Here is a 55,684-nt window from a genome sequence, read left to right as displayed (position 1 = left end):
GCCGCACATCCGATCAGGCTGGCGGCTTGCCGCCAGCCTCGAAAAAGGGCCGGAAGTTCTCGAGCCAGGAAGCGAGCCAGAACTCCAGCGCAGCCTTGGCGGCTTCCTCGGTCGGCCCGTAGCCCCAGGCGTCCTCCTGCAGCGGCGTCGACCAGATCCAGAACCGGTTGCTGCCGTCATAGGCGACGCTGCCGACCTCGACCGGCCCGACCGAGCCGACATGACGGTTGAGCGGAACGCCGGCCACCCGATCCTGCCGCCACTGAATCCTGCCCATTCGCCGCCGCCTCCTCGGGAAGAACGGCAAGCTAGGGCGGACGGCGGCCTCCACAAGCCGGCGAGCACGGGAACAGCGGCACCGCGCCGACGTTGGCGAGCAGGCTGGCACGGAGTGGTCCATGGAAGGCGGTGCGATCTGGCTCATGACCATCGGCACTATCATCGTGCTCTCCGCCGCCATCGACGGCATCGCCATCCTGCTGCGCCGTCGCCGGCGCTCCCTCAGACGCTAGACCCGGAAGGACAAAACCTTGCAGCTCGAACTCATCCACAAATGGGCATGCCCCTACTCCGCGAAGGTGCGCGACTTCATCGACGCCCATGAGCTGAAGGACCGGATCACCTTCATGGAAATCAACGAGACCGAGGGCGCAAAGGACAGGCTGGCGCAGCTGACCGGGAAGACCCAGGTGCCCTGCCTCGTCATCGACGGCAAGCCGATGCTCGAAAGCGCAGACATCATCGGCTGGCTCGGCCAAAACCTGGTTAGCAACCAAGGCGCGGGGCGCGGCTGAGGATCGGGCGATGCGCTTCCTCCCCACCCGTCTGCACGGCGCGATCGACTACCTTTGGGGCCTGGCGCTGCTGTCGACGCCATGGCTCCTCGGCTTCGACGATGTGCCGGCGGCGACATGGGTGGCGGTCGTCTTCGGTGTGGGAGCAATTCTCTACTCGGCACTCACGGCCTACGAACTCGGGCTCCTGAAGATCCTGCCCATGCCGATGCACCTGATCCTGGACGGGATCGGCGGGATCGTGCTCGCTGCCTCTCCCTGGCTCTTCGGCTTCGCCGACCGGGTCTATCTTCCGCACCTTCTCTTCGGTCTGTTCTCCGTCGTCGCGTGCCTTATCACACGCCTCGAACCCACACTGGTCAACGGGCGCCGGGAACCGGCCTGATGATCCGGAATGGTCCGTTGACGACGCTTCCTGCGAGGAGCAGCATCACGCCTCCTCAAGGGAGGCGCCCATGTTCGACAATGTCGTCCAGGCCAGTGAAGCGTTCCGCGAGAGTGCCCATCGCATGCAGGGATCGCTGCGGATGGCCCTGAAAGGGTGCCCCGAGTGCCGCACGGTGGACATGATTGCATCCCCGAGCCTCGGCGCCTGCGAGGATTGCGGATCGGCCATGATCGCCCTGCCCCGGTAGAGGACAGGCGGTTCCGAGTGCCATTTCCATAGCATCGCTCCCGGTCCACCCTCTATGCTCTGCGCCCGGAGAATCGCATGGCGCGGCTTGGATGGATCGAATGGGCGGGCGAGCGCATGGGAGCGCGCTCCGCCGAGGGGAAGCTGGCGCTGCGGGTGACCATCGCGGCAGCCCTCGCCTATGCCGTCACCCGGATCTTCGACCTGCCGCAGGGCTATTGGGCGGTGATCACCGCGGTGGTCGTGGTGCAGGCAAGCGTCGGCGGTTCCCTGAAGGCGGCCGTCGAGCGCTTCAGCGGCACCCTGGCGGGAGCTGTCTACGGAGGGTTGGTGGCCGCTTTCGTGCCGCACGGCTCGGACCTGAGCCTCGGCCTTGCCATCGTCGCGGCGGTGTTTCCCCTAGCGCTGCTCGCGGCGGTCAGGCCCGCTTTCCGGGTTGCGCCCATCACGTCCCTCATCATGCTCCTGCCGCCGACCGGTCAGGCGATCGGCCCCCTCGCGTCGGCGCTCGACCGGGTGATGGAGATCACGCTGGGCAACGTGGCGGGCGTCATCGTATCGCTCCTCGTTCTGCCGGCCCGCGCCCATACGCTGATGACGGAGGCGGCAGCAAAAGCGGTGTCGCTCAATGCAGGCCTGCTCTCCGCCTTCATCGAGGAACTGACGGCGGGCCCAAAGGGGCGTACGGCCCTGCAGACGCTCCACCCCCAGATCCGCTCCGCGCTCAAGAAGGCGGAGGCTGCGGCCGAGGAGGCGGCGCGGGAGCGCAGGAGCCATCTGACCGAAGCTCCCGACCCTGAGCCCTTGATCCGCACGCTGTACCGGGTGCGCCACGACCTCGTGATGATCGGCCGCGCCGCCTCGAATCCCCTGCCCGCTCCCGTCCTGGACAGGCTCAAGCCCTCCCTCGCCGTCCTGCACGAGGCAGCCCGCGACCTGCTCCTGGACCTCGCCGAGGCCCTCCGGCATCGCAAGCAACCGCCGGATGACACCGCTTTCCGGGCTGCGCTCGATGTCTTCACCCGCGAGGCGGAGGCGCTGCGATCGGACGCCCTGGTGCGCGACCTTCCTGCTCACTCCTTCGGTCAGGTCTTTGCCCTGAGCTTCGCCTTCGAGCAGTTCCGGAAGAACCTGACCGACCTTCTGGCGCGAACGGAGGAGTTCGCCGTGCGAGCCAGGGCCAGCCCGGCGGAGCCTTGACCCGTACCCATGACACGAAATCCCCGGTTGGCAGCGATGTGGTTTCTTTATCTCGCGATCGGCGCCGCTCTTCTCTATGCCGGCGTTGTTCTCACGATGGCCCTTTTCCAGACCAGGATGCTGTTCCCCGCCGGGATCGCAGCCGCGAACCGCCCCCCGCTCCCCGATTCGGCGCAGAGGCTCGAGCTGACGACCACCGACGGCCATCGCCTCGTCGGCGTGCGTCTGGGACCCTCATCGAGCGACAAGCCTCTCCTGCTCGGCTTCGGCGGCAATGCCTGGAACGCGGATGCCGTGGCGCTCACCCTGCACGGCCTGTTTCCGGGCCATGAGGTGATCGCTTTCCATTACCGCGGCTATCCTCCGAGCGGCGGCGAGCCGAGCGCGAGGGCCCTGCTCGCCGACTCCGTCGCGATCTTCGACCATCTGCAGCACGAACGCGCCCGGAGCGTCATTGCCGTCGGCTTCAGCATCGGCAGCGGCGTTGCCGCCTATCTGGCGCATCACCGCTCGCTCGCAGGGCTGATCCTCGTCACCCCGTTCGACTCGCTGAAGGCCCTGGCCCGCGAGCATTTCGCCTGGGCCCCCACGGGGCTGCTCCTGCGCCATCACATGCCGACCGTCGATCTGGTGAAGGGAAAGCAGACGCCGACCGCGCTCATCGTTGCGGGGCGCGACACCATCGTCCCCGCACGGCGCAGCGAGCCCTTGCGGAGCGCGATCCCCAACCTCGTTCTCGACCGCACCGTCGCGGAAGCGGGGCACAACGACCTCTATGCTCACCCCGCCTTCGTGGCTGCGATGCGCGAAGCGGTGGGCATCTTCGAAGCCGCCGCTCCCCGGTGAACGATCAGCCTTCGTAGAGCGGCACCAGCTCCATCTCGGGCACGAGCACCAGACCCTTGTCGGTGATGCGGATCTCGGGGATGACGGAAAGCGGGATGAGGTTGAAGCCCATATAGGGGATCTTGCAGCCGGCCTTCTCCCAGGCCGCCTTCAGGGCGCGGGTCTCCTCCGCCACCTCCGTCACGCGCTTGTCGGACAGAAGACCGGCGATGGGCAGCGGCACCATGGCGACGACCTTGCCCTGATCGACGAGGCACACGCCGCCTTGGGCCCCGATGAGCGCCTCGAGCGCCACGCGCATGTCGGCCTCGTTGGTGCCGGCGATAATGAGGTTGTGCGAGTCGTGGCCGACGCTGCTTGCCACCGCACCGCTCTTCAGCCCGAAATCCTTGAGCAGCCCATGGGCCACGCCCTTGCCGCCTGTGCGGCCATGGCGTTCGATGACGGTCACGAAGGTGAGGTCGTTCTTCGAGAGCAGAGCATCCCAGCTCTCCTCCTTCTGCAACTGCACCTTGTCGTGGAAGAGCACGATACCCGGCAGCGCCACGCGGATGACGTTGGCCGTGCAGGCTTCCGTGGGCAGGTCCGGGATCAGCTTCGGCACGCTCGGAACATGCACCGTGCGATAGGCTTCCTCCGGATAGCGGTAGCGGTTGGATAGCGCCTGATCGAGCACGGACGTGATCTTTTTCGCCTCGACCACGAGTTCGCCGCCATACCAGGTGTTCTGCACCTCGAGGTTGTCGTTCAGCAGCACGAGATCGGCGCGGCGCCCGCCGCCGAGGCCGCCGATCTCGCCGTCCATGCCGAAGCGCGTGGCAGGATGCAGCGAGCCCATGCTCCAGGCCTGCTCGCGGCTTAATCCCGCGCGGCGCGCCTCGCGGGCGACCCAGTCCATGCCGAACATCATGAGGTCGTCCGCATCGCGGTCGTCGGTGCAGACGCAGATGCGCTTGTGCGAGGAGCCGAGCTCCGTGATGGTCTTGATCGCCTCGGGCAGGGAGTGCCACGGGGTCGTGGGCGGTCCGCCGCGCAGGAAGATCCACACGCCGGCATCGAGCAGATCGTCGGCGATGTCCCGGTCGATGGCCTCGTGGGTGTCCGTGACGCCGCTCGCCGCATAGGCCGCCACGAACTCGCGGCCGTAGATATGGCCCGAGACCGGCTTGCCCCGCTCCAGGGCCGCCGCGAGGATCGCGTGGCTGCGCTCGTCGCCCATGGTCACGGGCACGAAATCCATCTTCTCGCCCAAGGCCGCCGCCTCCGGCCAGCGGTCGAAGAGCGCGGCGATCTTTTCGGGCGTGAGGTCGCCGCCGGCCGTCTCAAGATCGGGCGTGGTCGCCGGCACGGTGCTCGGCACGGTGAGGAAGATCGAGAGAGGCGCGTGCCGGGCATCCTCCAGCATCATCTCGATGCCGGCTGCATCCATCACGTTGCCGATCTCGTGGCTGTCGCAGAGGATCGTGGTCGTGCCGTTGAGCAGCGCCGCCTCCGCATAGGCGCAGGCCGTGACCATGCTGCTCTCGATATGGATGTGCGGATCGACGAGGCCCGGCGCGATGATGCCGCCCTTGGCGTCATAGACCCGGCCCGGCGCTCCGTTGACCTGCTTGTAGGAGCCTGCCGGCTTCACGGCGGCGATGCGTCCGCCCGAGATCCAGACCTCCCGCACGGGCGCGATGCGCTCGCTGTAGGTGGAGAGCACCCGGGCGCCGGTGATGACGAGATCGGCCGGGGCGCGGCCTGAGGCCACGTCGGCCAGCCTGCGGGTCATGGCCGACAGGGGAGCGACGGAGAAGCGGGTCAGCGCCGTACGCGGCGGCAGCGAAGGTGTGCGATGGTCCATGTCTCTCATCCCGAATGAGAAGCCTCGTCACAGGCTAGCAGGGCGGGATCGGAACCGCACGTGGCATCCCTCCCCCGGGCGCGTTTACCCAGCGTCAGTATTTTCTTATGGTCAAGCTTGGCGTAGATAGGAATAGAAGCTGATTCGCCCTGGCGCCCAGCACCGTGCTCTGGCGGCACCTCTCCGGCCAAAACAAAAGGCGCCTTGCGGCGCCTTGTTGGAAAGAAGTTGATGGCCAGCCGGAGGCAGCGTTGAGGAGGCAACGATCTGCCTCCGGACTGGCCGAGCCCACGAAGACCCAGGAGATGCGGCGGACCTGAGCACCCGTAGGGCATTTCTTCCGCTCGTGGCGGAAAGTTTGGCTGAACGTATAGGAAACATGAGGCGATGCAAGCGCTCATGTGGCAAAAAAGCGGCATTTTCCCAAAAAATTTAAAACCAAGTCTTCCCAAGGGGATGAATCCGCTTGCTGAAGCGACGGATTCACCCCTGCCATCGATTCGGTCGGGTCAGGCTGGCCTGCCGTCCGCCTCCAGGTAGGTCTTGACGGTGGCGATGAACTTGGAGACCGAAATCGGCTTCGACATGTAGGCCTCGCAGCCGCCTTCCCGGATCCGCTCCTCGTCGCCCTTCATGGCAAAGGCGGTGATCGCGATGACCGGGATCGACTTGAGCTCTTCGTCCGCCTTGAGCCAACGGGTCACCTCGAGCCCCGAAACCTCCGGCAGCTGGATGTCCATGAGGATCAGGTCAGGCTTGTGCGCCCGGGCCAGTTCCATGGCCTCGATGCCGTGGCTGGTCTTGAGGGTTGCGTAGCCGTGGGCCTCGAGGAGGTCGTTGAAGAGCTTCATGTTGAGTTCGTTGTCCTCAACAATGAGCACTGTCTTCTTCATTGGAGCGATCCCGGGGCCCGAAACGCACTTCACCGGCCCTATATTTCGTCTGATGATGTAGTTAGGTCCAAACCTATTGATGAAATGCAAATTGACAGCATGAACACTCCCTTAAAAAGAGTTACGCGCGAACAGGCCGAAAATGTCGCAGTCGGGGCGTTCTCCTTCATCACGAGCGACGAGGAGCGCCTCGGCCGATTCCTGGCCGTCTCGGGCCTGGGTCCGGAGACCATTCGGTCCGCCGCCTCCTCCCCGGGCTTCTTCGCGGGCATCCTGGATTACGTGGTCTCCGACGAGCCGCTGCTCCTCGCCCTCGCCAAGGAGCTGGACATGAAGCCGGAGCACATCATGCAGGCTCACTGGACCCTCTCGCCCTCCGAGTTCGAATAGCCTCACCCTGCCATGAGCGACACGCCCTTCTGCCGTGACTGCCTGACGCTCTCCGCCAGCCCCCTGGCCGAGCGCTGCACGGCCTGCGGGTCCCCTCGCCTCCTGCGGCACAGGGAGCGCGACGCCCTGTCCATCGCGCACGTGGATTGCGACGCCTTCTTCGCGGCGGTGGAAAAGCGGGACGACCCGAGCCTCGCGGACAAGCCGGTCATCATCGGCGGCGGCAAGCGGGGCGTGGTCTCGACCGCCTGCTACGTGGCCCGCACCTATGGGGTGCGCTCCGCCATGCCCATGTTCCAGGCCCTGAAGCTCTGCCCGCACGCCACGGTGATCAAGCCGAACGGGGAGAAGTACAGCAAGGCCGGACGCGAGGTGCGCCGCCTGATGCTGGAGCTGACGCCCCTGGTGGAGCCCGTCTCCATCGACGAGGCCTTTCTCGACCTGACGGGCACGGAACGGCTCCACCACGGCAGCCCGGCCCTGACCCTCGCGCGCTTCGCCCGCAAGGTGGAGGACGAGATCGGGATCACGATCTCCGTCGGGCTCTCCTACAACAAGTTCCTCGCCAAGATCGCCTCGGACCTGCACAAGCCGCGGGGCTTTTCCATCATCGGGCGGGAGGAGGCCGCGGATTTCCTGGCCGACAAGCCTGTCGGGATCATCCCCGGCATCGGGTCTTCGGCCCAGGCCCGGCTCGCCAAAGTGGGCGTGACCCGGATCGCGCATCTGCGCGACGTGGACCTGAAGACCCTGTTCGAGGCTCTGGGCCGCGATGCGCAGCGCCTGTCCCGGCTCGCCTGGGGCGAGGACCGCAGGGCCGTGATCCCGGAGCGGGAGACGAAGAGCATCTCGGCGGAAACCACCTTCGAGACGGATCTGCGCTCGTTCGAGGATCTGGAGCCGATCCTGTGGCGGCTCTCGGAGAAGGTCTCGCGGCGCCTCAAGGCCGCAGGGCTTGCGGGGCGCAGCGTGACCCTGAAGCTGAAGGACAAGGACTTCCGCCTTCTGACGCGCACCCGCTCGGGCCTGGCCCCGACGCAGCTCGCGGCGCGCCTCTTCGACCCGGCCCGGCAGCTCCTGAAGTCCTCCTGCGACGGCACCGCCTACCGCCTCATCGGGATCGGAGCGGCCGATCTCTGCGACGGGGCCGATGCGGACAAGGGAGATCTCGCGGACCAGTCGGTGGTGAAGCAGGCCCACATGGAGGCTGCCATCGACAAGATTCGCGACAAGTTCGGCGCCGGTGCCCTGCAGAAGGGCATCATGCTGCGCAAGCCCTAGCGCTGGCAGTCGCTCGGCTTCTGGATGTCGAGGCTCTTCAGCTCACCCTTGAGGGCGAAGTCGCCGTAATCGAGCTTGAGGTCGCGGCTGATGCCGTTCTCGAAGAGTTCGAAGGAGATGGTGTAGACCGGCATCCGGTCGGCCTTGCCGTCCTCGAAGTAGCTGATCGTCACCGGCCAACGGGCCAGGGTGGCGAGGTTGTCCTTGCGGGCCGCCTCCTCGACGGAAGCCAGGGAAGCGCCGGGCTCGATCCGGCGGCCGATGAGGCCCAGGGTGTCGTAGACCTTCTCGCCCTTGTTGGACCCGTCGTAGACGCGCACGGACAGGATCCTCTCGCCCCGGCGACCCGCCTCGATCAGACGCTTGAGGTGCTCGGTGGGGAAGACCGTCTCGCCGGGCGCCTCGAAGGCTTTTCGCCTGGGCTGCTTCAGCTCCACGTTCAGGCTGCCATGGGGGGTCAGCCGCGCATCGCCGTCGACCTCCTCGTCCTTGATGCGGCCTTGCCGGAGCGACGTCGATTTGAAGTGCATGGCGCGGCCGTCGCCGGCCTCGTAGGTCGCCGTCTGCACGTCGACGGTGTTGGAGCCCGACTCGGTGCTGTTGAGGATCGTGACCTGACGGTACTTGAGCGTGTAGCCCTCGCAGGCATCGCCGCCGAATTCCATGGCGATGCGTCCCCTGGCGTTCTCGACCCCGTTCGAGCCGCCCGCGCGCAGGAGCGAGAGGTCATAGACGGCCCTGTGCGGAGCCAGTTGAACCGGGGACTTCAGCGTCTCGGCGAATGCCGGCGCCAGCAGGGACATGGACAGGCCGGAGGCCACGACGAACAAACGCATATCTTCTCCCGATCCGACGCCAGCCAAGATAGGTCCGTCTTGAGGACAGGGCAATGTTCCCGCTTGCGTCCTTCCGGCTCATCCGCCACTACTCCGTCCGGATGATGTCACACACCGAGGCCTCCATGAGCGCAGTCGACAAGAAACTTCAGGAGCTGGGGATCACGCTTCCGACCCCGGCCGCACCGGTCGCGAACTATGTGCCGTTCGTCCGCACCGGCAACCTCGTCGTCATTTCCGGCCAGCTCTGCCTCGGCCTCGACGGCAAGCTCGCGGATGCGCACAAGGGCAAGCTCGGGGCCGAGATCTCGCCCGAGGTAGGCCAGGAAGCGGCGCGTCTGTGCGCCATCAACCTGCTCGCCCAGCTCAAAGCGGCCGTGGGCGACCTGGACAAGGTCGTGCGCTGCGTGCGCCTCGGCGGCTTCATCAATGCGGTGCCGACCTTCGCGGCCCTCGCTCCGGTCATGAACGGCGCCTCCGACCTGATGGTCGAGGTGCTGGGCGATGCGGGCCGCCATGCCCGTGCCACCGTCGGCGTCGCCGAGCTGCCGCTCGATGCCTGCGTCGAGGTCGAAGGGATGTTCGAAGTCCAATGAGCACTCCAGGCTGGCTTGTCGCGAAGCCCATCGCCCATCGCGGCCTCCACAACAAAGCCGAAGGCGTCATCGAGAACACGCTTTCGGCCGCGGAAGCCGCCGTCGCGCGCGGCTTTCCCATCGAACTCGACCTGCAGCTGACCGGCGACGAGGAAGCCGTCGTCTTCCACGATTTCGAGCTCGATCGGCTGACGGGCGAGACCGGCCTCGTCGCCGAGCGCAGGCTCTCCGACCTGACCCGGATCGGCATCGCCGGCGCGAAAGGCGGCGACCGGATCCCGTCGTTCAAGGACTACCTCGGCGCGATCGCCGGGCGCACGCCGCTGGTCGTCGAAATCAAGAGCAAGTTCAACGGAGACATGCGGCTGACGAAGCGGGCCCTGGAGATCCTGAAGGATTACAGCGGCCCCTTCGTCGTCAAGTCCTTCGATCCCGATATCGTGGCCTATCTGCGCGAGCATGCGCCGGGGATCACCCGCGGCTTCATCGGCGAGTTGGAATACGCCTCGAAGGCCGACAGCTTCCTGACCCCGGAGAAGAAGCACCGGATGGCGAACCTGCTGCACTTCGCCGAGACGCAGCCGCACTTCCTGTCCTGGCGCGTGAAGGATATTCCCTGCGCCTCCACCCATCTCAGCAGGCTGCTCGGCAACCTGCCGGTCATGACCTGGACCGTGCGCAATCCCGAGGATCGCGCCCGGGCCGAGGCGCATGCCGACCAGATGGTCTTCGAGGGCTTCATTCCCTGACGGTTGCAACGGTCCCGCCGCGTGCTTAGCTCTAGGCTTCAACGGCGGGATCCTTCCACCCAGTGACGTTCCAGGTCAAAATCGCCCAAGGCTTGAAGGGGGTCCCGGCTGCCGCGTGGGATGCCTGTGCCCTGGGAGCAGGATCGGGCGACGACGATCCGTTCAATCCCTTCGTCTCCCACGCCTTTCTTTCGGCGCTGGAGGATTCCGGCTGCGTCGGCGCCGGGGCGGGCTGGGCCCCGGTTCACCTCGTGGTCGAGGACCAGACCGGGCAGGTGCTCGGCGCTGCCCCCTGCTACGTGAAGTCCCACTCCCAGGGCGAGTACGTCTTCGATCATTCGTGGGCGGATGCCTATGCGCGCGCCGGCGGCCGCTATTACCCGAAGCTTCAGGTCGCCGTGCCGTTCACCCCGGTTACGGGCCCCCGCCTCCTGGTGCCGGACACGCCCCGAGCCGGGGAGGTTCGCTCCATCCTGATCGCGGGCCTGCGCGCGCTCCGGGACCAGACCGGCGCCTCGTCGATCCATGCCACCTTCCTGCAGCAGGATGATCTGGATGCATTCACGGGGCAGAGCTTCCTCAGGCGTGACGACCAGCAGTTCCATTGGTTCAACGAGGGCTACGGCCGCTTCGAGGACTTCCTGGCGGCCCTCGCCTCCCGCAAGCGCAAGGCGATCCGGCGCGAGCGACGCGATGCACTTAGCCCTGGCATCGCCATCGAATGGGTGACCGGCAGAGACATCACGGAGGCGCACTGGGACGCCTTCTTCGCCTTCTACATGGACACGGGCTCGCGCAAATGGGGGCGGCCCTATCTCAACCGGCGCTTCTTCTCGCTCCTGGGCGAGCGCATGGCGGACCGGGTGCTGCTCGTCATGGCCAAGCGCGAGGGACGCTACGTCGCGGGCGCCATCAACCTCATCGGCGACAGGCGGCTCTACGGCCGCAACTGGGGCTGCATCGAGGACCACCCCTTCCTGCATTTCGAGGTCTGCTACTACCAGGCCATCGAGTTCGCCATTGCGCACGGGCTCGACCGGGTGGAGGCGGGCGCGCAGGGCGAGCACAAGCTGGCGCGCGGCTACAGGCCGGTGATCACGTCCTCCGCCCACGACATCGCCGATGCTTCGCTGCGCCGGGCGGTGCAAGCCTATCTCGATCAGGAGCGGCTCTACGTGGCCGAGGCCGCCGAGGAGCTGGCGGAAGCCACGCCGTTCCGGCATCGCGACGAGGAATGATCTCAGGATGCTGCTCCGTGCCGTGAGGCACGGGCAAAGGCGACGAAGCCCTCAAGGTAGCTCCGCAGCTGCTCCTCGATCTTTTGATCGGCCAACGTGCCGTCCTGGTTGAACACAGTCTGAGCCCTGGACACCATCAGGCGCCCGCCGTTCCAGAGATCGGCCCCCAAATACCGGATCACGGGGAGCCACGCGTTCTGCGACAGCACGGTGCCGAAGCCGCCCTGCGACGCGCCGATCAGCGCCACGGGCTTGCCGCCGAAGACGCGCTTGATGTCGGCATTCGGGCGGGAGAGCCAGTCGATGGCGTTCTTGAACACGCCGGGGATCGAACTGTTGTATTCCGGCGTCGCCAGGAGGAGGCCGTCCGATCCCGCAATGGCTTCCTTCAGGGCCGTCACAGGCGCGGGGATCCCCTCCGCAGCCTCCAGGTCCGCATCGTAGAGCGGGATCCCGCGGATCGTCCCGACCGCAAGCTCGGCTCCATCCGGCATCAGGCCCGCGGCGCTGCGCAGCAGCGCGGAGTTGTAGGAGCCCTGGCGCAGGCTTCCCGATAGGCCGATCAGCTTCGTCATGGCGCCCTCGCCTGCCAGATTCCCTACGGGAAAGGGTAGGCTCCCGGGCTGGCAAGTCAAACCTTCGCGGGAGCCAGAGGGCGCGGGCGCCCGCGTCAGCAGGCCTCAAGAGAGGTCCTAGAAAAAGCAGGACAGTAGTTCATATGTCGACTATGGAACAAAGATCTTCCTGTCGTACTCTTCGACGTCCATGAACTTCCTCCCGACATGTCCGCCCGAGGCGAGAGCTTGATGCAGCACCGGTTCAGGCCCCAGCCCGACTTCCTGGCCGACGGCGGCGTCATGGGCGAGCGCATCCGCCTGCACGACTGGGCGGCGACGCCGGTAGGCGCCATCGAGACCTGGCCGCACTCCCTGCGGACTGCCGTCAGCATGATCATCCACTCCAAGTTCCCCACTTATCTCACCTGGGGGCCGGAGCTGACGGGATTCTACAACGATGCCTATGCTCCGATGCTGGGAACGAAGCCCGACGCCTTGGGGCGGCCGTTCAGGGAGGTCTGGGCGGAAGCTTGGGATGTGCTAGGGCCCATCGCCGAGCAGGCTCTCTCAGGAAAGGCGAGCTATTTCGAGGACATGCCGCTAATCCTGGAGAGGAAAGGTTATCCGGAGCAGACCTGGTGGACTTTCTCCTACAGCCCGGTCTTCGACGAAAGCGGCGCTGCCGCCGGTGTGATGTGCATCGTCCACGAGACGACGCCGAAGGTTCTAAGCGAGCAGCGCCTCGACTTCCTTGTGCGCCTGAGCGACCGGCTGCGAGGCCTCACCGAGCCCATCGAGGTGATCACCACGGCCCAGTCCATGCTGGGTGAGCATCTCAAGACCAGTCGCGTCGGGTATGGCGAGGTCGAGGAGACCGAGCGCTATTTCACCACCGCGCGCAACTGGACGGACGGCACGGTCGCGCACCGGACGGGCACCCACGACCTCGCTGCCTTCGGCCCCTATATTCATGGAGCTCTGAGAAGGGGCGAAACCCTGGTCGTCCATGACGCCGCAGCGGATCCGCGCACCAACTCCCCCGAGCATCTAGCCGCCTTCGCCGCTCTGGAATTTTCCGCCGCCGTGACGGTGAGCCTGATCAAACAGGGCCGCATGGTGGCGGCTCTCTACGTGCACAACCGGACGCCTCGCCTCTGGAACGAGAACGAGGTCAAGCTGATCGAGGATGTGGCGGAGCGAACCTGGGAGGCCGTGGAGCGCGCTCGAGCGCAGACCGCCCTGCGCGAGAGCGAGGGTCGCCTGCGGCTCGCCCTCGATGCCGGCCGCATGGCGGTCTGGGAGCACGACACCGCTTCGGATCGCATCACGGCAAGCCAGGAACTCAACCGGCTTCTCGGCTACCCCCCGGATGTAGAAGTGAGCCTGGACGATGTCCGGCAGCGCTACTATCCGGGAGACCGGGACCGGTTGACGGCCGCCGCCATGGGAGCCCTCAAGAAAGGCGAACGCTTCTTCGAAGCCGAGTACCGCTTCTACAGGGTGGATGGAGACCTGCGCTGGTTCCTGATCCGCGCCGAGATGATGCTGGAGCCCGGTGGCATGCCGGCGCGGACCATCGGCGTGATCCTCGACATCACCGATCGCAAGCAGGCCGAGGAGGCGCTTCTCGAGAGGGAGGCCGAGCTGATGGCGGCGCTCGAAGCCGGCTCGCTCGCCATTTTCGATTTCGACCATCTCACGGGACGGATGAACCCGTCCCCGCGGCTGAGCGCGCTCTACGGCTATCCGCCCGATCACGTGCTCACCCTCGCGGATATCCGCAACCGCTACCATCCGGATGACATCGCGCAGATCGTCAACAGGCGGGACCAGGACCAGGAGGATGTCGGCCTCCGCAACTTCGAATGGACCCTCCGCCTGCTCATGCCTAACGGCACGATCCGATGGGTGAACGGGCGGGGCGAGTACCTGCGCGACGAGAGCGGACGCATCCTCCGCTCCCGCGGCGTGGTGATGGACATCACCGAGCGCAAGCGCTGGGAGGAGCACCAGCAGCTCCTGATCCATGAGCTGAACCACCGGGTCAAGAACACCCTGGCCACCGTCCAGTCCATCGCCTCCCAGACCCTGCGCAATGCGGGAACGATGGAGGAGGCCCGCTCGGCCATGGAAGCCCGCCTGCTGGCCCTTTCGCGCGCCCATGACGTCCTCACCCGGGAGAACTGGGAGGGCGCAGGCCTGCTGGAGATCGTGCGGGAGGCCATGGCTCCTTTCCGGCATGAACGCGAGCGGCGCATTCACATCATGGGGCCCGACGTGCGCCTGTCCCCCCGGATGGCGCTTGCCATGGCCATGGCCCTGCAGGAATTGGCGACGAATGCCGTGAAGTACGGCGCCCTGCTCAACGATAAGGGCGAGGTGCGGATCGCATGGACGATCCCGGAGCGCCCCGAAAGACGCCTGCACCTCACCTGGTCCGAGACGGGCGGACCGGAGGTCGAGGCTCCCCGCCGCCGCGGCTTCGGCACGCGCCTGATCGAGCGCAGCCTCGCTCAGGACCTCAACGGGAAGGCGACCATCGATTTCGCCCCCGGGGGAATCGTCTGCACCGTCGACGCTCCCCTCGCCTGACGATCCCATGAAAAAGCCGTGCCGGAGGTCTGTCCGGCACGGCTTCGTCTCTTTGAGCCCGGCTGAAGCTCTGTCAGAGGCTTGCGAGGATCGCCTCGATGCCTTCCATGATCGCCGCCGGCGAGGTGCCGAGGGCGTTCAGGCCGACCTCCAGGAACCAGTAGCAGCCGAGCAGGATCACCGGCACCAGGATCCAGCCGAGAACCTCCTCGAGCCAGATGCGCCGCCGGCGCCGCTGATACCGCTTCTCGCGCCAGGACAGCTTCGCCGGGGCTTCCAGGGTGCGGGAGGCCTGAAGCGGCCCCTCGTGGATTTCAGTCGTCATGCTCTAACCAGCGGAACTTTCGGAACGGTGCGGACGCCGCCGCCTCCATTACCATCGGATCCTTTCGGCTTCACCGACTTTTTGGCCTTAGCGGAGGCCGATTTGGCCTTGGGCTTTTTCTTCCCGGCATTCGTCACGACCTTCTCGGGCTTCGGCTTCACCGGACCCTGGACGTATTCGAAGCCGAGGCTCTGCAGGCCGATCTCGTCCGTCTTGACGACGACCTTCACCGCGCCCCCATCCTTGAGCTGGCCGAAGAGGACCTCGTCCGCCAGGGGCGTCTTGATGGTCGACTGGATCAGGCGGCCCATCGGGCGGGCGCCCATGGCCTCGTCATAGCCGTGCTCCACCAGCCAGTCGCGGGCCTCGTCCGTGAGCTCGATCGAGACGTTGCGCTCGGCGAGCTGGGCATCGAGCTGCATGACGAACTTGTCGACGACCTTCTGCACCACCTCTTTCGGCAGGTGGCCGAACGAGATGACCGCATCGAGACGGTTGCGGAATTCCGGCGTGAACAGCCGGTTGATCGCCTCCGTGTCGTCGCCCTCCCGCTTGGTGCGGGTGAAGCCGTAGGCCGGCCGGGCCATGTCGGCGGCGCCCGCATTCGTGGTCATGATGATGATCACGTTGCGGAAATCGACCTGCTTGCCGTTGTGGTCCGTCAGCTTCCCGTGGTCCATGACCTGGAGCAAGATGTTGAACAGATCCGGATGCGCCTTCTCGATCTCGTCGAGCAGGAGCACGCAATGCGGATGCTGGTCGACGCCGTCGGTCAGGAGACCGCCCTGGTCGAAGCCCACATAGCCGGGAGGCGCGCCGATGAGGCGGCTCACGGTGTGGCGCTCCATGTACTCCGACATGTCGAAGCGCAGGAGCTCGACGCCCAGCGAGGTGGCCAGCTGCTTGGCGACCTCCGTCTTGCCGACGCCCGTGGGGCCGGCGAAGAGGTAGGAGCCGATGGGCTTTTCCGCATCGCGCAGTCCGGCACGGGCCAGCTTGATCGCCGAGGACAGCGCCTCGATGGCCTTGTCCTGCCCGTAGACGACCCGCTTGAGGGTGTCCTGCAGGTGCGCGAGCACCTCCGCGTCGTCCTTCGACACGGTCTTGGGCGGGATGCGGGCCATGGTGGCGATCGTGGCCTCGATCTCCTTGATGCCGATGGTCTTCTTGCGACGGCCCTCCGGCAGGAGCATCTGCGAGGCGCCGGTCTCGTCGATCACGTCGATCGCCTTGTCCGGCAGCTTGCGGTCATTGATGTAGCGGGCCGACAGCTCCACCGCCGCCTTGATGGCGTCGTTGGTGTACTTGAGCTTGTGGAACTCCTCGAAATAGGGCTTGAGGCCCTTCACGATCTCGATGGCGTCCGGCAGCGACGGCTCGTTCACGTCGATCTTCTGGAAGCGGCGGACGAGGGCCCGGTCCTTCTCGAAATACTGGCGGTATTCCTTGTAGGTGGTCGAGCCGATGCAGCGCAGGGTGCCCTGGGCCAGAGCCGGCTTGAGCAGGTTCGAGGCATCCATCGCACCGCCGGAGGTGGCGCCGGCGCCGATCACCGTATGGATCTCGTCGATGAACATGATCGCGTTCGGGTGCTGCTCGATCTCCTTCATCACCTGCTTCAGGCGCTCCTCGAAGTCGCCGCGATAGCGGGTGCCCGCGAGCAGCGTGCCCATGTCGAGGGCGAAGACGGTGGCGCCCTTGAGCACCTCCGGCACCTCCCCGTTCACGATCTTGCGGGCCAGACCCTCCGCGATGGCGGTCTTGCCGACGCCGGGATCGCCGACGAGAAGAGGGTTGTTCTTCTGGCGGCGGCACAGGACCTGGATCGTGCGCTGCACCTCGGCCTCGCGGCCGATGAGGGGATCGATCTTCCCGTCCTTCGCCTTCTTGTTGAGGTTGACGCAGTAGGCATCGAGGGCGTCGCCCTTCTTCTTGGCCCGCGCCTCGGATTCGTCCTGCGTCGGGCGCTCGTTCGACTCCTCCTCGGCGCCGCGGGGGGAGCGGCTCTCCGTGAGGCCCGGGCGCTTGGCGATGCCATGGCTGATGTAGTTGACCGCGTCGTAACGGGTCATGTCCTGCTCCTGCAGGAAGTAGGCGGCATGGCTCTCGCGCTCGGCGAAGATCGCCACGAGCACGTTGGCGCCGGTCACCTCGTCGCGACCGGAGGACTGGACGTGGATCACCGCCCGCTGGATCACGCGCTGGAACCCGGCCGTCGGCTTGGAGTCCTGGCGTCCGTCGGCGACGAGGTTGGCCAGTTCGCTGTCCACGTAGTCGACCAGGTTGCGGCGCAGCACGTCGAGATCGACATTGCAGGCCCGCATCACGGCAGCCGCATCCTGGTCGTCGATCAGGGCCAGGAGGAGGTGTTCGAGGGTTGCATATTCGTGGCGGCGCTCGCCCGCGAGAGCGAGGGCTCGGTGAAGGGCTTGTTCAAGACTGCGAGAAAAGCTCGGCAACGGCTTGTCCTTTATGAGCGGGCTTAAGCTAATTCTTTTCCATCACGCATTGCAGAGGGTGCTGGTGCTTGCGGGCGAAATCCATCACCTGGGTCACCTTGGTCTCCGCAACCTCGTAGGTAAAAACTCCACATTCCCCCACGCCATTCTGGTGCACGTGCAGCATGATCCGGGTCGCATCCTCACGGTTCTTGTTGAAGAAACGCTCCAGCACGTGAACCACGAACTCCATCGGGGTGTAATCATCGTTCAGAAGGAGAACGCGGTAAAGGTTCGGCCGTTTCGTGCGCGGTTTGGTTTTCGTGATGATGGCCGTGTTGGAACGGCCGCCATCGTCGCCTCCCGGGGGCTGTGACCCGCCGGCAGCCGTAGTGCGAAACTGCTCTGCCAGGGTCAAAGTACCTCGTGCTAACCGCAGCATGATCGAACGACCGCCCCTTCTGTTCTTGGCCTTAGCCCCTAGCCCGCATCCCGGTCGGGCTACGGCGCAAGACCAAATCTATAGTCGCTCCATTCGGTTCGCTAGATCAACCAGATGGGTGGTCGCAGCCCTGAGGAAAAGAGCGACATCTTGGTCACGCCTGCGCGATCAGCCCGTTGCCGCGGCGCCAACGCAAAACGCCCGGCTCATGGCCGGGCGCTCTCGAAGAAGGTCTGCAACCCTTCGGACTCAGGCGGAAGCCTTCGGAAGGAGCCCCTCGTACGGCTTCAGAGTCTCGGTGGCCAGGGCGGTGTAGAGCGAGCCCATCTTGGCCGACTGGCTGACGAAGCTGTCGTAGGCGCCCTTCACGTAGGCCGTCTGGATCTCGACGGCCTTGTCCAGGGTCTGGACGCCCAGGAGCTTCTCGACCGTGGAGGAGGTGTGCTCGAAGGACTTGCGAGCGAAGTCGGCCGCCTCGGCAGCGATCGCCTGGCTGTTGCTGGAGAACGCCCCAAGCGCCTTGACGGTGGCGTCCAGGTTGTCCTGGCCGAACTTCTGAATCTGGGTGAACGACTGAAGCATTGTGAACCTCGGCAATTAGGCGTTTAATGAGGCAACGCCGTGATGAACTGACGGACGCTTATATGTGCAGTGCACAAAATTTGTCAAGTTCTTTTGTGCGACGCACAAAATCGAGAGTCCCGAAGCTCCCTGTTAACCCCTGCGTAACCGCAACCTCTTACCGTCGAAGCATGTGTTGCGCCGGCAACGCCCTCCCTCCAGAGAGCCGGACGCAAGGGCCTAAAAACCTAGTAAAACAGGGATTTTCAGCATGAATTCGGTTTGGACGGGACACCGAAAGACATGGGCTCTTCTTGGTATCGTCGCCTCTTTCGCCGTTGCAGTCGTCACTCCTGCTGAAGCAGCGCGCCGCAAGGCTCCCGCCCGTGGCGGCTACAGCCCTCCCACCGCCTCCATCGTGGTGGATGCCAAGACGGGCAAGATCCTGCAGGGCGAGAACATCGACGAGCCGCGCATTCCCGCCTCCATCACCAAGGTGATGAGCCTCTACCTGCTGTTCGAGCAGCTGGAGCGCGGGCGGATGAGCCTCAGCACGCCGCTGACTGTCTCGGCCTATGCGGCGAGCCAGCCCCCGACCAAGCTCGGCCTTCGCCCCGGCTCCACCATCGAGGTGGACGATGCCATCAAGGCCATGGTGACCCTCTCCGCCAACGACGTCTCCGTAGTGGTGGCCGAGAACATCGCCGGCTCGGAGGAGGCCTTCGCCCAGATGATGACCCGCAAGGCGCGGGAACTCGGCATGAGCTCCACCGCCTTCTACAACCCGCACGGCCTGCCGCACGATCCGCCGAACATCACGACGGCCCGCGACCTCTCCATCCTCGGCCGGGCGATCCAGGACCGTTTCCCGAAGTACTTTGCCTATTTCCAGACCCGGTCATTCCAGTACGGCAGCCGCACCATCCGCGGCCACAACCGGCTTCTCGGCAAGGTCGAGGGCGTGGACGGCATCAAGACGGGCTATACCCGCCTGTCCGGCTTCAACCTGCTCACCTCGGTGAACACCGACACCCGCAGCATCGTCGCCGTGGTGCTCGGCGGCCGGTCCGGCGCATCCCGCGACCAGAAGATGGCCTCGCTCATCGACAACCATCTGCCGCGCGCCTATGCCGGCGCCCGCATCGCGCCGCCGGTGGTCGAGAACTCGGCGCAGCCGGCCATGGTGGCCGAGGCCCCTGCCCCGCGTCCGGTCCAGCCGGCTCCTGCTCCCGCGCCCGTGAGAGTCGCCTCCGCGACGCCCGAGGCCCCCGTCGCGCCGGCCGCCGTCGCTCAGACGGCCACGCCGCAGGCGGCACCCGAGCGCAAGCCCCTCGACCTGAACTCGCTGCGCCCTGTCGTCGCCTCGGCGGCCGGCGCCAGCTCGACCACGACGCCCTCCTCCACCTCCTCGGTGCGGTGGCAGAAGGGTCCAGAGGCGCTGCCGACGAGCGCGCAGGCCTATGCCGCCCTGCCGCCCCAGGCCGCGCCCGCACAGATTCCCGCATCGCAGAAAGCCGCTCTCCAGGCCAAGATCGAGGCCAAGGCCGTCGAGCCGGCGCCTGCGGCAACCACCTCTGCCGTGACCAAGACGGCCTCGCTCAAGGTCGAAGCGCCGAAGGCGGAGCCCGTCGAGACGAAGAAGACCGTTTCCGGCTGGGTGATTCAGCTGGGCGCCACGGACGACGAGTCGAAGGCCAAGGCCATGCTCGACTCCGCCCGCAGCCGCTTCGGCAAGGTTCTCGGCAAGGCCTCCCCCTTCACGGAGAAGGTGACGGTGGACGGGAGCACGCTCTACCGCGCCCGCTTCTCCGGCTTCTCCGAGTCGGACGATGCCGCCAAGGTGTGCAAGCAGCTCAAGAAGAGCGGCGTAAGCTGCTTCGCCTCCCGCGGCTGATACCGCGTATAATGAAGATCGCGACGGTGCCTGTGTTCGGCACCGTCGCGCCTCCAGAACAAACCGGATCGCGCGTGGAGTATCAGCGATGTCGGCCCAGCAGGACTTCTCTCGCCTCGTTCACGCGAGCCGCGAGATACGCCGTCCCTCCCTGGTCGGGATGGAGCTTCTTCATCAAGGTGCGATGCGCCTTACGGATCTCCTCGAGGCCCGCACCCGGCTGAAGCCCCAGGATCTGATAGGCTTCCTCTTTCGTCATTACGCCCGATTGCGCATGAGTGCGCGTCCGCGTGTCACGATCTCCGTGAGCGTTTTCACGCCAGCCGGAAAACCGGCGGTCAAGATAAGCCTCTAGAAGGGGAACGCCCTGGGGGTCATGGGCGGAGCACTCGTCATAGACACGGCGGAGGCTCTGGGGATCGAGGCTCGAGAGGCGCCGCCCGGCGAAGGGCCCTACGAGGATGCTGCCCTCGATCGCGCCGGTGGCATGGTCGATCTCCATCTCGATCATCGCCGAGCGGATGCGGGAGAAGCGACCCTGGGCCTGTTGGAAGCGGCGCCAGGGTCCGGGAAGGTTGAGCGCCGCACCCCATCCCAGCGCCCAGGCGCCGAAGCCGCCCAGCAGGAGGGCCATGTCGATCCGGCCCTTCAGACCCAGGAGCAAGGCGCCGCCGAGCGCGGCGACACCCCCCAGGATCTTGAGGCTGCGCGCCAACACTTTGGTGTCGGTGCGCGTATAGGTCTTGGCCAGCCACCACAGAAGGGCGACCGCCGCGATTCCAAGAAGCAGCATCATCGTTCTTCATCCCTGTCCCAACATGTGGGCCGGGACGGGCAGGATGTAAATCGCGCTTCGACGAATGGCGGGGGCTGCTCAGGCAGGGCGGGCTGGAATGGTAAGGCCCCGCTGCACCGCCGGGCGGGCGAGACCGCGCTCCAGCCAGGCCGGGACGTTTTTCAGGCTGTCGAACTCCACGAGTTCGCCGGCACCGTAGAAGCCGACGAGGTTGCGCACCCAGCCCAGCAGGGAGATGTCGGCGATGGTGTACTCACCGCCCATGATCCACTCCCGGCCGGCAAGCCTGGTTTCGAGCACGCCGAGCAGGCGCTTCGATTCGTTGCGGTAGCGCTCCAGAGGCCGCTTGTCCTCGATCTCGCGCCCCGCGAACTTGTGGAAGAAGCCGAGCTGACCGAACATCGGCCCGACCGCCGCCATCTGGAAGAACACCCACTGGATGGTCTCGTAGCGCTGTGCCGGATCGGATGGCAGGAACCGGCCGGTCTTCTCGGCGAGGTACAGGAGAATGGCCCCGGACTCGAACAGCCCGAACGGCTTTCCGCCCGGCCCGTCGGGATCGACGATGGCCGGGATCTTGCCGTTCGGATTGAGCGACAGGAATTCCGGCCCCCAGGTCTCGTTCTGGCCGATGTCGATGAAGTGCGGCTCGTAGGCCAGCCCGGTCTCCTCCAGCATGATGGAGACCTTCACCCCGTTCGGGGTCGGCGTGGAATAGAGCTGGATCCGGTCGGGCTGGCGGGCGGGCCAGCGGGTCGTGATCGGGAAGGCGGAAAGATCGGCCATAGGCACTCCATCGGCGTTGAGTCGCGGATGGCCGATGCTAGAGCGATATGCCGCAGGCGCAACCGCACCTGTGGCATGCAGGCGCCTCAGTGCAGGAGACGGACCTGTCCGCGCTGGCTTTCGCGCTCCCAGGCCTGGGCCACGACGCCGTTGATGCCCGAATCGTGGAGCCTGTCGCTCAGATCGATGAAGTGGCGTTCCGTCGCCTCCACGTCGATCTCGATCTGGTCGTCCTCGGACTGCTCCAGCTCGCGCGCGGCGTAGCGCTCGTAGGCCGCCGACATCTCGGCATAGGCAAAGGCGACTGGCAGGGTCCGGAAGATCGTGGAGAATTCCTCGTCGAGCTCCCCGGTGGCGAGATCGCGCATTTGGACGAGATAGCCGTCGTCGTGCTCGCAGACCTCGTAGCGCCAGTGCCGGCCTTCGGATGCACAGAGAAGCATCGGAACCTCCACTCAACTGAACTGCTGAGCCAATGCGAATCGAGCCAGCGAGGTTCCAGGAAGATCCCCAGCAAAAAAGTCTAGCGGATCCAGACCATTTCCGACCGCACCCGGCCGCCGATACGCAGCTGGGTTCCGTTCCCGAGATCGATGAAGCCCTGGTCTTCCTTGAGGGCCTCCCGCTTGTCCGCCTGGGCGCGCTTCGTCGGAAGAGGCTCCTCGCAGCCGGGGGGAACGCGAACCTCCATGCCGGGCGGGAGATGCGGAATGCGGCATTCCTTCGCAAGAGCGGGAGCGGCAGTTCCGACCAGCATTAAGGCAGACACGGCGGCCAATCTCATCGCAACCCCTCCATTGATTCACATAGGTTAGAGAAGTCCCAGTTCGGCCAGCTCACGCCGCATGTCTTCGGGCATGCTGGCCAGATCTCCCGAGTTCCCATCGATGTCGCGCGGCGCGTCCTTCGGGTCAAGATAGCGCCACCCCTGGAAGGGCCTGAACGGCCGGGGCTGCACCGGGATGACCTTCGGCTCCAGCAGCAGGCGGCAGCGCCCGATGCCGTCCCCATCGGTGAAAGGCCGGACGTCGAGGAGCCGCTGGCGGGCAGCGACCTGCCCCTTGATGACCCAGAAGAGCGATCCGCCGTCGAGAAGCTCGTCGACCCGCTTGGGCACCATGCGGGTCGTGTGCGTCTGCTCGTACTCCCGGCCCAGGCGCCGATGGAGCGCCCGGTTCTCCTCGATCCATTCCTCGAGATCCGTGATCGAGTCGCAGCCGACGCAGAGTTTGATCAGGTGAAGGGCCATGTTCGCTTTCAACCACGCGCCTGCGGGATCGGAAATCCGGCGATGCGCCGCAGCCTATTCCTCCGTCTTCAGCACGATCAGGCGAGCTCCTTCCGCCACCTGCGCACCCGGCTCGGCGGCGATCTCCGCCACTTCCGCATCGGAAGGCGCGACGAGCACGTGCTCCATCTTCATCGCTTCGACGATGGCAAGTCGCTGCCCCTTCTCGACCCGGTCGCCCGGCTGCACGAACACGGCCACGAGCTTGCCGTGCATCGGCGCCTTCACCGAGCCGCCCTCGTCCATGTGTTCGAGATCCACGTCGAACGGGTCGTAGGGCTGCACGAGCGTCTGGCGGCCGTTTCGCAGCACGTAGAAACCGTGCGGCGCTTCCACCTCGCGATCGATCTCCTCGTCGACCCAAGGATCGCTCGCGCCGACGGCGACCGTGCTCGCTCCGGGATGCTCGCGGCTGAAGACCTCGCGCGCCTCGACGCGCTCGCCATCGACGAGGAGGGGCATCCCGACGCTGCGCGTTCCGAGGAGTTGGAACCCGTCCGGTATGGACCAGGGCGACGACGGCTCGTCGCTCTTCTGCAGTTCGGCCATCCGCAGCCGCTCGATCTCCCGCGAGACGAGCGCCGCCGCGCCGAACGACACGGCGACATCGTCGCGCGGCTGCGGACCGACGCCGAGCATATCGAGGTTGCGGTCGATGAAGCCCGTGTCGAACTGCCCTGCCCTGAAGCCTTCCGCCTCGCAGAGCTTCTTCAGGAAGGCCGCATTGGTCTTCGGGCCGGCGACGATGGTTTCGCCGAGCGCCTCCGCCAGCCTGTCGAGGGCCTCCTCGCGGGTCTCGCCATGGGCAATGACCTTCGCGATCATGGGATCGTAGTAGGGCGTCACCTCGGCTCCGGCTTCCACGCCGGTGTCGATGCGGATGCCCTCGCCTTCGGGAAATTCCAGGGCCCAGAGCTTGCCCGTCGACGGCAGGAACTCCTTTTCCGGATCCTCCGCATAGAGCCGCGCCTCGACCGCGTGACCGCGGATGGGGAGATCCTCTTGTGCAAAGGGCAGCCTTTCGCCAGAGGCGACGCGGAACTGCAGTTCCACGAGATCGAGCCCCGTGATCGCCTCCGTCACCGGGTGCTCCACCTGCAGGCGGGTGTTCATCTCCATGAAGTAGAAGCGGTCGGGGCGCAGGCCCTCGCGTCCGTCGGCGATGAACTCGACCGTGCCGGCGCCCACATAGCCGACCGCGCGGGCGGCCTCGACGGCGGCGCGGCCCATGACCTCGCGCATCTCCGGAGTCATGCCGGGCGCGGGCGCCTCCTCGATCACCTTCTGGTGGCGGCGCTGCAGGGAGCAGTCGCGCTCGAAGAGATGCACCACGTTGCCGTGGCCATCGGCGAAAACCTGAATCTCGATATGGCGCGGGGAGAGAATGTATTTCTCCACCAGCACCCGCGGATCGCCGAAAGCGTTTTGCGCCTCGCGCTGGGCGCCCTCGAGAGCCGCATCGAAATCGGCCGCCTTCTCGACCCGCCGCATGCCCTTGCCGCCGCCGCCGGCCACGGCCTTGATGAGAACCGGATAGCCGATTTCATAAGCCTTCTGGCGCAGGAAATCCGGATCCTGCTTCGCACCATGATAGCCGGGAACCACCGGCACGCCGGCCTGCTGCACGAGGGCTTTCGCGGCATCCTTGAGGCCCATGGCCTTGATGGCGGAGGCGGGCGGCCCGACGAAGACGATCCCGTTCGCGGCACAGGCCTCGGCGAATTCGGCCCGCTCGGAGAGGAAGCCGTAGCCCGGATGGATGGAGGCTGCTCCGGTGCGCTTGGCGACCTCGATGATCTTCTCGATCTGCAGATAGCTCTCGCGGGCGGGCGGCGGGCCGATGAGGTGGGCCTCGTCCGCCATCTGCACGAAGAGCGCGTCCGCATCGGCTTCCGAGTAGACCGCGACGGTGCGCATGCCGAGCCGCCGGGCGGTGCGGATGATGCGGCACGCGATCTCGCCGCGGTTGGCAATCAGGACGCTTTCGAGCATGTCGATCCCTATCCGATGGTTTTTCCGGGTTTTGGGAAACCTAGAGCAAACCTCAAGCCTCTTGTCACGCGCGAACCGCTGCAACCTGCCCCGCTCCAACAGCCTGTTCCGCCCCAACCCGGCGGGCTCCGCCCCATGCAACTTTGTGCAACTCTCCTCTTGCTGAAGCGCCTGTTCCGCGCTAGCTTCTTATTGCAAATAATTTGCAACTGCAGAAAGTGCCCATGGATCAGTCGGCTCCCGTCTCGCTCGTGCAGAAGGCCGCATGGCGGCGCTCCTCGGACCTGCCCTCCCTGCCGGAGGTCAACCGCACCATCGCCGTCAGGCCGGGTTCGGTCTGGCGCCGGGCGGCGGCCTTCCTCGGCCCCGGCTACCTTGTGGCGGTCGGCTACATGGACCCCGGCAACTGGGCGACCTCCCTCGCGGGAGGGTCGAAATACGGCTATGCGCTCCTGTCGGTCGCCCTGATCTCCAACATCATGGCGATCATCCTGCAGTCGCTCTGCGCCCGCCTTGCCGTCGCCACAGGCCGCGACCTCGCCCAGGCCTGCCGTGACGCATACCCGAGGCCGGTCGCCTGGGTGCTCTGGGTGCTGGCGGAACTCGCCATCTGTGCCACGGACCTCGCCGAGGTCATCGGCACGGCCATCGGCCTCAACCTGCTCTTCGGCGTCCCGCTCGAGATCGGCGTCATCATCACGGCCCTCGATGTCTTCCTGATCCTGTACCTGCAGAATCTCGGCTTCCGCTGGGTGGAGGCCTTCATCATCGCCCTCCTCGGCGTGATCGCCGTGTGCTTCGGCATCCAGATCGCCATGGCCGATCCGGATTGGGCGGGCGTGATCACCGGATTCGCGCCGACGACCGAGATCGTCACCAACCCGGACATGCTCTACCTTGCGCTCGGCATCCTCGGCGCGACGGTGATGCCGCACAATCTCTACCTGCACTCGGGCATCGTCCAGACCCGCGCCTATGGCGACACCCTCAGCGAGCGGCGCGAGGCGCTGCGCTTTGCAACGCTCGACTCCACCATCGCGCTGATGTTCGCGCTCACCATCAACGCCTCGCTGCTCATCCTCGCGGCAGCCGCGTTCCATCATACGGGGCGAACGGAGATCGCCGAGCTCGGCGAGGCGCACACGCTCCTCCAGCCGATCCTCGGGAGCGCCATCGCGCCGATGCTCTTCGGCCTCTCGCTCCTGTGCTGCGGCCTGAACTCCACCGTGACGGCGACCATGGCGGGCCAGATCGTCATGGAGGGCTTCATCAACTTCAAGATGGCGCCCTGGATGCGCCGCCTCGTCACCCGCGGCCTCGCGATCATCCCGGCGGCCGGCGTCACCATCGCCTACGGCGAGAGCGGCACGGCGAAACTGCTGATCCTGAGCCAGGTGATCCTGAGCCTCCAGCTCCCCTTCGCGGTCATCCCCCTCGTCACCATGACCGCCTCGAAGGCCAAGATGGGCGAACTCGTCACGCCGCGCTGGCTCACCGCCATCGCGGGCGTGATCGCGGCGGTGATCGTGGTGCTGAACGTGAAGCTCCTGGTGGATTTCGTGCTGGGGTGAGAGGGCCCAAACCTTTTCCCCGCGTCATGGCCGGGCCTGTCCCGGCCATCCTGATCAGAAGAGCGCTGCGACTCAATAAATCGAGATCACCGGCACAGGGCCGGTGATGACGTGGAAATCAAAGGTTGGCTCAAGCGTCCCTCAAACGCGCGAGCGCCTCTTCCATCTTCGCCTTGCGGGTCAGCGCCTCCTCGCGGCGCTCGCGCTGCTCCTCGACAACCTCTTCCGGCGCGCGCTTGATGAAGTCCGCATTCCCGAGCTTCGCGTCGATCTTAGCCACATCCACGTCGAGCTTCTGGATTTCCTTGGCGAGACGGGCGCGTTCCGCATCGAGGTCGATCACGCCCTTGAGCGGCAGGGCCGCCACCTCGCCGCGGATGAGGAGCTGAATCGAGCTCTTCGGCGCGGCATCGGCGAAGGAGATGTCGGAGATGCGCGCGAGACGCTTCACGATCTCGCCCCAGCGGCCGGCGCGGGCCTGGACGTCGGCAGAGGGCGAGACCAGGGCGAGCGGGATCTGGGCGCCTGCGGGCACGTTCGTCTCGGAGCGGGCGGAGCGGATCTCGTTGACGAGGTCCACCACCCAGCCGATCTCCGCCTCCGCCTGCTCGTCGATGAGGTGATCGAGGCTCGACCAGGGTGCCAGAGCCAGGATCGTCTCGCGCTTGGGCCCATCCTCACCCTTGATCGCCCACAGCTCTTCCGTGAGGAACGGCATGAACGGGTGGAGCAGCTTGCAGATCTCGTCGAAGATGAAGGCGATCGTCGCGCGGGTCTCGGACTTCGCGGGAGAATCGGCGCCCTGCAGCACGGGCTTGGCGAGTTCGAGGGTCCAGTCGCAGAACACGTTCCAGACGAAGCGATAGGCTGCAAGCGCCGCCTCGTTGAACTTGTAGGCCTGGATGCCTGCGGAGACCTCGTTGATGGCCTTCGCGCATTCGCTGAGCGCCCATTTGTTGAGCGTCTCCTTGACGGCCTTCGGATCGAAGCCTTCGACGCGCCGGCACTCGTTCATTTCGGCGAAACGCGCCGCGTTCCAGATCTTGGTGGCGAAGTTGCGATAAGCCTCCACGCGCTGAACCGAGAGCTTGATGTCGCGCCCCTGCGCGGCCATCGAGGCAAGGGTCATGCGCAGCGCATCGGCGCCGTACTGGTCCACGACGTCGAGCGGATCGATGACGTTGCCCTTCGACTTCGACATCTTCGCGCCCTTCTCGTCGCGGACGAGGGCGTGGATGTAGATCGTGTCGAAAGGCACCTCGTCCATGAAGTGCAGGCCCATCATCATCATGCGGGCAACCCAGAAGAAGATGATGTCGAAGCCCGTGACGAGGGTGTTGGTCGGGTAGTAGCGCTTCAGCTCCGGGGTCCCGTCCGGCCAGCCCAGGGTCGAGAACGGCCACAGGGCGGAGGAGAACCAGGTGTCGAGCACGTCCTCGTCGCGCTTGAGCGCAACGTCCTTGCCGTGCTTGGCGCGGGCCTCGGCCTTGGCCTCCTCCTCGCTCATGGCAACGTAGACATTGCCCTGATCGTCATACCAGGCCGGGATCTGGTGCCCCCACCAGAGCTGGCGCGAGACGCACCAGGGCTCGATGTTCTCGAGCCACTGGAAATAGGTCTTCTCCCAGTTCTCAGGCACGAACCGGGTCTTGCCCTTGCGAACCACCTCCAGCGCGCGCTCGGCGAGCGGCTTCACGTTCACGTACCATTGATCCGTGAGGTAGGGCTCGATCACCACGTTCGAGCGGTCGCCGTGGGGCACCATGTGAGTGTGCGGCTCGACCTGGACGAGGATCTCGCGCTCCTCGAGCATGGCGACGACCCGCTTGCGCGCGTCGAAGCGGTCGAAGCCATCAAGGGCGAGAACCGCCTTCAGATCGTCCGTCTGCGGAAGCCCCTCGAGGAAGCCCTCGTTGCCGGCAAGCTTCAGCTCGCCCTCGGGGCCGAAGATGTTGATGAGCGGCAGCCTGTGGCGGCGGCCCACCTCGAAATCGTTGAAGTCGTGCGCCGGAGTGATCTTCACCGCGCCGGTGCCCTTCTCCGGATCGGAATACTCGTCGGCGACGATGGGGATGCGCCGGCCCACCAGCGGCAGGATCGCGTGCTTGCCGATCAGGTCCTTGTAGCGCTCGTCCTCCGGATGCACGGCGACCGCCACGTCGCCCAGCATGGTCTCAGGCCGTGTCGTCGCCACGGTGATGGAGCGGTCGGGGCTCCCCTCGATGGCGTAGCGGATGTGCCAGAGGCTGCCCTTCACCTCGACCTGCTGCACCTCGAGGTCGGAGATCGCGGTCTGGAACTTGGGATCCCAGTTCACGAGGCGCTTGTCCTTGTAGATCAGGCCCTGCCGATACAGATCCACGAAGACCTTGAGCACGGCGCGCGACAGGCCCTCGTCCATGGTGAAGCGCTCGCGCGACCAGTCGCAGGAGGCGCCCAGCCGCCTGAGCTGGCGCACGATGGTGCCGCCGGATTCCTCCTTCCACTCCCAGACACGCTTCACGAACTCCTCGCGGCCGAGATCGCGGCGCTGGATCTGGCGCTCGGCGAGCCGGCGCTCCACCACCATCTGGGTGGCGATTCCGGCATGGTCGGTGCCCGGCTGCCAAAGCACGTCGCGACCGCGCATGCGCTCGAAACGGCAGAGGATGTCCTGGATCGTGTTGTTGAGGGCATGCCCCATGTGGAGCGAGCCGGTGACGTTCGGCGGCGGGATGACGATGGTGTAGGGTACGGCGTCCTTGCGATCCTCGCGGCCGGCCTTGAAGGCCTGAGCCTCCTCCCAGCGGGAGGAGATGCGTGCTTCGACTGCGGAGGGATCGAACGTCTTGTCCATCATGGTAGCTACCGGCCCGTTGGCGCGAGGAACGCGCAAGCAAGACGGCTACAAACCGGACGGACCGGCCGAAGTCAACAGAGGCGCGGCAATCTTAAGCCCGGCGCCGGGCCACGCGCTCGATTTCATCCTTGACCAGGCGCTCCACCAAGGAAGGCAGATTGTCGTCGAGCCACGCCTTGAGCATCGGCCGCAGCATCTCCTTCATCAGGTCCTCGACGGTGAGCGGCTGGCTGGAGCGCATCGAGGCACCCAAACGCCCAAAGGCATCGGCCACGGAGGCACCGGCCTCCCGCGACAGAAGCGCCTCGGCCGGGGCAGGCTCGGTCACGGGCTGCGGTGTTTGGGACTTGGACGCGGGATCGAGGACCGCCACGGCAGGCTCTGGCGAGGCAGGCTGGCTTTCGACCGGTTCATCCTCCGGCAGCCCTTCGCGGAAGCCCATCTCCCCGCGGTTCCAGGGACCGAGCACAGGCTCGTTGGGCCCGGCGCCGAGAAGCGGAGAGACATGACGCTCGGCGATGTCGAGCACGTTCTTCAGGGGAGAGGAAGCGGATGCCTCCGGCTCGGAAACCTTGGGCTCCTCCTGGTCGTCGGCGATGATGCGCCGGATGGAAGCCAAAATATCTTCCATGGATGGTTCATTAACTTTCAGGCCCGCAGAACCCATAGCCGCACCAATGAAAACTACGCAAGAATCACATTCTCATGAATGTTCGTTAAGTATTTGACTCAAGACCCAAGAAAACAAGCAGGGCCGGAACTAAAAAGCTCCGGCCCGGAAACTTATCAACGACCGTCAGGCGTCGATGTCCCGATCCAAAGATCCTTAACCTGATCGTAATGGATCTTCGGGCTGTAGTGATTGACCTTCAGCCCCAGAGCGCGGGAGTTCAAACGTCCCATGGCGCTGACGAGGTTATAGGACGCCACTACCCGTGCCCGCTGTGCCCGGATCAGATTGACGCGCGCGTCGAGGAGCTCCTGCTGCGCGTTGAGCACATCGAGCGTGGTGCGCTGGCCGACCCGGGCCTCCTCGCGCACGCCGCTGAGCGCCGTTTCCGCCGCATCGATCTGGGCCTGAGCCGCCTGGATCTGAGCGCGAGCCGCCTCGAGGCTGCCCCAGGACGACATGACGGCAGCGCGAACCTGATCGCGGGTGGCGTCGGCCTCGAGCCGGCGCTGGGCGACGGTTTCCTTCGCCTGTCGGGTGGCCGCATAGGCCTGCCCGCCCTCGTAGATCGGCACGGTCAGGCGTGCGACAACGGAGGCCGAGAGGGAAGCATCGCCCTCAGTCTGCCGGTCGTAGCGCTGATCGACGGAGCCGGCGACGCCGAGCTGGGGCGCCAGCGCGCCCTGCTGGATCTTGACCTGAAGCTCGGCCACGTCGACCGCGTGCTGACGCGCCTTGATGGCCGGGTGCTCGCTGAGGGCGATCTTCACCGCCGCATCGAGGCTGCGGGGGGTCAGCCGGTCCAGCGGACGGCCCGGAGCGAGCTGGGACGGCTCCACCCCGACGATCTGGCGGTACTGGGCGATGCTGGCCCGCAGGGTCGCCTCGGCCTGGCTCGCATCGGACTGGGCCGCTGCGAGGCGGGCCTCCGCCTGGGCGACGTCGGTCCGGGTGACCTCGCCGACATTGAAGCGGTCGCGGGTCTGGCGCAGCTGCTCGTCGATGACCTCGACGTTGTTGCGCTGCAGATCGAGAACGGCCGTATCCTGCAGCACGTCCATATAGGCCGTCGCCGCATCGAGCAGCACCGTCTGTTCGGTGTTGTTCAAGGTTTCGCGGGAGCCGAGGACATTGGACTCGGCGGCGCGAACGCGGTTGCTGGTCTGAAATCCGTCGAAGATGGGCTGGTTGATCTCCACGCCGAAGCCGCGCGGGGTCAGAGCGCTCCTGCTTGTCGTATTCCGAGAGAAACGGGATGCGGGGCTCTCGGCCTCCGTCCAGTTCCGCCCGACATCGGCCGTTGCATTGATCCGCGGCCGGTAACCGGACTTTGCCTGAGCCACGTCCTCGTCCGCCACGCGGACGCCTGCCCGCTGGGCGTTGAGCTGGGGATTGTTGCCGTAAGCCCGCGCCAGGGCGCTTTCGAGCGTCTCGGCAGACACCGCACCGGCAGCCGTCAGCACGACCAGGGAGGTCATGGCCCCGAAAAGCAAGCGATATGTCTTCTTGGGAGACTTCTGGTTCACGCGCACCTGCCTAGCGTCCAAGAGCGAGTTCCCGCAATCGACGCCGTTTTCGAAATCCTAGCGACTCAAAGCGCAACAATACCCATGGAAGCCGAGTCGGCAACAACGGGCTGCCGGCAATCGAATTTTAGGTCGGGGGTGGCGCAAAAAAGCGACACCGCGAGTTCAGGAAGCCAAAGAATCAGAACGGATTAGAAAGTGAAGCCCGGCGGCTGCACGAAGGGGGCCAGCAGCGGAGCGGCCGCTTCGAACAGGCTGCGTTCGCCGAAAGCATCGCCCGAACGGACATAGAGCGTCGCACGGGCAGCCCGGCCGCGACCCTTCACGCAGACCAGACGCCCGCCCTCGGCGAGCTGCTGGAGAAGCGCATCCGGGCGAACCTCGACGGATCCGTTGACGAGAATGGCATCATAGGGAGCGTTGGCGGCGTAGCCCTGATCGAGCGAACCGGCAACAACCGTGACGCTGCCCGCACCGGCCGCCTTCAGGCTCTGCACGGCGGCGGAAGCCAGCGCCTCGTCGGCTTCCAGTGCCGTGACCTGAGCGCCAAGCTTGTGGAACACCGCCGCAGCATATCCGCGACCGCAGGCGACATCGAGAACCCGCTCGCCCGGCTCGATCGCGAGTGCCTGGATCAGGCGACCCAGGATCATCGGCGAGAGCATGTAGCGGCGCTCGGCACCGTTGCTGACGAGAATGTCCTGATCGATATAGGCCAGCTCCTCACGGCCCGGGAGCGCGAAAAGCTCGCGGGGCACGCTGTCCATCGCATCCAGGAGAGGAATGTCGTTCACATCGAAAGTGCGCAGCTGGCCATCGACCATGATACGGCGCGCTTGAGCGAAATCGACCATCGACAGTGCCTTCAGAAATTGTTGGAGGCCTCGCCCGGAATCGAACCGGGGTGCAAGGATTTGCAGTCCTCTGCGTAACCACTCCGCCACGAGGCCATCCGGGGCGTGCCGCGAACGCGACGGCTGCTCCATAGCAACCATCCCCTCAAAGAGCAACATCCCCTTTTCAGGCCCCTGCGCCAAGAAGGGGGTTGCAACGCCCGAAACGCATGCTATATGCCTCCCACCTCGCCGGGGCACGGTCTTCGAAGACGTCTCGGCGTTCGAGAAGCTTGAAAATTCGGCTTCTTCGACAGGTTGGGCTTATTCCGGCGTGGCGCAGCGGTAGCGCAGCGGACTGTTAATCCGTTGGTCGTAGGTTCGAATCCTACCGCCGGAGCCAACCTCCCCTCTTCCAGCGAAAGTGATCGGTGCGAACGAGGAAGCGTGTCGCTTCCATCGAGCGCGGCTGTATGGTGCCTCCATGAGCACCGATTCCCCCGTTCTGGTCTGGTTCCGCGACGATCACCGCGTCGGCGACAATCCCGCCCTTTCGGCTGCTGCGGCGAGCGGGTCGCGGGTTCTATGCTTCTACGTGTTCGATGAAGCTTCCGAAGGGGTCCGCCCGCTCGGCGGAGCGGCGCGCTGGTGGCTTCACGGATCGCTGGAAGCCCTCAACGAGGCTTTGCAGCGCCTGGGCTCGAGCCTCGTCCTGTTCCGGGGCCCTGCAACCTCCGTGGTGGAGAGGATCGTCGCCGGCACCGGCGCCTCGGCCATCTACTGGAACCGCCGCTACGGCGCCGCCGAGATTGCGATCGACCGTACTCTCAAGCAGCGCTTGGCAGCACGCGGGATCAAGGCGCAAAGCTTCAACGGCCGGCTCGTGCACGAGCCCTGGGAGATCGTGAATCGGGCCGGCAAGCCTTTCCAGGTCTTCACGCCCTACCTGCGCGCAGCATTCGCCCGTCCGGCCGCGCCGCCGCTCCCCTCGCCCGAGCGGCTTGCGGGCGGGGCCTGGCCCGCCTCACTTCTGGCCGAGGCGGTCGCCCTCCCGGACCTGAGCCTTGAACCCGCGTTTCCCGATTGGGCCGTCGGTCTCCGGAAGGCATGGCGGCGGGGAGAGCCCGCCGCCCGGGAGCGGCTCGCCCGTTTTCTCGACGAGGGGCTGAAGGGTTATGCGGAGCGGCGCGACCGGCCGCATCTGGAGGGGACTTCGCGCCTGTCGCCCCATCTCCGGTTCGGCGAGGTCAGCCCCCGTCAGGTCTGGCACGCTGTCCTGGGCGCAGCGGCCCGCGATCCGAGCCTGGAGCAGGATGCGAAGAAGTATCTCAGCGAGATCGCCTGGCGGGACTTCACCCACCAGCTGCTGCACGACCATCCTCACCTGCCCGAGCGCCCGCACAGCAGCCGGTTCGAGGCCTTCCCCTGGATCGAGGACCGCCAGGCCCTTCGAGCCTGGCAGAAGGGCCTCACCGGCTATCCCATCGTCGATGCCGGCATGCGCCAGCTCTGGCAGACCGGCTGGATGCACAACCGCGTGCGCATGATCGCCGGTTCCTTCCTGGTCAAACACCTGCTCGCCGACTGGCGGCGGGGCGAGGCCTGGTTCTGGGACACGCTCGTCGATGCGGATGCCGCCAACAACGCCTTCAGCTGGCAATGGATCGCGGGCTCGGGGCCCGACTCGGCACCGTTCCACCGCATCTTCAACCCGGTCGTGCAGGGCGAGAAGTTCGACCCCGGCGGCGACTACATCCGGGCTTACGTGCCCGAACTGGCAGGACTGCCGCCCGCCTTCATCCATAAGCCCTGGGAGGCGCCGCCCGCCATGCTCCGGCAGGCGGGGATCAGGCTCGGCGAGACCTATCCCGAGCCCCTGGTTCCGCACGGCCCGGCGCGGGAGCGCGCTCTCGACGCGTTCCGCAGCCTGCGCAGGCTTGACCCGGAAAGCCGCATGCCGTCAGCATCGCTTTCGTGACCTCGAGGGCGCCCTGCCCCGCAAGACGTTGGAACTCTGAATGACCGCCACGACGCTTCTCTTCCGCGACGATGCCTATGCCACCTCCTGCCGTGCGACGATCACAGGGATCGTGCCGGAGGGCGGCATCGTCCTCGACCGAACGGTGTTCTACGCCCAGGGCGGCGGACAGCCGGGCGATGTCGGCGAGATCGTTCGGGCCGATGGGGAGCGCATCGCGGTCGCGAACACTGTCTACGGGCCGGACCGGAGCCAGGTGCAGCATCTTGTCGGGCCCGAAGCGGCATCGCGCCTCTCCGAAGGCGAGAGCGTCGAGCTGCAGCTCGACTGGGGGAGGCGTTTCAAACGCATGCGGGTTCACACCGCGCTTCACCTGCTGAGCGTCGTGCTGCCCTATCCCGTCACCGGCGGCTCCATCGGCGATGGCGACGGGCGGCTCGACTTCGACATCCCCGATGCCGGCCTCGACAAGGCGGAGATCACGGAAAGGCTGAATGCGCTGATTGCTCGCGATGCGCCGGTGACCGAGCGCTGGATCACCGATGAGGAACTCGATGCCAATCCGGGGCTGGTGAAGACCATGTCGGTCAAACCTCCGCGCGGTTCGGGGCGCGTGCGCCTCGTCGAGATCGACGGGATCGACCTCCAGCCTTGCGGCGGCACCCATGTGCGGCGCACGACGGAGATCGGCGCGGTCGTGGTCACCGACATCGAGAAGAAGGGCAAGCAGAACCGCCGCGTTCGCCTGTCCCTCGCCGACTGAGTTCCGAGGAGCGATCCATGACCCAGCCCTTCGTCACCACCGCCTGGCTGCAGGAGCACCTGAACGATCCCGATCTCGCGGTCGTCGACGGCTCCTGGTACCTGCCCACGCTCAATCGCGACCCGCAGGCGGAGTATCTCGCAGGACATATCCCGGGCGCCGTGCGCTTCGACATCGACGCGGTGAAGGACACATCCTCGCCCCTCCCCCACATGCTGCCCTCGCCGGAGGAATTCGCGAGGGTGGCCGGAGCCATGGGGATCAGCGAGACCATGACCATCGTGGTCTATGACGGCGCCGGCCTCTTTGCGGCGCCGCGGGTGCGCTGGACCTTCCAGGTCTTCGGCGCAAGCCGGGTCTTTCTCCTCGACGGCGGCTTTCCGGCCTGGAAGGCGGAGGGCCGCCCCATCGAGACCGGCCCGGAGAAGCCGCGCACGCCCCGCACCTTCACGCCCGCCTTCAACCCCGCCCTGGTTGCGGATGCCTCCGCCGTGCAGGAGGCGCTGCAATCGAAGGCGGCTCAGGTGGTCGATGCCCGGCCGGCCGACCGCTTCAGGGGCGACGCGCCCGAGCCGCGCCCCGGCCTTCGCATGGGGCACATCCCCGGAAGCCTCAACCTCCCCTTCGACAGGATCGTCGAGAACGGCCGCCTGAAGGACAGGCAGGAACTCGGGAAGGCCATTGCCGAGGCCGGGATCGATCCCGATCAGCCGGTGATCACGAGCTGCGGTTCCGGCGTCTCCGCCGCCATCCTCGGCGTCGCCTTCGAGGTCGCCGGACGCCCGATCAAGGCGATCTACGATGGTGCCTGGGCCGAATGGGGGGCAAGGGAAGACCTGCCGGTCGCGACGGGACCGGCGAAGAAGAGTTAACCGACCCGGCCGTTCCTGCACTTGCCTGACGATGCAGGCGCCCGTCCGGACCCGGATCGGCCCAGGCCTGTAGCCGGCGCGGCAGGAGATGCGAAGGCATCCCGCCCGCTCGCCGCGGAGCCTGGGCTTTTTCATGCGCGGATGGCAGCCCTCCCGCGCCGGCCCGGGAGTTGTCCGACGATGCGCCAAAAGCCCTCCTCCCCCACAAACCTCGGGCTTGCCCGAGACTTGTCGTTGGTCTGCCGCAAGTCGGGAACACCCGCCTTGCGCTGGGGAGGAGGTGAAGGCGGGGGTGTGAGCGATCACCTCAGAAGCTCTGGCGCCCCTTCACTTCTCCCTGAGGGAGAGGTCGGACCGTCAGGTCCGGGTGAGGGGTGACAGCCCTCTCCGGCACCCGCTCACCCCCTCACCCCCGCTTTCGCTCGACCTCTCCCCGCCGCAGGTCGGGTGTTCCCGACCTGCGCCCCAGAAACGGATCTCGGGAACACCCGAGATCCGGGGAGAGGTATGGCTGCGCCATGCTGGTCCGGTTCAGCGCCGGCACCCCACCCTGGCCCTCCCCACAAGGGGGAGGGAAACACGCGTTCTATCCTGCACCCGATCCCGGATCGGCTCACGCCGTCCGGGATGACGCTGATGAATGTCGAAGATCCAGCGCCTTCGGGCCCGCAGCGGGTGCTGCGAGCCGTCAGGGTTGCTCGAGGGTGGCGCTTGGGGCAGCCCGGCTCGATGGGGGATGGTGGTGAGTGTGAGAGCCGGACTGCCCGTCACGCGCGGTTCTTTTCAGGCGGACCTGGAACAGGCCAGGATCGGCCTCCCGCGACCACAGGCGTGCGAGGCCTGCGGCGGGACCGCGCCCCGTCCCGCATCTGCGACGCCTCGCGAGCGCGCCCCTCACCGGACGAGGATGAGCCATGATATAGCCGAGCTTAGGCGAACTGTCAAGAACAAAGTAAGAACATTGCACAGGCCCTCACCTGCCCGCACCCTCTCCCTCTCCCCGCACTCGCGTCGGATGTTTCCGACGTGAGCACGAGGAATGTCCGGATCGGGAACGCCCGATCCGGATGGGGGAGGGACAGGGGCCTCGCTCATCCGGGCGAACCACCCCCGTCCCCACCCCTTCCTGCAGGGAGGAGAGAGCGTGCTTCCCCAAAGCAAAAGGCCCCGAGACTTCCCGGGGCCTTTTGCTTTCCTCCGTGCCTGCTCAGTGCAGGATCTGGGACAGGAAGAGCCTGGTGCGCTCGTGCTGCGGGTTCCTGAAGAACTCGTCGGGCGTGTTCATCTCCACGATCTGCCCGTAATCCATGAAGATCACCCGGTCTGCGACCTGCCGGGCGAAGCCCATCTCGTGGGTCACGCACAGCATGGTCATGCCCTCTTCCGCGAGGCCTACCATGGTGTCGAGCACCTCCTTGACCATCTCCGGGTCGAGGGCCGAGGTCGGCTCGTCGAACAGCATGATCTTGGGGCTCATGCACAGGGAGCGGGCGATCGCCACGCGCTGCTGCTGGCCGCCCGAGAGCTGGCCCGGGTACTTGTTCGCCTGCTCCGGGATCTTGACCCGGGTGAGGTAGTGCATGGCGACCTCTTCCGCCTCCTTGCGCGGCATCTTCTTCACCCAGATCGGCGCGAGCGTGCAGTTCTCGAGGATCGTCAGGTGCGGGAAGAGGTTGAAGTGCTGGAACACCATGCCCACGTCGCGGCGCACCTCGTCGATGCGCTTGAGATCGTCGGTGAGCTCGATGCCGTCGACGATGATGCGGCCCTTCTGGTGCTCCTCGAGGCGGTTGATGCAGCGGATCATCGTGGACTTGCCGGAGCCCGAGGGTCCGCAGATCACGATGCGCTCGCCGCGGCGCACGTTGAGGTTGATGTCCCGCAGCACATGGAACTCGCCGTACCATTTATGCACGTCGATCATCTCGATGGCCGGCTGCGCCTTGGGATCGACCGTCGCGGTGGGAATATGCTGAGCTGACATGGTCCTCGCCTAAGTTACCGTTTCTGACCCGCCGCAAGACGCCGCTCGACCCCGAGCGAATACCGCGACATGCCAAAGCAGAAGATGAAGTAGAACAGGGCCGCGAACACGTAGCCCGTCATGCCGATGGTCGGCGCCGCCCAGTTCGGATCGATGCGCGAGGCCTCGATGGTCTTCACGAGATCGAAGATGCCCACGATGGCCACCAGCGACGTGTCCTTGAACAGGCCGATGAAGGTGTTGACGATGCCGGGGATCACGATCCGCAGCGCCTGCGGCAGGATGATGAGGGACATCATCTGAGGATAGTTCAGGCCGAGCGACATCGCGCCTTCGTACTGACCCTTCGGCATGGCCTGAAGCCCGCCGCGCACCACCTCGGCCATGTAGGCGGAGGCGAAGAGCGCCGTGCCGATGAGCGGCCGCAGCAGACGGTCGACGGTCATGTCGCCGGGCAGGAAGAGCGGCAGCATGGTGTTGGCCATGATCAGCACCGTGATCAGCGGCACGCCGCGCACGAACTCGATGAAGATCACGGAGGCCAGCCGCACGATGGGAAGCTTCGAGCGCCGTCCGAGGGCGAGCACGATGCCGAAGGGCAGCGAGACCACGATGCCGACCGTCGCGACCAGCAGGGTGACGAGAATGCCGCCCCACAGGGAGGTCGGCACATGCGCGAGGCCGAAATCCATGTCGACCAGGGCGAGCGTGACGCCGACCACCGCAACGATTCCGCCGCCGATGACGAGCGCCGGACGCATGGAGGCCTTCAGCACCGCCGCGACGAAGGCGAAGAGGGAGATCACCAGCGCGCCCAAGATGGCAAAGCCGATCCAGAAGCGGCCGCTGAAGCTCTCGTTCCCGCCCGTCAGCAGGATGTAGGAGGCCGTCGGGAAGATCCAGAAGAAGTAGACCGCGCCGAGATCGCGCCGCGGCGCTCTCAGCCACAGCAGCCAGACGACCCCGATGGCGAGGAGCGCGAAGAAGATGTTGACCCGCCAGCGCTCCGACACGGTGTAGGAGCCGTAGATGAAATAGTTGATCTTGTCCCAGATGAAGGCCCAGCAGGCGCCGCTCTCGCTGCCGCCCGTGTCGGCGCGGCAGGCGGCCCGGTCGGTGCCGGTCCAGACGGCGTCGATGAACAGGAACTTCACCATCGGGGGCACGCTGACATAGAGCAGGTACAGGACGACCAGCGTCAGCAGGGTGTTGAACGGCCCGGAAAACAGGTTCTCCCGAATCCAGGCGATGGGACCGCGCGCCAGGTTCGGCGGAGGCAGGGCCTCCACCTGCTTGGCGCGGACGAAACGGGGCATGTCGACGGCGGTGCTCATCGGATCTCCTACCGTTCGACGATCGCCATGCGGCGGTTGTAGATGTTCATGAAGAAGGAGGTCACGAGACTGATCGTGAGGTACACGCCCATGGTGATGACGACGACCTCGATGGCCTGGCCGGTCTGGTTCAGCACGGTTCCCATGAAGACCTGGACGAGGTCGGGATAGCCGATGGCCACGGCAAGGGACGAGTTCTTCGTCAGGTTGAGATACTGGCTCGTCAGCGGCGGGATGATGACGCGCATGGCCTGGGGGACCACCACGAGACGCAGGGTCTGACCCGGCTTGAGGCCGAGGGAGCCGGCGGCCTCCGTCTGCCCTTTGGAGACGGCGAGGATGCCGGCGCGCACGATTTCGGCGATGAAGGCCGCCGTGTAGGTGACGAGACCGAGCAGCAGCGCCACGAATTCCGGCAGGACCTGCATGCCGCCCGTCAGGTTGAAGGTTCCCTTGCGGGGCAGCTCGAAGGTGATCGGATTGGTGCCGAGCAGGGCCAGCAGGATCCAGGTGAGGATCGGCAGGCCGAGGAGAAGGGCGAGCGCCACCTTGCCGACGGGAGATTGCCGGCCGGTCCGCTCCTGCTGCTGCTTCGCCCAGCGCCGGTACAGGAGCGTGCCGACGATGCCGATCGCAAGGACCGCCACGAGCACCCAGATGGTGTCGCCCCAAAGGGGCCTGGCCATGAAAAGACCGCGGGAGTTCAGGTAGAAGCCGGCACCCATTTCGAGGGAGTTGCGCGGCTGCGGCAGGGCTCCGAGGACTGCGATGTACCAGAAGAGCAGCTGGACCAGCAGCGGGACGTTGCGCAGGACTTCCACATAGACCATGGCGACATTCGCCACCACCCAGTTCTTGGACAGGCGGGCGATGCCGATCAGGAAGCCGAGAAAGGTCGTGAAGAAGATGCCGATGGCGGACACGACGAGCGTGTTCAGCAGGCCGACGATGAAGGCGTCGCCATAGGTGCCGCCGGCAGCGCTGAACTGGATCAGCGTCTGGCTGATGTCGAAGCCGGCCGTGTTGTTGAGGAAGCCGAAGCCGGAGGCGATCTTGGCGCGCTGCAGGTTCTCGATGGCGTTGGTGGCCGCCATGTAGAAAAGGAAGATGATCGCGGCGACGAGAACGACCTGATAGAAAATTCCACGAACCTTTGGATCGTACAGAAACGATTTCTTGGGGGGCGATGTCTGACTGACGGCGGTCTGCACTGAGTTTTTCCTCTGAGGACCCTTGATACCCGGCCGTCCTCCCCTGTTCGTGGCCCGGGTCAAGCGGCTATTCTTATTGTTGAGCAGTTCCTGGAGGGCGCCCGGATGGCCCGGGCGCCCTGGTGTTCGGTCGGCTTAGCGGACCGGGATGCCGTATTGCAGGCCGCCCTTGGTCCAGAGCGCGTTCTGGCCGCGCTTGATCTTCAGGCGCGAGCCCTCGCCGACGTTCTTCTCGAACGACTCGCCGTAGTTGCCCACGTGCTTGATCACGCGCACGGCCCAGTCGTTGGTGAGGCCGATGGCCTCGCCGAACTTGCCCTCGGTGCCGAGCAGGCGCTTGATCTCCGGGTTGGTGGAGGTCTTCATCTGCTCGACATTGGCCTTGGTCACGCCGAGTTCTTCCGCGTTGAGCATGGCGTTGTGGACCCAGCGGACGATGTCGCCCCAGTTGTTGTCGCCGTGGCGGACGGCCGGGCCGAGCGGCTCCTTGGAGATGATCTCGGGCAGGACGATGTGATCGTCCGGAGCCGAGGCGCGCAGGCGCTCGGCATAGAGGCCCGAGGCGTCCGTGGTGAACGCGTCGCAGCGGCCGGCGTCATAGGCCTTGAACGTCTCGTCCGAGGTCGCGAAGGCCACGACTTCGTACTTCATGTTGTTGGCACGGAAGTAGTCGGCGAGGTTCAGCTCGGTGGTGGTGCCCTGCTGGGTGCAGATGGAGGCGCCGTTCAGCTCCTTGGCCGAGGAGACGCCGAGCTTCTTGCGGACCATGAAGCCCTGGCCATCGAAATAGTTGATGACCGGGAAGTCGAGGCCGAGCTGGGTGTCGCGCGACATGGTCGCGGTCGAGTTGCGGGACAGCACGTCCACCTCGCCCGACTGGAGCGCCGTGAAGCGGTCCTTGGCGGCGAGCGGGATGAAGCGGACCTTGGTCGGATCGTCGAAGATCGCGGCCGCGATGGCGCGGCACAGGTCCACGTCGAGGCCGGTCCAGTTGCCCTGGGCGTCCGGCTGGCCGAAGCCGGCGAGGCCGGTGTTGGAGCCGCAGGTCAGAAAGCCCTTCTGCTTCACGCTGTTGAGCGTCGCCTGGGCCGAGGCGCCCGTCGCGAACAGGCTGGCCGTCAGGCCGAAGGCAATCGATACGAGAGCCTTTTTCATGTTGATATGTTCTCCCACAAGTACGACACGACCCGACGGATCCTGGTTCTACCCCCCAGCCGAGTCACGGTTAGACCGTTCCACGCCGTCCCGGCCGGGACGGCATCGGGATGCATCACATTCTATGATTGATCACTGGTCAAGTCTTGATGGAAGGCATTTCTCGCCCGGCTTGACGCGGGAGGCCGCGCGGTTTCAGATCGAGACCCTCTCAGCAAGCCCTTGAAGCGATGTCGAAACTCCCTCCAAAACCCCAGAACGTCTCCGAACGCACCCGCCTCGTCCATGCCGGTCGCGACCCCTTCGAGCAGCACGGATTCGTGAATACGCCGATCTACCGCGGCTCCACGGTGCTCTACCCCACGACCGACGACCTGCTGCACCGGCGTGGGCGTTATTCCTATGGAACCAAAGGGACTCCGACCACGAACTCGCTCGAAACCGCCTGGACGGAGCTCGCCGGCGCGGCCGGAACGGTGCTGGCGCCCTCAGGGCTGGCAGCCGTCACCCTGGCCCTGACCTCCTGCCTCAAGGCGGGCGATCATCTGCTGGTGACGGATTCGGTCTATCTGCCGACCCGCCAGTTCTGCAACGGCGTGCTCAAGAAATTTGGTGTGGAAACCACCTATTACGACCCGAGGATCGGCGCCGGGATCGAGGCCCTGCTGCGCCCGAACACCGCCGCCGTGTTCACGGAGGCACCGGGCTCCCAGTCCTTCGAGATGCAGGACATCCCCGCCATCGCCGAGGTGGCGCACCGGCATGGGGCCGTGGTCCTCATGGACAACACCTGGGCCACCCCCCTGCTCTTCCCGCCGCACGAGCGCGGCGTCGACATTGCGATCGAGGCCGGCACCAAATACCTCAGCGGCGGCTCGGACCTGCTGCTCGGCATGGTCTCGGCCAACGAGCGCTGCTTCAAGGCCCTGCGGGAAACCTACGATTCCTTTGCCATGTGCCCGGGACCGGAGGACGTCTTCCTGGGTCTTCGGGGCCTGCGAACCATGGCGCTGCGCCTGCGGGAGCATGAGAAGCAGGCTCTGGAGATGGCCCGGTGGCTCCAGGCGCGGCCCGAGGTGGCCCAGGTGCTGCACCCTGCCCTCGAGAGCTATCCCGGCCACGAGATCTGGAAGCGGGACTTCAAGGGCTCGTCGGGCCTGTTCTCGGTGATCCTCAAGCCATGCTCCGACCGGGCGCTCGCCGCCATGCTCGACGGCCTCGCCCTGTTCGGCATGGGCTATTCCTGGGGCGGGTTCGAAAGCCTCGTGATCCCGTTCAACTGCGCCACCTACCGCACCGCCACCCGCTGGGAGCCCGGCGGCCATGCGCTGCGCTTCCATATCGGCTTCGAAGACCTGGACGACCTGAAGCGGGATCTCGATGCGGGCTTCGCGCGCCTGCGCGAGGCGGATGCCCGCGCAGCCTGACGGCCATCGGCCTCGGCGGGATCAGCCTGCCGAGGCCTCGACCTCGGCGCCGGACGCCAGGGCGCCTCCGGCCTTCTTCCTTTCCTTCGCGATCAGCATCAGGTTTCGGACATAGATGAAGATCGAGAAGGCCTGTCCCAGGATGATGACGATGTCGCTGCGGGCGAAACCGTAGACCAGGGTCATCAGGCCGCCCGAGATCGACAGGATCCAGAATCCCATCGGAATGACGCTCTTCTCCGCCTTCTCGCTGGCGATCCACTGCACGATGAAGCGGGCGCCGAACACGAACTGCGCCAGCACGCCGAACGCGGCCCACAGGTCGAACCGGGCGACGACCAGATCGTAGAAATAAAGTCCCAGGTCGTGGGAGAGGCGCATCAACATCAGACGATTTCCTGAGAAGCGGGAACGCGGCGACGGCGGCGGATCAACCACCAGACTCCGGCCAAATCAAGGATTCCGACCCAGAGCCGGTCGAACATCCCGTAGTTGGAACGCCCCGCATGGCGGGGCCTGTCGACCACGTCCACATGGGCGATCCGGTATCCCTCGCGCTTGACCAGGGCCGGCATGAAGCGGTGCAGGGCGTCGAAATAAGGCAGGCGCAGATAGACGTCGCGGCGGAAGGCCTTGAGCCCGCAACCGGTGTCGCGGGTGCCGTCCTTCAGGATCCGCCCGCGCACGCCGTTGGCGATCCGCGACTGCCACTTCTTGTAGGCCCCGTCCTTGCGCCCGACCCGCTGCCCGGCCGCCAGGGCGACCGAAGGGTCGTCGAGAGCCGCCACGAGCTGGGGGATGAAGGCGGGATCGTTCTGGCCGTCGCCGTCGAGCGTCACGACGATGGCAGCGCGGGCGGCCAGGACGCCGGTGCGCACCGCGGCACTCTGGCCGCAGCTCGCCTCGTGGCGCAGGAGGCGCAGCCAGGGGCGGGTCGAGCGGGCGCCGAGGACCTGCCGGCCAGTGTCGTCGGTCGAGCCGTCGTCCACATAGATCACCTCGAAGGGGGAGAGCCCGGCGCAGGCGCGCTCGATCTCCTCCACGAGCGGGAGGACGTTGGGCGCCTCGTTCTTGACCGGCACCACGACGCTGAGCCGCGGGCTTGGCGATAGGTCCGTCATCCGTGCAGGGCCGTTCTCGGCCATCCCTTCAGAGTGCATGTCCGGTTCCTAGAAGCCGGTCGCATAGGCGGCGATGTCGACCCGCCGTCCGCTGTTGATGTTGAAACCATGGACCCTGGTCGAGAGCACGGGCTGCTGCCCCAGCCGCTCGTTCTCGGCCCTGAACTCGCCCTCGAAGCGCCTGTCGACGAACACGACCCGGCAGCCGCCCTGGCGCAGGAACGCGGAGGCCTCGGCGCCGGTGTCAAGCATGTCGAGGTTGGTGCCCGTCAGGAAGACGAGGCTGGGCTCGCGGTAGCCGAGGGTGGCCACCTTCGGGCTCTCGCAGGGCACGAGGCGGGCGACCTCCGCCAGGCGATCAGAGATCTTGAGGGAGCGCAGGTCGAGCTGGGCGAAACCGAAGACGCCGATGGCGAGGAAGGCCGAGGCGGCGAAGCTGGCCCAGAGGGAACGGACGACCCGGCTCCTCACGAAGAGCCACCACGCCCAGAAGGCCAGGAGCGACGAGACCGCCAGAAAGGGGAGCGCCCGGAACGGCGGCAAACCGTCGAAGGACCATGCGACCGCCGACAGGCCGACCGTCAGGCCCACCGGTATGAAGGGGATCAGGACCGTCGCAAGCTTGGCCGCCGGCCGGTGCGGCCCGACGAAGTGGCGCGAGATCGCCATGACCGTGAGGACGGCGACGGCCGGGAGCAGCGGCAGGGTGTAGTGCGGCAGCTTGGTCGGGACGGCCTCGAACACGATCCAGGACGGCACGATCCAGGCGAGCGCGAAGGCGACCTGCTCCTCGCGCCGGTGGATCCAGGCGAAGGGCACCGCAATGGCGGCCAGGATGGCGCCGGGCCAGAAGGTGGCGAAGAACGAGAGCAGGTAGAAGCCCGGCGGCGCCCAGTGGTACTTCTGCGCCGTGCCGACCTTGCCCAGCATGTCCTTGCCGACCGAGGCCGCGAAGAACTCGCCCCCGCTCTTGACGGCGATGGCGACGAACCAGGGCAGCACGACCGCGAGGGTGAAGGCGAGGCCGAGCCACGGCCTCAGGGTGAGCAGCCAGCGGGCCGAGCGCTCCTTGTAGGACAGGGTCGCGGCCGCAAGGCCGGCGAACATGAGGACCAGAGGTCCCTTGATGAGAACCCCGAGGGCGAACCCCGTCCAGAAGATCAGCAGGGCCCGCCGGGGCAGAACCCCGGCGCCGCGGCTCAGATAGGCGCGGGCCAGCCCCCCCATCACCGCCACCGAACACGCGGTCAGCATGGCGTCGGTCTTGGCGAGCCTGGCCTCGACCATGAGGATGACGCAGGTCGCCATGAGGGCGGCGGTGAGGAACGCCCCGCGCCTGCCGAAGAAGGCCAGGGCCGCCCAATAGGTCAGCAGGACCGTGGCGAGGGCCCCGAGCAGGGACGGGATCCGGTAAAGGGCGATGGTGGTCCGCGCCTCCGGAACCCCGAGCGCCTGGCCGACGGCGACGCTGGCGCTCTGCATCCAGTAGATGCCGACCGGCTTCTTGTGCCGCGCCTCCTCCTGGAACCGGATGTCCACGAAGTCGCCGGTCTCCAGCATCTGCTTGGAGGCCTGGGCATAGCGCGGCTCGTCCCGGTCCATGGGCTGGAGGGTGGTGAAGCCCGGCAGGAAGCAGACGAGGGAGAGCAGCACCAGCACCGCGCAGAGACGGGCATGGCTGCGCTCCACGGCGCTCGCCAGCTGGGCCACGGAGACGTGGCGCAGGGTCATCCGCTGCTGGGGGACAGAACCGTCCATCAGTTACCTCGGTGGCGGAAAAGCCGGCGTGCCGATGGGCTTCCCCACAGGCACAGGTCCATCAAACCGCGTGATGTCCCCCAAACCCGGCGGGAAGTCAAATTGACGGAAGGTAGCGGCCCCCGTCCGAGGAACACGACCGCTCAAGCCGGCATTGCCTGACAGGTCATGTCCCAAGCTTGAGGTGCCGCCATGAACAGGCCTGCCCGATGGGCCGTCATCACCCTCCTGGCGCTGGCGGCCGTTCCGGCTGCTGCCCTCGACCGGCCGGTGGTCTGGCGCGACGAGGACACCGGGTGCGCCTACCTGCTCACCCCTCAGGGCGGGATCTCGCCGCGGTACCGCCGGGATGGGACCCCGGATTGCCCGAGCGTATCGACGGGCTCACGAGGGGTCGAGGACGTAGGCCGGGACATCGCCCGCGGGCTCGATGCCCTGCGGCGCGAGGTCGAGCGCCTGCGCGATCGATACAACAACCGTCCCTGAGACCCGAGGAGCTGGAGAGTGCCGGCGAACACCCGCATCTATGGCGAGCACGACGAGAAGACGGTCAGGCAGCTCGAACGCTGCATGGAGGCGGGCAGCGCCCTCAAGGGCGTTCTCTGCGCCGACGGGCATCTCGGCTACGCCCATCCCATCGGCGGGGTGGTGGCCTATGAGGAGCACATCTCGATCAGCGGCGTCGGCTTCGACATCGCCTGCGGGAACATGGCCGTCCGGCTCGACACCCGCTACGAGGACATTGCCGCCCAGGCGGGCCGGATCCTCTCGGACGTCGGGCGCACCATCAGCTTCGGCGTCGGGCAGAAGAACGCGGTCAAGGTCGATCACGAGCTCTTCGATTCGCCCCTCTGGGACGAGGCGGGCGCGCGGGACCTCAAGACCATGGCCCGCCAGCAGCTGGGCACGGTCGGATCGGGCAACCACTATGTAGACCTGTTCGAGGACGAGGAGGGCTTCGTCTGGATCGGGGTCCATTTCGGCTCCCGCGGCCTCGGCCACAGGATCACCACCAGGCACCTCGCCCTCGCAGGCGCCAAGGACGGCATGGAGGTGGAGCCTGCCCTCGTCCACCAGGACAGCGAAGTGGGACGAAGCTACCTCGCCGGCGTCGAGCTCGGCGGGCTCTATGCCTATGCCGGCCGCGAATGGGTGGTGGAGCGCGTGCGCCAGATCATCGGCGGTCGGATCACGGATTCCGTCCACAACCACCACAACTTCGTCTGGCGGGAGAACCACGGCGGGAAGGAGTGCTGGGTGGTGCGCAAGGGTGCGACGCCCGCCTTTCCCGGCCAGCGCGGCTTCGTCGGCGGCTCCATGGGCGACAACGCGGTGATCCTGCACGGGGTCGACAGCCCCGAGAGCGCCGACAGCCTGTACTCGACGGTCCACGGCGCCGGCCGCCTCTTCGGCCGCATGGAGGCGAAGGGCAAGAAGAACAAGGCAGGCCAGTGGGTTCGCCCTCCCCGCTTCACCCGCGACGAGATGGACGCGTGGCTGCGCGAGAAGGGCATTCTGCTGCGCGGCGGCGACGTGGACGAAAGCCCGATGGTCTATCGCCGCCTCGAGGAGGTGCTCGCCCACCACAAGGGCACGATCGAGGTGGAGCACAGGCTCCGCCCCTTCGCCGTCGCCATGGCCGGCCCCGGCGAGTTCGATCCCTACAAGGACTGACCCCGGGCCGGGCCTCGCCGGCCGCTAGCGGAACCAGCCGAAATACAGCGCCCAGAGACTCGGCGAGCGGACGCCGCGCACGCGGCGGGCAGCCTCGTCGGCGCGCATCGACTCGCCGCCATGGCACGAGCACAGGACGATGTGGGCGTCATGTTCCGAAATCTGGAAGAAATCGACCGCATCGCCGAACCTGTCGCTGCGCAGGCCGGCCTGGCGGAGCAGCGGATCGGAATAGGCCACCGTCAGCGCGGACCCATCGGCCCGCATGGCGAGGCGCTGGGCCTTCGGCTTCCACTCGATCTCGTCGAGGGTCCGCAGCTCCCGATCCGGCTCCCGCTCGAGGAGCTCGATCCAGCGGTCCAGGCGCTCCCTTTTCGACAGGACCGGAGCTTTGACCGTTTCGTGGATCTTCAGGTCGGCGACGCTACTGAGTTCGGACAGAGGCCTGTGTTCCATGCTCCCCTCCTTGGCAGAAGAGCGGTTGCGAGCCCACCAGCTACAAGCTCAACCTTGGAGATCAAGGAAAGTTCGAGGAACCGCCCGGGCGGCACCGCTGATATTTTGGGCAGGGGTATCGGCTCGGCCAAAGAAAAAGCCCGGTGGGGGCACCGGGCTCGGAGGTCTCAGGCGCTGGCCGAATGGTCGTGATCGACCCTGGGCGTGCCCATGAGCTCCGCCAGGCGGTTGCGGGCACGGTTCACGCGGCTCTTGATCGTTCCGACCTTCACCCCGAGGGCTTCGGCGGCATCCTCGTAGGACATGCCCTCGGCGCCGATCAGGATGATTGCCTCGCGCTGCTCCTGCGGCAGCTTCTCGAGAGCGCTCGAGAGATCCTGGAGGGCGAGCTTGTCCTCCTGATCGGGGATCGCGATCATGCTCGCGGCATGGGTTCCGTCCCCGTCCTCGACCTCGCGGCTCGTCTTGCGGTGGGTCGAGTAGAAGCCGTTGCGCAGGATCGTGAAGAGCCAGGCCTGCAGGTTCGTGCCGGCCTCGAAGGTATCCTGCTTCGTCAGGGCCTTGAGCACCGTGTCCTGAACCAGATCCTCGGCCTGATCGACCTTGCCGGTGAGCGAGAGGGCGAAGGCGCGCAGGTTCGGCAGCGCTTCCATGACGCCGTTGACGAAGTCCTGGTCAACCGGCTCCGTATGAGCGCGGATGACCTGGGCCACACGGTCGGCGAGCCGTGCGAGATCACGCGGAAGCTTGTCCTCCGCGGGATCGCCATAAAGAGCACGCAATTGCTTTCCGAGATGCTGCCGAACGGCGGCGCTGAGCGCAGCCGCCGAATTGGGCGCATCACGACGGGTCAACTCGGACTGATTTTTCGAATTCTCAGGCATGCGGGAATATCTGGGGCGTGCCTGTTCCATTTAAATATCCAGGCGACATTTCGCCTATGAGATTTTTTCATGGTCCCGCCTCTGGATTTTGCCCGCTGAATGCCTAACCGACGAAGCTGAGCCATATGCTTGGCCGCCCCGCCCAAGCGGGAGCCGCACCTCGTCGACCTCTACCGGCCTCGCGTCGAAGCCTTCCGCAGCCTCTACCGGGCACTGAGGCCGGAATTCGAGCGAAATGCGGCCGGCCTGGCCTGAGGATAGCTGCCGCCGCAGAAGGAATCCTCTTGGCTTTGCAGCCGACCCATGCTGCTTACGGGCAAGGACCGCCGTGAAAGGCGGCCATGAGCGCATCGGGAGCCTTTTCCATGATTCTGGTGACGGGCGAAGCCCTGATCGATCTCTTCATCGGCACCCCTGCCCCGGCCGGGTTTCCCGCCGAGGGCGTCGCCGGCGGCTCGCCCTTCAACGTCGCACGAGCCATCGCCCGCCTCGGCCGCCCGGCAGCCTTCCTCTCCACCCTGTCGGAGGATGTCTTCGGCTCGTTCCTTGCCGACAGGCTCGCGGAGACCGGCGTGAGCCTCGCCTATCTGCAGCGCTGTCCGAACCCCACGACCCTCAGCGTGGTGGCGACCGACGCCTCGGGGCAGCCGCGATATTCATTCTACGCTCCCGACAGCGCCGACCGGGCCTTGACGCCCGAGGCCCTGCCCGATCACCTCCCCGCGGACGTGAACGCCATCGCAGCCGGCTCCTACGCGCTCGGTGTCGAGCCGATCGCCGCCGCCATCGAGGCCCTGCTCCAACGTGAGGCCGGATCGCGCGTGATCTCCCTCGATCCGAACGTGCGGCCGCGGGTCGTGGGCGACCTCGCCGCCTACCGGGAGCGGTTCGAACGCCTGCTCGCCCATGCCGACATCGTGAAGGCGAGCGACGAGGACATCGATCTGCTCCTCTCCACGGATGATCTGGCCTCGGCCGCCAAGAACTGGCTCCGGCGCGGTCCCAGGCTCGTCGTCGTCACCCGCGGCGGCAGGGGCTGCCTTGCCGCCTTCGGCGGGAGCGTCATCGAGCGCCCTGCCCCTGCCATCGAGGTGGTCGACACGGTCGGCGCGGGCGACACCTTCCATGCGGGGCTTCTCGCCTGGCTCGACGCCGAGGGCCTGCTCACGCCACAGGGCGTGGCCGGGCTCGATGAGGCGCAGGTCGCCGCCGCCTTGGACTTCGCGGCCGCGGCCGCGGCCCTTGTCTGCACCCGGCGAGGCGCCAACCCGCCCTCGTGGGACGAGGTGGAACGGTTCATGGCCAGCCGAGCCTGATCGAGATGGAGCGCAGCATGACAACGAACCAGCCCGTACTTCCTCCCTCCGGCGCCCCCTGGCAGTCCAACCGCTTTCACCGGCAGTGGCTGTTCGAGCAGGCCGACCGCCTGTTCGACTTCTTCCAGAACCGCGTCATCAATCCGGCAGGAGGCTTCCTCAATCTGGACGACGCCGGCCATCCGGCCGACGGCGCCAATCCCGTCCGGCAGATCCACAACACCACGCGCATGGTGCACTGCTTCGCCATCGGCACCCTGCTCGGCCGCCCAGGCTGCGACGCCATTGTGGATCATGGCATGGCCTATCTCTGGAACGCCCACCGGGATGCGCAGAACGGCGGCTATGTCTGGTCGCTCGACGACAACGGACCGAAGGACGACACCAAGCAGGCCTACGGCCATGCCTTCGTTCTGCTGGCTGCCTCCAGCGCGAAGGTGGTCGGGCACCCGCTGGCCGACCGGCTGCTCGAGGACGTGACGCAGATCCTGGAAGAGCGTTTCTGGGAGGAGCAGCACGGGGCCGTGACCGAGGAGTTCACGCGGGACTGGCAGCCCTTAAGCCAATACCGCGGCCAGAACTCCAACATGCACCTGACCGAAGCCCTCATGGCCGCCTTCGAGGCCACCGGCGAGAGGTCCTATCTCGACAAGGCTGAGCGGATCGCAAGCCTCATCATCGGCCGCCATGCCGCCTCCCTCGGATACAGGGTCGCCGAGCACTTCCACGCCGACTGGAGCCTCGACCGGGACTACCGGGGCTCGGACATCTTCCGCCCCTCCGGCACCACCCCCGGCCACTGGCTCGAATGGACGCGCCTGATCCTGCAGCTCTGGTCGCTGGGCGGAGAGCGTCATGCCTGGATGCCCGATGCCGGCCGGGAGCTGTTCCGGCAAGCCATCGACCTGGGATGGGACAAGGAAAGGGGCGGCCTCTTCTATGCCCTCGACTGGGAGAACAGGCCGAGGCTTTCGCACAAGCTGTGGTGGCCCTGCGCCGAAGGCATCGGCGCGGCCGCCTTCCTGAACCAGCACAGCCCCAGCGCCTTTCACGAGCAATGGTACCGCACCCTCTGGGGCTTCGCCGACCGCTACCTGATCGATCACGAGCACGGCGGTTGGAGGCCCGAACTGACGGAGGATCTGAAGCCGGGCACCAGCCTGTTCACGGGCAAGCCCGACCTCTACCACGCGCTCCAGGCCTGCCTGATCCCCCTGTTCCCGGCGACCGGCAGCCTCACGAAGGTGATCCCGGAGGCTGCGGCTCAGCCCTGAGCGAGGTGGCGCTCCAGCGCCTCCCGCGTGGGCATGCCGGCCTGCGCCCCGGGCGTGAGGCAGGACAGGGCGGCGGCGGCACAGGCCCTTTCCATGGCCGGACCGATCTCCGCTCCCTCCGCGAGGCCGTTCGCCAGCACGCCGACGAAGGTATCGCCTGCGCCGGTGGTATCCACGGGGGTGATGACAGGAGCCGCCGCATGAATCCGAGAGCCGTCGCGGGCGATGGCGTAGGCGCCGCGGGCGCCTGCCGTCACGATGCAGGTCAGGCCGTAAGATCGGGCGAGGCCGGCAGCGGCCTGGAGGAAGTCATCCCCAGACGTGTCGCCCGCGATGTCGGCGGTGGCGAGGGCTTCGTGCTCGTTGACGACGAGAACATCGGTCGCGCTCAGCAGTTCGGCCATGGCCGCGCGCTCCCTGACGGGCGGGACGGGCGCGAAGTTCCAGACGACCCGTACGTCCATATGCCGGGCCCTCGAAGCGACATCGAGGGTGTCGGCCAGAGGCGTTTCCATCTGAAGCACCAGCACCTTCGCTTGGGACAACAGGCTGTCGGGCAGATCGCCTGAGCGCAACGCCGTGTTTGCGCCGCTCGCCACCGTGATCGCGTTCTCGCCACTCTCGTCGACGGTGATGAAGGCGCATCCCGTCGGCTCGTCCACAATCCGGACGGCGCGTACATCGACCCCATTGTCTTCGAGATTCTTAAGGCACGCTGATCCGAATGGGTCTCGGCCCACGGCTCCCGCCATTGCAACACGCACCGGGCCGCCGCGGCTGACGCGGGCCGCCGCCACGGCCTGGTTGGCTCCCTTGCCGCCGAAGAAGCTGTCGGCCCGCCGGGACAGGACGGTTTCGCCCGGCCGGGCGATCCGCGGCACCCTTGCGGCCAGATCCATGTTGATGGAGCCGAAGACGACGATCATGGCACCTGCCTTTGCTCAGGGCAGCTTCAATATCATTCCGGAAGAGGGATTGGCGAGAGACTGGCTCTCCGGCGTCCCCGAGATGCGCCTTCGGAGCCATCCACAGCTATTTCTCCCCAGGGTCGCCACAGGGATAATGCCTCGGAACCAAGCGGGCTGCCTCAACATTTGACTCGCAGGTATGCGTCGCCGCGGTAAACTGTCATCAGAATCAAAGATAGTTTACCTCGTGCAGGTAACAGAACAGGCTTTGATGGGCAGGCAGGCTGATCCTTTCTTTCCGGATCGCGGAAATTCACCGCCCGCAGCGACTCGCTCTCGAATCCCCTCTTCACTCGCAAGTTTCTTCCCCGGACGCCTCTGCGCGGCGCCCGGTTGACTGGTTTGCGCAGTTTCAAAACCTGGAGTTGGTCATTGAGCAAGCATCATGAAAAGCAGAGACGCAAGACCCGCCGCTCCCTTGAAACAGCGCAGGTCTTCGACCTCACCGGATCCAAGTTCCAGGGGGAGCGCAGCCTTCCTCCCATCAAACCCCTCAACGCCACTCAGGACGATTACCTCGATGCACTGAAGAGCAGCTCGCAGGTCGTGGTGCTCGGGCCAGCCGGCACGGGCAAGACCTGGATCGCTGCGACCTACGCGGCGGACCTGTTCCGCCAGCGGCGGATCCGCAAGATCATTCTCACCCGTCCCAACGTGCCGAGCGGCCGCTCCCTCGGCTTCTTTCCCGGAACCCTTGAGGAGAAGTTCGGCCCCTGGGCCGCTCCCGTGATCGAGGCGATCAAGGAGCGCATCGGCACGGCCGCATTCGAGATAGCGGTGAAGAACGGCGACATCGAAATGGTGCCCTTCGAGGTGATGCGCGGGCGCTCATGGCGCGACGCCTTCATTCTCCTCGACGAGGCGCAGAACGCGACGCCGGCCGAAATGAAGACCTTCCTCACCCGCATCGGCGAGGAGTGCAAGGTCGTGATCAACGGGGATGTGAGCCAGTGCGACCTGCGCGAGACGTCCGGCCTGCGCACGGTCATTCACCTCATCAAGTCGCAGATGCTTCCCGTTCCGATCGTCGAGTTCACGCTCAACGACATCGTTCGATCGGGTGTCTGCGAGATGTGGGTTCGCGCCTTCGAAGAGGTCCATTGCTGAGGACCGGGATCGCCTCCGACGCATGAAGAGGCGAAACGCAAAGACCAAGGGCCCAAAAGTGAGATCACTTTTGGGCCTTTTGGTTGATCAGGCTCCCGGCGAGAGCTCAACCGGCACGGAAAGGCGAATTCGCCTTTCCGCCCTGGGGATCAGGCGAGTTCGATCGCGCCGACTTCGGGGCCCTTGCGGCCCTCGACGATGGCGACGCGGACGGCCTGCCCCTGACCGAGCTGGCCGAGGCCGGCCCGCTCCACCACGGAGATGTGCAGGAACAGATCCTTGCTCTCGCCTTCGACCGACACGAAGCCGTAGCCCTTGACCGGGTCGAACCACTTGACGGTGGCCGGAACCTCCGGAGGACCGCTCACGGGCCGTGCGGCACCCTGACGGGAGAACCCGCCGGATTGAGGCGGGCTGCTCGGACGTGCGGGACGCGGCCGGGAGCCGCGAGCCTCGGGCTCGGCCGTGCTGGTGTCCACGCTGACGATTTCCTGAACCTGCGGCCCCTTCTGGCCCGCACCGACCTTGATGACCAGGGTCGTGCCGGACTCGAGCGCGGTGTAGCCGGCCGCCTCGACCTGGCGGACGTGCAGGAAGGCCTCACCCGACCCATCGGTCATCTCGACGAAGCCAAAGCCCTTTTCAGGATTGAACCACTTGACCCGGGCCTCGGTTTCGGGACCGGAGGCCGCGTAAGTGGTCTGCTGCCGCATGGGCCGTTCAAAAGATGGTGGCGGAGCGAAATCGCCCCATTGATCTTCGGGATGACCGCCAAACTGACGTCGGCGATCACGGTGATCGTTTCCCCGGCCCATAAGGACTGCCTTCTAAAGTCTCAAGTTTCACATACGCCCTTGGCGTCGGCCCTCAACCGTTGAGAGCAAGAAGATTACTATTCATACCTGAACACTAATCGCAAGGTGCCAAAAGGCAGCCCGGTGCTGTTTGTGAAGCCCTGCGGGCGGATTCGCCCCTCTGAGCGCTGCCTTTAGGACAGGATGACTAGCCTGCTCCGCTTCCGGTCTTCCCCTATGGAAGTCCCGGGACACGGGCGAAGATTCTTTAAGGCAGGGGGCTTGGCCGGGACCCTCCTCTGCTCGTCACAACCTGAGACGGGACGCTTTCACCTGCCCCGGGAAGAGGAGGCCCGAAACGGGATCGTCCGGAAGCCCTCTGGGCGGCATCGCCCAGGCCTGCCGGGATGGAACATGGCAGGGCGGCGGGGAGCCGTGGCTTGACCGTAGCAGCAAGAACGGGCGGTCCCTTGCAGGAGATCCGGAACGATTGTGCTCCATAAGGGGAATTGCCATTCCACATCGCACATTGTGCGGGTCAAAGCCGTAGAATGCGCTCCGAGGTCAAATTTGCCTCCCGATGCCACAAAAATCGGCACCCAAGCTTCAGTTTGTCTTAACCCAGGCTAGTGAGCGGACCCCACCATCTCGGCTATAGTCATGAGAAATGATTCGATAACGACGCCCCAAAGGCGCATGCTGAGGTGCTATCCGGCCGGGAGGGGCTATGCTTGAAGGTCGAAGGAAGCGAGTTCTGATCGTCGAGGACGAAGCCATGATCTCGATGCTGATCGAAGACATGGTCCTCGATTTCGGCTGTGAGATCGTAGGCCCGGCGGCACGGCTGGATCATGCCCTGACGCTTGCCCTTCAGGGAGACATCGACATCGGCCTTCTCGACATCAATGTCGACGGCTCCGTTGTGTTCCCGGTGGCAGACGTCCTGCGCTTCCGCGGCATTCCTTTCATCTTCTCGACCGGCTACGACTTCCGCTCGCTTCCCGAGCGGTTCCGCGACTGCCCGGCTCTCTCGAAGCCGTTTTCCTACGACACCTTCGCCGAAACGCTGCGCAGCGCCTTCGCGGGCAATTCCGGACTGCGTGCTCTTGCATGAACCTCGAGCGGATCACCTGAGCGCCGCGATGGCGCTCAGCGACGCTCCACCAGCAACTCCGGATCCTGCCTCGGCCTCAAG

Annotated in this window: 55 protein-coding genes and 2 tRNA genes (1 of these 57 running past the window's edge); 25 read left to right on the top strand and 32 right to left on the bottom strand. The window is 66.1% G+C overall.

Features of this window, described 5'->3' with window-relative positions:
* Positions 1-13: 13 nt before the first annotated feature.
* Positions 14-277 (bottom strand): hypothetical protein, encoded by a 264-nt coding sequence (locus GR303_RS02340; RefSeq protein ID WP_161721788.1) that lies wholly within the window; start codon positions 275-277, stop codon positions 14-16.
* Positions 278-530: 253 nt separating this feature from the next.
* Here GR303_RS02340 and GR303_RS02335 point away from each other — a divergent pair, with 253 nt between their 5' ends.
* The 5 genes from GR303_RS02335 (at position 531) to GR303_RS02315 (ending at position 3,474) form a co-directional block, all read left to right on the top strand.
* Positions 531-794, top strand: coding sequence for a glutaredoxin family protein (locus tag GR303_RS02335; RefSeq protein WP_161721787.1), 264 nt, complete (start codon positions 531-533; stop codon positions 792-794).
* 10 nt (positions 795-804) lie between these two features.
* A complete protein-coding gene (locus GR303_RS02330; protein ID WP_161721786.1) occupies positions 805-1,179 on the top strand; it encodes an SPW repeat domain-containing protein in 375 nt (124 codons plus the stop codon).
* 70 nt (positions 1,180-1,249) lie between these two features.
* Entirely contained in the window at positions 1,250-1,429 is a 180-nt protein-coding gene (locus GR303_RS02325) for a hypothetical protein (protein WP_161721785.1), read from the top strand.
* Positions 1,430-1,506: 77 nt separating this feature from the next.
* Positions 1,507-2,628: an FUSC family protein gene (locus tag GR303_RS02320; protein ID WP_161721784.1), complete on the top strand. Its 1,122-nt coding sequence runs from the start codon at positions 1,507-1,509 to the stop codon at positions 2,626-2,628.
* 36 nt (positions 2,629-2,664) lie between these two features.
* The gene (locus GR303_RS02315; protein WP_161721783.1) at positions 2,665-3,474 is read left to right on the top strand and encodes an alpha/beta hydrolase; all 810 of its coding nucleotides are present in this window, start codon (positions 2,665-2,667) and stop codon (positions 3,472-3,474) included.
* A gap of 4 nt (positions 3,475-3,478) precedes the next feature.
* Here the strand turns inward: GR303_RS02315 and GR303_RS02310 are convergent, their stop codons facing one another.
* Complete coding sequence (locus tag GR303_RS02310) at positions 3,479-5,320, bottom strand: adenine deaminase (RefSeq protein ID WP_161721782.1); 1,842 nt, start codon at positions 5,318-5,320, stop codon at positions 3,479-3,481.
* A 509-nt stretch (positions 5,321-5,829) separates the two neighbouring features.
* Positions 5,830-6,213, bottom strand: coding sequence for a response regulator (locus GR303_RS02305; RefSeq protein ID WP_161721781.1), 384 nt, complete (start codon positions 6,211-6,213; stop codon positions 5,830-5,832).
* Between the two features lie 99 nt (positions 6,214-6,312).
* Between GR303_RS02305 and GR303_RS02300 the strand changes: the two genes are divergently transcribed.
* Together GR303_RS02300 and GR303_RS02295 are read left to right on the top strand one after the other, a co-directional pair.
* Positions 6,313-6,603, top strand: coding sequence for a DUF3572 domain-containing protein (locus GR303_RS02300; RefSeq protein ID WP_161721780.1), 291 nt, complete (start codon positions 6,313-6,315; stop codon positions 6,601-6,603).
* 12 nt (positions 6,604-6,615) lie between these two features.
* Entirely contained in the window at positions 6,616-7,884 is a 1,269-nt protein-coding gene (locus tag GR303_RS02295) for a DNA polymerase IV (protein ID WP_161721779.1), read from the top strand.
* Here the strand turns inward: GR303_RS02295 and GR303_RS02290 are convergent.
* Positions 7,881-8,720, bottom strand: a complete 840-nt coding sequence (locus GR303_RS02290; protein ID WP_161721778.1) for a cell envelope integrity EipB family protein — start codon at positions 8,718-8,720, stop codon at positions 7,881-7,883. The two genes, GR303_RS02295 and GR303_RS02290, sit on opposite strands and share 4 nt — an antisense overlap.
* A gap of 125 nt (positions 8,721-8,845) precedes the next feature.
* Here GR303_RS02290 and GR303_RS02285 point away from each other — a divergent pair, with 125 nt between their 5' ends.
* From GR303_RS02285 to GR303_RS02275, 3 genes are all read left to right on the top strand, one after another.
* Positions 8,846-9,316 (top strand): RidA family protein, encoded by a 471-nt coding sequence (locus tag GR303_RS02285; RefSeq protein ID WP_161721877.1) that lies wholly within the window; start codon positions 8,846-8,848, stop codon positions 9,314-9,316.
* Positions 9,313-10,065, top strand: a complete 753-nt coding sequence (locus GR303_RS02280) for a glycerophosphodiester phosphodiesterase family protein (protein WP_161721777.1) — start codon at positions 9,313-9,315, stop codon at positions 10,063-10,065. The genes GR303_RS02285 and GR303_RS02280 overlap by 4 nt, the downstream gene beginning before the upstream one ends.
* Positions 10,066-10,127: 62 nt before the next feature.
* Positions 10,128-11,303, top strand: coding sequence for a GNAT family N-acetyltransferase (locus tag GR303_RS02275; RefSeq protein ID WP_161721776.1), 1,176 nt, complete (start codon positions 10,128-10,130; stop codon positions 11,301-11,303).
* Between the two features lie 2 nt (positions 11,304-11,305).
* Here GR303_RS02275 and GR303_RS02270 read toward each other — a convergent pair whose 3' ends face one another.
* On the bottom strand, positions 11,306-11,878 hold the full coding sequence (locus GR303_RS02270) for an NADPH-dependent FMN reductase (RefSeq protein WP_161721775.1): 573 nt from the start codon (positions 11,876-11,878) through the stop codon (positions 11,306-11,308).
* Between the two features lie 231 nt (positions 11,879-12,109).
* Between GR303_RS02270 and GR303_RS02265 the strand changes: the two genes are divergently transcribed.
* The gene (locus GR303_RS02265; protein ID WP_161721774.1) at positions 12,110-14,452 is read left to right on the top strand and encodes an HWE histidine kinase domain-containing protein; all 2,343 of its coding nucleotides are present in this window, start codon (positions 12,110-12,112) and stop codon (positions 14,450-14,452) included.
* Between the two features lie 73 nt (positions 14,453-14,525).
* On the opposite strand, the gene GR303_RS02260 is transcribed toward GR303_RS02265, so the two are convergent.
* The 4 genes from GR303_RS02260 to GR303_RS02245 form a co-directional block, all read right to left on the bottom strand.
* A complete protein-coding gene (locus tag GR303_RS02260; RefSeq protein ID WP_161721773.1) occupies positions 14,526-14,777 on the bottom strand; it encodes a hypothetical protein in 252 nt (83 codons plus the stop codon).
* Positions 14,774-17,236 carry an ATP-dependent Clp protease ATP-binding subunit ClpA gene (gene clpA / locus GR303_RS02255; protein ID WP_161721772.1) on the bottom strand — a complete coding sequence of 821 codons (2,463 nt, stop codon included), beginning with the start codon at positions 17,234-17,236 and terminating at the stop codon, positions 14,774-14,776. Before clpA ends, GR303_RS02260 begins: the two co-directional genes overlap by 4 nt.
* 28 nt (positions 17,237-17,264) lie before the next feature.
* The gene (gene clpS, locus GR303_RS02250; protein ID WP_246205316.1) at positions 17,265-17,657 is read right to left on the bottom strand and encodes an ATP-dependent Clp protease adapter ClpS; all 393 of its coding nucleotides are present in this window, start codon (positions 17,655-17,657) and stop codon (positions 17,265-17,267) included.
* Between the two features lie 249 nt (positions 17,658-17,906).
* Entirely contained in the window at positions 17,907-18,239 is a 333-nt protein-coding gene (locus GR303_RS02245) for a phasin family protein (protein WP_161721771.1), read from the bottom strand.
* Between the two features lie 250 nt (positions 18,240-18,489).
* Between GR303_RS02245 and GR303_RS02240 the strand changes: the two genes are divergently transcribed.
* Complete coding sequence (locus GR303_RS02240; protein ID WP_161721770.1) at positions 18,490-20,112, top strand: SPOR domain-containing protein; 1,623 nt, start codon at positions 18,490-18,492, stop codon at positions 20,110-20,112.
* A gap of 82 nt (positions 20,113-20,194) precedes the next feature.
* Here the strand turns inward: GR303_RS02240 and GR303_RS02235 are convergent, their stop codons facing one another.
* The 6 genes from GR303_RS02235 to GR303_RS02210 all read right to left on the bottom strand — a co-directional run bounded on the left by GR303_RS02235 (position 20,195) and on the right by GR303_RS02210 (position 24,974).
* Positions 20,195-20,908, bottom strand: coding sequence for a DnaJ domain-containing protein (locus GR303_RS02235; protein ID WP_161721769.1), 714 nt, complete (start codon positions 20,906-20,908; stop codon positions 20,195-20,197).
* A gap of 78 nt (positions 20,909-20,986) precedes the next feature.
* On the bottom strand, positions 20,987-21,694 hold the full coding sequence (locus GR303_RS02230) for a glutathione S-transferase N-terminal domain-containing protein (RefSeq protein ID WP_161721768.1): 708 nt from the start codon (positions 21,692-21,694) through the stop codon (positions 20,987-20,989).
* Positions 21,695-21,780: 86 nt separating this feature from the next.
* Entirely contained in the window at positions 21,781-22,137 is a 357-nt protein-coding gene (locus GR303_RS02225) for a hypothetical protein (protein WP_161721767.1), read from the bottom strand.
* Positions 22,138-22,217: 80 nt separating this feature from the next.
* Positions 22,218-22,463 (bottom strand): hypothetical protein, encoded by a 246-nt coding sequence (locus GR303_RS02220; RefSeq protein ID WP_343038391.1) that lies wholly within the window; start codon positions 22,461-22,463, stop codon positions 22,218-22,220.
* Positions 22,464-22,505: 42 nt separating this feature from the next.
* On the bottom strand, positions 22,506-22,943 hold the full coding sequence (locus tag GR303_RS02215) for a DUF1489 family protein (RefSeq protein WP_161721765.1): 438 nt from the start codon (positions 22,941-22,943) through the stop codon (positions 22,506-22,508).
* A gap of 54 nt (positions 22,944-22,997) precedes the next feature.
* Positions 22,998-24,974, bottom strand: coding sequence for an acetyl-CoA carboxylase biotin carboxylase subunit (locus GR303_RS02210; protein WP_161721764.1), 1,977 nt, complete (start codon positions 24,972-24,974; stop codon positions 22,998-23,000).
* A gap of 224 nt (positions 24,975-25,198) precedes the next feature.
* Between GR303_RS02210 and GR303_RS02205 the strand changes: the two genes are divergently transcribed.
* Positions 25,199-26,545, top strand: a complete 1,347-nt coding sequence (locus tag GR303_RS02205) for an Nramp family divalent metal transporter (RefSeq protein ID WP_161721763.1) — start codon at positions 25,199-25,201, stop codon at positions 26,543-26,545.
* A 130-nt stretch (positions 26,546-26,675) separates the two neighbouring features.
* Here the strand turns inward: GR303_RS02205 and GR303_RS02200 are convergent, their stop codons facing one another.
* The 5 genes from GR303_RS02200 to GR303_RS02180 all read right to left on the bottom strand — a co-directional run bounded on the left by GR303_RS02200 (position 26,676) and on the right by GR303_RS02180 (position 32,530).
* A complete protein-coding gene (locus GR303_RS02200) occupies positions 26,676-29,384 on the bottom strand; it encodes a valine--tRNA ligase (RefSeq protein WP_161721762.1) in 2,709 nt (902 codons plus the stop codon).
* A gap of 91 nt (positions 29,385-29,475) precedes the next feature.
* Positions 29,476-30,015, bottom strand: coding sequence for a PopZ family protein (locus tag GR303_RS02195; RefSeq protein WP_246205314.1), 540 nt, complete (start codon positions 30,013-30,015; stop codon positions 29,476-29,478).
* Between the two features lie 155 nt (positions 30,016-30,170).
* A complete protein-coding gene (locus GR303_RS02190) occupies positions 30,171-31,580 on the bottom strand; it encodes a TolC family outer membrane protein (protein ID WP_425515139.1) in 1,410 nt (469 codons plus the stop codon).
* Positions 31,581-31,771: 191 nt separating this feature from the next.
* Positions 31,772-32,434: a protein-L-isoaspartate O-methyltransferase family protein gene (locus GR303_RS02185; RefSeq protein WP_161721760.1), complete on the bottom strand. Its 663-nt coding sequence runs from the start codon at positions 32,432-32,434 to the stop codon at positions 31,772-31,774.
* A 22-nt stretch (positions 32,435-32,456) separates the two neighbouring features.
* Positions 32,457-32,530, bottom strand: a tRNA-Cys gene (locus GR303_RS02180).
* 211 nt (positions 32,531-32,741) lie between these two features.
* Between GR303_RS02180 and GR303_RS02175 the strand changes: the two genes are divergently transcribed.
* From GR303_RS02175 to sseA, 4 genes are all read left to right on the top strand, one after another.
* A tRNA-Asn gene (locus tag GR303_RS02175) sits at positions 32,742-32,816 on the top strand.
* An 81-nt stretch (positions 32,817-32,897) separates the two neighbouring features.
* Positions 32,898-34,391 carry a cryptochrome/photolyase family protein gene (locus tag GR303_RS02170; protein WP_161721759.1) on the top strand — a complete coding sequence of 498 codons (1,494 nt, stop codon included), beginning with the start codon at positions 32,898-32,900 and terminating at the stop codon, positions 34,389-34,391.
* 40 nt (positions 34,392-34,431) lie between these two features.
* Positions 34,432-35,154: an alanyl-tRNA editing protein gene (locus GR303_RS02165; protein ID WP_161721758.1), complete on the top strand. Its 723-nt coding sequence runs from the start codon at positions 34,432-34,434 to the stop codon at positions 35,152-35,154.
* A 17-nt stretch (positions 35,155-35,171) separates the two neighbouring features.
* Positions 35,172-36,026: a 3-mercaptopyruvate sulfurtransferase gene (gene sseA, locus GR303_RS02160; RefSeq protein ID WP_161721757.1), complete on the top strand. Its 855-nt coding sequence runs from the start codon at positions 35,172-35,174 to the stop codon at positions 36,024-36,026.
* A gap of 1,207 nt (positions 36,027-37,233) precedes the next feature.
* Here the strand turns inward: sseA and GR303_RS02155 are convergent.
* From GR303_RS02155 to GR303_RS02140, 4 genes are all read right to left on the bottom strand, one after another.
* Positions 37,234-38,010, bottom strand: coding sequence for an amino acid ABC transporter ATP-binding protein (locus GR303_RS02155; RefSeq protein ID WP_161721756.1), 777 nt, complete (start codon positions 38,008-38,010; stop codon positions 37,234-37,236).
* Positions 38,011-38,024: 14 nt separating this feature from the next.
* A complete protein-coding gene (locus GR303_RS02150) occupies positions 38,025-39,344 on the bottom strand; it encodes an amino acid ABC transporter permease (protein ID WP_161721755.1) in 1,320 nt (439 codons plus the stop codon).
* Positions 39,345-39,352: 8 nt separating this feature from the next.
* Entirely contained in the window at positions 39,353-40,555 is a 1,203-nt protein-coding gene (locus GR303_RS02145) for an ABC transporter permease subunit (protein WP_161721754.1), read from the bottom strand.
* Positions 40,556-40,690: 135 nt separating this feature from the next.
* The gene (locus GR303_RS02140) at positions 40,691-41,710 is read right to left on the bottom strand and encodes an amino acid ABC transporter substrate-binding protein (RefSeq protein WP_161721753.1); all 1,020 of its coding nucleotides are present in this window, start codon (positions 41,708-41,710) and stop codon (positions 40,691-40,693) included.
* Between the two features lie 230 nt (positions 41,711-41,940).
* Here GR303_RS02140 and metC point away from each other — a divergent pair, with 230 nt between their 5' ends.
* Positions 41,941-43,137 (top strand): cystathionine beta-lyase, encoded by a 1,197-nt coding sequence (gene metC / locus GR303_RS02135; RefSeq protein ID WP_161721752.1) that lies wholly within the window; start codon positions 41,941-41,943, stop codon positions 43,135-43,137.
* 21 nt (positions 43,138-43,158) lie between these two features.
* Here metC and GR303_RS02130 read toward each other — a convergent pair whose 3' ends face one another.
* From GR303_RS02130 to GR303_RS02120, 3 genes are read right to left on the bottom strand one after another with little or no spacing between them, the layout of a single operon-like run.
* Positions 43,159-43,524: a lipid-A-disaccharide synthase N-terminal domain-containing protein gene (locus GR303_RS02130; protein WP_161721751.1), complete on the bottom strand. Its 366-nt coding sequence runs from the start codon at positions 43,522-43,524 to the stop codon at positions 43,159-43,161.
* Positions 43,524-44,258 (bottom strand): glycosyltransferase family 2 protein, encoded by a 735-nt coding sequence (locus GR303_RS02125; RefSeq protein ID WP_161721874.1) that lies wholly within the window; start codon positions 44,256-44,258, stop codon positions 43,524-43,526. Before GR303_RS02125 ends, GR303_RS02130 begins: the two co-directional genes overlap by 1 nt.
* Positions 44,259-44,306: 48 nt before the next feature.
* Positions 44,307-45,989, bottom strand: a complete 1,683-nt coding sequence (locus GR303_RS02120; protein ID WP_161721873.1) for an ArnT family glycosyltransferase — start codon at positions 45,987-45,989, stop codon at positions 44,307-44,309.
* 219 nt (positions 45,990-46,208) lie between these two features.
* On the opposite strand from GR303_RS02120, the gene GR303_RS02115 reads away from it, so the two are divergent.
* Complete coding sequence (locus GR303_RS02115; RefSeq protein WP_161721750.1) at positions 46,209-46,502, top strand: hypothetical protein; 294 nt, start codon at positions 46,209-46,211, stop codon at positions 46,500-46,502.
* 18 nt (positions 46,503-46,520) lie between these two features.
* Complete coding sequence (locus tag GR303_RS02110) at positions 46,521-47,690, top strand: RtcB family protein (protein ID WP_343038390.1); 1,170 nt, start codon at positions 46,521-46,523, stop codon at positions 47,688-47,690.
* Between the two features lie 24 nt (positions 47,691-47,714).
* Here the strand turns inward: GR303_RS02110 and GR303_RS02105 are convergent, their stop codons facing one another.
* Positions 47,715-48,146, bottom strand: a complete 432-nt coding sequence (locus GR303_RS02105; protein ID WP_161721749.1) for a hypothetical protein — start codon at positions 48,144-48,146, stop codon at positions 47,715-47,717.
* 167 nt (positions 48,147-48,313) lie between these two features.
* Entirely contained in the window at positions 48,314-49,000 is a 687-nt protein-coding gene (locus GR303_RS02100) for a sigma-70 family RNA polymerase sigma factor (protein WP_246205311.1), read from the bottom strand.
* 159 nt (positions 49,001-49,159) lie between these two features.
* Between GR303_RS02100 and GR303_RS25090 the strand changes: the two genes are divergently transcribed.
* The 3 genes from GR303_RS25090 (at position 49,160) to GR303_RS02090 (ending at position 51,620) form a co-directional block, all read left to right on the top strand.
* Positions 49,160-49,285 carry a hypothetical protein gene (locus GR303_RS25090; RefSeq protein WP_281351432.1) on the top strand — a complete coding sequence of 42 codons (126 nt, stop codon included), beginning with the start codon at positions 49,160-49,162 and terminating at the stop codon, positions 49,283-49,285.
* Positions 49,286-49,395: 110 nt separating this feature from the next.
* Positions 49,396-50,346, top strand: a complete 951-nt coding sequence (locus GR303_RS02095; RefSeq protein WP_161721747.1) for a carbohydrate kinase family protein — start codon at positions 49,396-49,398, stop codon at positions 50,344-50,346.
* A gap of 17 nt (positions 50,347-50,363) precedes the next feature.
* Complete coding sequence (locus GR303_RS02090; RefSeq protein WP_161721746.1) at positions 50,364-51,620, top strand: AGE family epimerase/isomerase; 1,257 nt, start codon at positions 50,364-50,366, stop codon at positions 51,618-51,620.
* On the opposite strand, the gene GR303_RS02085 is transcribed toward GR303_RS02090, so the two are convergent.
* Entirely contained in the window at positions 51,611-52,546 is a 936-nt protein-coding gene (locus GR303_RS02085; RefSeq protein WP_161721745.1) for a ribokinase, read from the bottom strand. The genes GR303_RS02090 and GR303_RS02085 overlap by 10 nt on opposite strands.
* A 414-nt stretch (positions 52,547-52,960) precedes the next feature.
* Here GR303_RS02085 and GR303_RS02080 point away from each other — a divergent pair, with 414 nt between their 5' ends.
* On the top strand, positions 52,961-53,695 hold the full coding sequence (locus GR303_RS02080) for a PhoH family protein (protein ID WP_201751853.1): 735 nt from the start codon (positions 52,961-52,963) through the stop codon (positions 53,693-53,695).
* 149 nt (positions 53,696-53,844) lie between these two features.
* On the opposite strand, the gene GR303_RS02075 is transcribed toward GR303_RS02080, so the two are convergent.
* Positions 53,845-54,408 (bottom strand): cold-shock protein, encoded by a 564-nt coding sequence (locus GR303_RS02075; RefSeq protein WP_161721744.1) that lies wholly within the window; start codon positions 54,406-54,408, stop codon positions 53,845-53,847.
* Between the two features lie 856 nt (positions 54,409-55,264).
* Between GR303_RS02075 and GR303_RS02070 the strand changes: the two genes are divergently transcribed.
* Positions 55,265-55,603, top strand: a complete 339-nt coding sequence (locus GR303_RS02070; RefSeq protein ID WP_246726413.1) for a response regulator — start codon at positions 55,265-55,267, stop codon at positions 55,601-55,603.
* Positions 55,604-55,638: 35 nt separating this feature from the next.
* On the opposite strand, the gene GR303_RS02065 is transcribed toward GR303_RS02070, so the two are convergent.
* Positions 55,639-55,684, bottom strand: the 3' end of a protein-coding gene (locus tag GR303_RS02065) for a cytochrome P450 (protein WP_161721742.1). The gene runs 1,328 nt beyond the window's last position; only the last 46 of its 1,374 coding nucleotides appear in the window; the start codon falls outside the window, past its right edge; its stop codon occupies positions 55,639-55,641.

This window comes from Microvirga arsenatis (genome assembly GCF_009910705.1).
GTDB classification, from domain to species: Bacteria; Pseudomonadota; Alphaproteobacteria; order Rhizobiales; family Beijerinckiaceae; genus Microvirga; species Microvirga arsenatis.
The sequence above is the reverse complement of the archived record's forward strand: the minus strand, read 5'-3'. Positions and strand labels throughout refer to the sequence as shown.

Coding starts and splice junctions, on each gene's coding strand:
- GR303_RS02340 (WP_161721788.1), bottom strand. CDS start 277: ATGGGCAGGATTCAGTGGCGGCAGGATCGGGTGGCCGGCGTTCCGCTC.
- GR303_RS02330 (WP_161721786.1), top strand. CDS start 805: ATGCGCTTCCTCCCCACCCGTCTGCACGGCGCGATCGACTACCTTTGG.
- GR303_RS02325 (WP_161721785.1), top strand. CDS start 1,250: ATGTTCGACAATGTCGTCCAGGCCAGTGAAGCGTTCCGCGAGAGTGCC.
- GR303_RS02320 (WP_161721784.1), top strand. CDS start 1,507: ATGGCGCGGCTTGGATGGATCGAATGGGCGGGCGAGCGCATGGGAGCG.
- GR303_RS02315 (WP_161721783.1), top strand. CDS start 2,665: ATGTGGTTTCTTTATCTCGCGATCGGCGCCGCTCTTCTCTATGCCGGC.
- GR303_RS02310 (WP_161721782.1), bottom strand. CDS start 5,320: ATGGACCATCGCACACCTTCGCTGCCGCCGCGTACGGCGCTGACCCGC.
- GR303_RS02305 (WP_161721781.1), bottom strand. CDS start 6,213: ATGAAGAAGACAGTGCTCATTGTTGAGGACAACGAACTCAACATGAAG.
- GR303_RS02300 (WP_161721780.1), top strand. CDS start 6,313: ATGAACACTCCCTTAAAAAGAGTTACGCGCGAACAGGCCGAAAATGTC.
- GR303_RS02295 (WP_161721779.1), top strand. CDS start 6,616: ATGAGCGACACGCCCTTCTGCCGTGACTGCCTGACGCTCTCCGCCAGC.
- GR303_RS02290 (WP_161721778.1), bottom strand. CDS start 8,720: ATGCGTTTGTTCGTCGTGGCCTCCGGCCTGTCCATGTCCCTGCTGGCG.
- GR303_RS02285 (WP_161721877.1), top strand. CDS start 8,846: ATGAGCGCAGTCGACAAGAAACTTCAGGAGCTGGGGATCACGCTTCCG.
- GR303_RS02280 (WP_161721777.1), top strand. CDS start 9,313: ATGAGCACTCCAGGCTGGCTTGTCGCGAAGCCCATCGCCCATCGCGGC.
- GR303_RS02270 (WP_161721775.1), bottom strand. CDS start 11,878: ATGACGAAGCTGATCGGCCTATCGGGAAGCCTGCGCCAGGGCTCCTAC.
- GR303_RS02265 (WP_161721774.1), top strand. CDS start 12,110: ATGCAGCACCGGTTCAGGCCCCAGCCCGACTTCCTGGCCGACGGCGGC.
- GR303_RS02260 (WP_161721773.1), bottom strand. CDS start 14,777: ATGACGACTGAAATCCACGAGGGGCCGCTTCAGGCCTCCCGCACCCTG.
- clpS (WP_246205316.1), bottom strand. CDS start 17,657: ATGCTGCGGTTAGCACGAGGTACTTTGACCCTGGCAGAGCAGTTTCGC.
- GR303_RS02245 (WP_161721771.1), bottom strand. CDS start 18,239: ATGCTTCAGTCGTTCACCCAGATTCAGAAGTTCGGCCAGGACAACCTG.
- GR303_RS02240 (WP_161721770.1), top strand. CDS start 18,490: ATGAATTCGGTTTGGACGGGACACCGAAAGACATGGGCTCTTCTTGGT.
- GR303_RS02235 (WP_161721769.1), bottom strand. CDS start 20,908: ATGATGCTGCTTCTTGGAATCGCGGCGGTCGCCCTTCTGTGGTGGCTG.
- GR303_RS02230 (WP_161721768.1), bottom strand. CDS start 21,694: ATGGCCGATCTTTCCGCCTTCCCGATCACGACCCGCTGGCCCGCCCGC.
- GR303_RS02225 (WP_161721767.1), bottom strand. CDS start 22,137: ATGCTTCTCTGTGCATCCGAAGGCCGGCACTGGCGCTACGAGGTCTGC.
- GR303_RS02215 (WP_161721765.1), bottom strand. CDS start 22,943: ATGGCCCTTCACCTGATCAAACTCTGCGTCGGCTGCGACTCGATCACG.
- GR303_RS02210 (WP_161721764.1), bottom strand. CDS start 24,974: ATGCTCGAAAGCGTCCTGATTGCCAACCGCGGCGAGATCGCGTGCCGC.
- GR303_RS02205 (WP_161721763.1), top strand. CDS start 25,199: ATGGATCAGTCGGCTCCCGTCTCGCTCGTGCAGAAGGCCGCATGGCGG.
- GR303_RS02200 (WP_161721762.1), bottom strand. CDS start 29,384: ATGATGGACAAGACGTTCGATCCCTCCGCAGTCGAAGCACGCATCTCC.
- GR303_RS02195 (WP_246205314.1), bottom strand. CDS start 30,015: ATGGAAGATATTTTGGCTTCCATCCGGCGCATCATCGCCGACGACCAG.
- GR303_RS02185 (WP_161721760.1), bottom strand. CDS start 32,434: ATGGTCGATTTCGCTCAAGCGCGCCGTATCATGGTCGATGGCCAGCTG.
- GR303_RS02170 (WP_161721759.1), top strand. CDS start 32,898: ATGAGCACCGATTCCCCCGTTCTGGTCTGGTTCCGCGACGATCACCGC.
- GR303_RS02165 (WP_161721758.1), top strand. CDS start 34,432: ATGACCGCCACGACGCTTCTCTTCCGCGACGATGCCTATGCCACCTCC.
- sseA (WP_161721757.1), top strand. CDS start 35,172: ATGACCCAGCCCTTCGTCACCACCGCCTGGCTGCAGGAGCACCTGAAC.
- GR303_RS02155 (WP_161721756.1), bottom strand. CDS start 38,010: ATGTCAGCTCAGCATATTCCCACCGCGACGGTCGATCCCAAGGCGCAG.
- GR303_RS02150 (WP_161721755.1), bottom strand. CDS start 39,344: ATGAGCACCGCCGTCGACATGCCCCGTTTCGTCCGCGCCAAGCAGGTG.
- GR303_RS02140 (WP_161721753.1), bottom strand. CDS start 41,710: ATGAAAAAGGCTCTCGTATCGATTGCCTTCGGCCTGACGGCCAGCCTG.
- metC (WP_161721752.1), top strand. CDS start 41,941: ATGTCGAAACTCCCTCCAAAACCCCAGAACGTCTCCGAACGCACCCGC.
- GR303_RS02130 (WP_161721751.1), bottom strand. CDS start 43,524: ATGTTGATGCGCCTCTCCCACGACCTGGGACTTTATTTCTACGATCTG.
- GR303_RS02125 (WP_161721874.1), bottom strand. CDS start 44,258: ATGACGGACCTATCGCCAAGCCCGCGGCTCAGCGTCGTGGTGCCGGTC.
- GR303_RS02120 (WP_161721873.1), bottom strand. CDS start 45,989: ATGACCCTGCGCCACGTCTCCGTGGCCCAGCTGGCGAGCGCCGTGGAG.
- GR303_RS02115 (WP_161721750.1), top strand. CDS start 46,209: ATGAACAGGCCTGCCCGATGGGCCGTCATCACCCTCCTGGCGCTGGCG.
- GR303_RS02105 (WP_161721749.1), bottom strand. CDS start 48,146: ATGGAACACAGGCCTCTGTCCGAACTCAGTAGCGTCGCCGACCTGAAG.
- GR303_RS02095 (WP_161721747.1), top strand. CDS start 49,396: ATGATTCTGGTGACGGGCGAAGCCCTGATCGATCTCTTCATCGGCACC.
- GR303_RS02090 (WP_161721746.1), top strand. CDS start 50,364: ATGACAACGAACCAGCCCGTACTTCCTCCCTCCGGCGCCCCCTGGCAG.
- GR303_RS02085 (WP_161721745.1), bottom strand. CDS start 52,546: ATGATCGTCGTCTTCGGCTCCATCAACATGGATCTGGCCGCAAGGGTG.
- GR303_RS02075 (WP_161721744.1), bottom strand. CDS start 54,408: ATGCGGCAGCAGACCACTTACGCGGCCTCCGGTCCCGAAACCGAGGCC.
- GR303_RS02070 (WP_246726413.1), top strand. CDS start 55,265: ATGATCTCGATGCTGATCGAAGACATGGTCCTCGATTTCGGCTGTGAG.